The organism is Mycobacterium asiaticum (assembly GCF_001673365.1).
GTDB lineage: Bacteria > Actinomycetota > Actinomycetes > Mycobacteriales > Mycobacteriaceae > Mycobacterium > Mycobacterium asiaticum_A.
Genome location: NZ_LZLS01000198.1, coordinates 1 through 57,671, shown reverse-complemented (window position 1 = coordinate 57,671; position 57,671 = coordinate 1). Strand labels below are relative to the sequence as shown.

Here is a 57,671-nt window from a genome sequence, read left to right as displayed (position 1 = left end):
GCCAAATGATGCTGCAGGGGTTGGCCGACCGCACCCATTCGCAGTGAATACGAAAGCTCCTCGGCATCGATGCGAAACGAGCGGCTAAGTGCGGCCACCTCTTTGGCCGTCGGGGCCAAACCGATATCGCTAGTGTTCAATTCAATTTCGATGACGCCGTCGCTGACGGAGTACGTGCCCACCTCGATTTCGGTGATACCGCTGGGATGCGCGAGTACCAACTCGACATGGCCAGGCTGCGGCACCCGTAGATATCCCGCCTCGGCGTGGAGGGGTTTCCCGTCTGCCACCGACCTGGTCTTTTGGCCGTAGACCAAAAACGGCTTGCCCACGTGGGAAAACGCGACTTCCTCGAAGTATTCGAACGACTCGATCGTCGGATACTCCCCGGCCCCGCGGCCCTTCCAGGTTCCCAGCAGCGGTGTCAGTGCCTCGAGGTTGGGGTGTAGGTCTGGCGGCATGAACAGCAGCCTAGCCCCGCGGTTCAGCCCGAAGTCGGCACGTCGCGGTGAGCACGCAGCGCCTCGATCTCACGCTCGAAATCGTCGGCCGACGAAAAGGACCGGTACACCGAGGCGAACCGCAGGTAGGCCACCTCGTCAAGTTCGCGCAACGGACCCAGGATCGCCAAACCGACCTCGTTGCTGGGCACTTCGGGCCCGGCGGCTCGCACGGCGTCCTCCACCTGCTGGGCCAGCACGTTCAACGCGTCGTCGTCGACCTGCCGACCCTGGCAGGCCCGGCGCACGCCGCTGATGACCTTCTCCCGGCTGAATGGCTCGGTGACTCCACTGCGTTTGACCACTGCCAATACGGCGGTCTCCACCGTGGTGAACCGGCGGCCACACTCCGGGCATGACCGTCGGCGGCGAATTGCCTGGCCCTCATCGGTTTCGCGCGAATCGATCACCCGCGAGTCCGGGTGTCGGCAAAACGGGCAGTGCATGGCCGCTCCTTTGCCGTGCCGACATCGCTGGTACCGCAGAACACCCCGAGAGTACCCGCGCGTTCCGTGGCGGGCCAACGCCGGCACGGTGTGCCGAGGACCGTTGGCACAGAGCGCTATTCACCGTCGACCCAAGACGATCTCAGCCCACCGGTGCGATCAAGGTCTGCCCCGCCGACACGGCATTCGAATCCAGCGCATTCAGGTCGCGAATGCGTTCGACCACGTCGCGAACCGGCGCGCCCGGCGCCACCCGCGCAGCCAGCTGCTGTAGCGACTCCCCCGGTTCCACCCGCACGACCGCCAGTGCTGCCGGTACGGCGGCGGAGGTATCGGCGGCTTCGTTCGTCATGCTGCCGAAATTTGCCATCAGCCCCAACCAGAGGGTGATGACCCCGGCAAGCAGCGCCAGGCCTACCGTCGTGGCGACCGAGACCGGGCGCCTACGGTGCGGCGCAGTCGACATGGCGACGCCGGTGCCGTGATACCGCAGCGGCCCGCCGCCCGGGCGCGACGGACCAGGTCGATTGTGCCTGGCCTGCCCGGTGCGGTAGTACGGCGATTCGCTGACCGGCCTGTTAACGGGCCGGTTCCGTCGAGTAGCGCCGGTGCCGTTGCAGGTGCGCTGCGGTCCCGCGTAGCTGATTGTCATCTCGTTGCCTCCGGTCGACTAACTATCGCTCGTGCGTTCGACCCTAGTCGCTCACATGTTCGATATCGAACACCTGAGCGATGCGTGTCGTGCGAGCAAAACGGTAGACCTACCCACCGACAAGGGTTTGTCGGTGCAACCAGCTGGATAGATCTCGGATACCCGATCGATCTGGAAGTTACACATTTGTGATTCACCCGAATCGTCCGAGATCGGCGGGCTGCCTCGGCGCTGGGGACACGCCGGTCGAACACATGTTTGATTCTGTGCTCGCGGACGGTTACATTCAGATCCATGAGCGACAGCAACGATCCCCCGGCAGACAGCCGTTTGCATGCAGTCGATTCCACGTTGACCGAGCGGCAGCGAACCATCTTAGAAGTCATCCGTGCGTCGGTGACCACCCGCGGATATCCGCCGAGTATCCGCGAGATCGGCGACGCCGTCGGTTTGACATCGACATCTTCGGTGGCGCACCAACTACGCACCTTGGAACGCAAGGGTTACCTGCGCCGAGATCCGAACCGGCCGCGCGCTGTTGATGTCCGCGGCGCCGATGACACGGTGACACCACCGATGACCGACGTGGCCGGCTCGGATTCATTGCCGGAGCCCACCTTCGTGCCCGTGCTGGGCCGCATCGCCGCCGGCGGTCCCATCCTGGCCGAGGAGGCCGTGGAAGACGTCTTTCCGCTACCGCGGGAACTGGTCGGCGAGGGAACGCTGTTCCTGCTCAAGGTGGTCGGTGACTCGATGGTCGAAGCCGCCATCTGCGACGGCGACTGGGTGGTAGTGCGTCAACAGAACGTCGCCGACAACGGCGACATCGTGGCCGCCATGATCGAGGGCGAGGCCACCGTCAAGACGTTCAAACGGGCTGGCGGCCAGGTATGGCTGATGCCGCACAACCCCGCTTTCGATCCGATCCCCGGCAACGACGCAACTGTGCTCGGAAAGGTTGTGACCGTTATCCGCAAGGTCTAGTCGGCCCGGACGAAACCGTTGGCCTGAGCCACTTCCTCGTCGGCAAACCAGAGTTCAGCCAGGGTGTCGTGGTACAGCGCACTGCTCGGCGTGTAGTACAGGCCGAATCGGGCGCTGGCCTTGATCGGGTAGCCGTCCGGTGCGCGGTAGGGATCGTCGGCGAGCGGTAGGTGAATGGTCGGGCGCACTGTTGCGTTCTGCTGGCCAGCGTCCCCGGGAGCACCCGCCTCTGCTGCGTCCGACAACGCCGAGGTGTCAGCAGCTGCGTGTCGCCCCTTGCGGATCTCGGCAGTGGGAGCGGCATCGGTGTCCAGGGGTGCCACCACCGGTTCCACTTGAACGGGTTCTTCTTCCGGGACGTCCGCGGGCGGGTAGAAGTTGTCCGGCAGGTCTTCGTCGGCAAAAGTTTCCGGACCATCGACCTCGGAGACCGGGCCAATCGGTTCGTGGGTCTGCGGCACTGACACCTCCGGCGCGAAGGTCTCCGGCGTGACCGTTTGCCAGACCTCCGGCTCGGGTTCGACGGGCTCACCGAAGGCGCCGCGAGTCACGATGGGCGTGGGAGTGGTATCCACTGAATCGGGGTCTTCGTCTTCCTCGAATTCCTCAGCGCCTGCCTCAGCGCCGTTGTACTCGTCCCACCGCTGCGCGTCACGCGCGTCGCCCGACGGATACTCGTCGGAAAATGTTTCCTCGTGCTCCTCGAAGTGCTCCTCGAAATGGTCGTCGCCGTAGCCAGCCTCGTCCTGGTCCGCCGCCGTCCCGGCCCCTCTGGGCCAGCTGACCCGCGGCGCCAAGCCGAGATCCGGCGCGACATGCGTGTCCGGATGCTGGTCGCGATGATCATCGGGGGGCGGAAACCGTTCGGAACCGAAGTCCATGTCGTCATGCGGCCAGCCCTCGTCAGCCAGATGATCGGGGTCCCTGGCTAACTCGTGGCCTCGGTCGCGGCCTAAGTCGTATTCGTAGCCCGCCACATCCCGTCCGGCGCGACGGCGCCGCAGGCCCAACACCACCAACAAGGTCATCAGCAGGAGCAGCAGCACCGGTACGGCTGCCACTAACCACCACCAGTGGAAGGCGAACTTCTTGCCCGGTGGAGGTGCCGCCGAATTGCTGGGCTGGTTTTGCCCGGACACCTGCAACCCGGACAGCAGCGGCGCCAGATTTGCCGGATCGGTGGTGAAGGTGTTCTTAGCCCGATTCCAGGAGACCTTGCCACCGGTGAACTTCTGCGAAACCACATCGCCGTCCACGGTCTGGTCGGCTACCGGAGCCCCCAGCTTGCCGGTGGCGCCTTTGAGCTTGTCCCAGGCCGCTTTCATCGCACCGCGCACGACGAATGCGCCGTGGTCCGGCGTCCAGAAGATCGCGGGCTTGTCGGCTGCGGAGAACGTGGCAACCCGGCTCGCCGGCGTGATTCCGCCGTCAGCCTCGTTGGCAACCGGAAAACCCAGGTCGCTGTTGACCGGCCCGCCCAGCGATTCGTACTTCTGCAGAATCGCCCCCTCCACGGCATTCGCGCCGGTGGCAGGGCTGAAGAAGATCTTGCCGCCGTTGAACTCCTGGACGATGCCGTCGCCACCGATCGGGTTTGGGGCGCCCTTCTTGGCCCCGAGCGGGCCGTTCGCCCCGCCGGCAGCCCGCCAAGCCATGTTGATCGCCGCCGCCGGGTCGATCGCTACCTGCAGACCCTTCAATTGTTCGGCCAGATTGGGCGGGTTGGTGGTGAACTCCTTGCTCTTGCGGTTCCAGGACACCTGCCCGCCGGTGAACTTCTGCGAGGCAACCTCACCGTCGTAGGTCTCGTCCCCGGTCGGCGCACCGAGGACACCGCCGGAACTACCGAGCTTGTCCCAGGCGGCGTTGAGTGCGCCGCGCACTACGAACGCGCCGTGATCGGGTGTCCAGAAGATCACCGGGTTGTCGCTGGCGGCGAAGGTGCTCACCCGGCTGTCGGGTCCAGCCAGACCGGGAACCTCGTTGATGGTCGGGAAGCCCAGATCGCTGTTCGCCGGACCGCCGAGCGACTCGTACTTGTCCAGGATCGGGCCGAACATGAACTTGGCCCCGGTGGCCGGGGTGAAGTACATCTTGCCGCCGTCGAAATCCAGCGCGAAGCCGTCGCCGATGGGGTAGACGTCGCCTTTGCGGGCGCCCAGCGTCGACGTGTCGCCGCCGGCCTTCTCCCAAGCGGCCATCATGGCTGCCTCGGCGTCGCCGATCGGAGACGCGGACGCGGCAGGCGCCAACAGCGCTGTGGTCAACCCGAGGGTCAACCCGGCGGCCAGCGCGATGGCCGCCAAGCCCACCCACGCTCGCCCTACCAGCTTGCTCACATGACCCCTCTGCCCGTTCACCAAGCCTCCCAGCCGATGCCCTGCCCACCCGGCGAGCCGGCGGATCTACCGCCGTGGGCCGTCCTCCAGCAACGATTCGCATCGTCACCGGCCTCGCACAACTTTGCTTTAGCGAACGAAAAAAGCGAAGTCCAATCGTGCATATTACGGAAACGGATACCGAGCCGATGTCTAAACGATGCCGTGCCGCGCTCGTGTCGCGAGAAAGTGGATCGCGACTGTCCGGCCTCGTCCGGCGTCTCACGCTGGGTCGGTTCATCGGCGCGCAGCGGCGCAGCCAAGCCGGTCAGGTACGCAGAGACCACGTGCCGACGCTACGCGAGGCCGACCTCCGGTCGATAGCAGGTCCGCGACGAAACCGGCCCGAGATCAACCGACTCAGACACCGAGGCCGCGGCCGATGATCTCCTTCATGATCTCCGTGGTGCCGCCGTAGATCGTCTGCACCCGGGCATCCAGATACGCACGGGCAACGGTGTATTCGCGCATGTAGCCGTACCCGCCGTGCAACTGCAGGCAACGGTCGATCAGGTGAACCTGCTTCTCGGTGGAATACCACTTGGCCATCGCGGCCTGCTCGGCCGTGAGCTTTCCGTCCAAGTGCAGGGCGAGGAAGTTGTCCACCATGATGCGTACCACGGTGGCCTCGGTGGCCAATTCGGCCAGCAGGAAGCGGCTGTTCTGGAAGTTGCCGATCGACTTGCCAAATGCCTTGCGTTCCTTGGTGTATTGCAGCGTCTCCTCGAGCACCGACTCCATGGCCGAAGCGGCCATGACGGCGATGTTGATGCGTTCCTGCGGCAGGTTCTGCATCAGGTAGATGAAGCCCATGCCCTCCTCACCGAGGAGGTTTTCGGCGGGCACCTTCACATCGCTGAACGACAGCTCGGCGGTGTCCTGGGCGTCCAGACCGATCTTGTCCAGGTGGCGGCCGCGCTCGAAGCCCTCCATGCCGCGCTCGACGACCAGCAAACTGAAGCCCTGCGCGCCTTTCTCGGGGTCGGTCTGAGCCACCACGATCACCAGATCGGAATTGATGCCGTTGGTGATGAACGTCTTGGAGCCGTTAAGGATGTAGTGGTCACCCTGCTTGACGGCGCGGGTCTTGATGCCCTGCAGGTCGCTACCGGTTCCCGGCTCGGTCATCGCGATCGCCGTGATCAGTTCACCGGTGCAGAACTTGGGCAGCCAGCGCTGTTTCTGCTCCTCATTGGTGAGCTTGAGCAGATACGGCGCTACCACGTCGTTGTGCAAGCCGAAACCGAGTCCGCTGTAGCGGCCGATGACGGTTTCCTCGGTGACGATGGTGTTGTAGCGGAAATCGGGATTGCCACCGCCGCCGTACTCCTCGGGGACGGCCATGCCCAGGAACCCCTGCTTGCCGGCCTCCAGCCACACGCCGCGGTCGACAATCTTGGCCTTCTCCCAGTCGTCGTGATACGGCGCGACGTGGCGATCGAGGAAGCCGCGGTAGGACTCGCGGAACAGATCGTGCTCGGGTTCGAAAAGTGTGCGCTGGTACTTGACGGCACTGCCCATGGTTACCCCTTTGGCGAAAGCGACTCTGCGCCCAAGATATACCAACCGGGCGGTTGGTCGGCAATCGGCGTGGGCCGCAAGTTGACCGACAGCACGCTCGTTTCGGAATACCGTCCCGAAGTTCGCTGCGCGGCTACACCTCAGGGCCGAATTCCCGTAGTGCCGCGGCAAGAGCTACCGGCACGCGGGCTCGGATCCGGGTGCCGTCTGCCTGGTGATCTGCTTGCTGCACCCGCCCGTCGGAGTGCACGCGGGCAACCAGGTCGCCGCGGTCGTACGGGATCACCACGTCGACCGGGGTATCGGTCGGCACCGCGAGCTCGGCCATCCGCTGCCGCAGCGCGTCGATGCCGTCTCCGGTACGGGCCGAGACGAAGACCGCACCCGGCAGTTCGTGGCGCAGCTGAGCAAGCATCAGGTTGCCGGCCGCGTCGATCTTGTTCACCACCACCAACTCCGGCGGTGCGTCGGCCCCGTGATCGGCGACAACGTCGGAAATGACTTGACGGACCGCGCTGATCTGGGCCAGCGGGTTGACGTCGGACCCATCGACGACGTGCACCAACAGGTCGGCGTCGACGACTTCCTCCAGAGTGGAACGAAACGCCTCCACCAACTGCGTGGGCAGGTGCCGCACGAAACCGACGGTGTCGGTTAGAACGAAGGGCCGACCGTCGTCAAACTCGGCGCGCCGGGTGGTGGGCTCCAGGGTGGCGAACAGCGCGTCCTGCACCAGTACGCCGGCGCCGGTCAGCGCGTTGAGCACGCTGGATTTGCCGGCGTTGGTGTAGCCGACGATGGCGATCGACGGCATGTCGGCGTGCAGTCGACGACTGCGTTGGGTGTCGCGGACCTGCTTCATGGCCCTGATTTCGCGGCGCAGCCTGGACATGCGCTCGCGGATGCGGCGCCGGTCGGTCTCGATCTTGGTCTCACCGGGACCACGAAGACCAACGCCGCCGCCACTGCCTCCGGCGCGACCGCCGGCCTGCCGCGACATCGACTCACCCCAGCCGCGCAGCCTGGGCAACATGTACTCCATTTGCGCCAGCGATACCTGCGCCTTGCCTTCTCGGCTGGTGGCGTGCTGGGCGAAGATGTCCAAGATCAGCGCGGTCCGATCGATGACTTTGACCTTGACGGCCTTCTCCAGCGCGGTCAGCTGGGCCGGTGACAGCTCACCGTCGCAGATGACGGTGTCCGCGCCGGTGGCGATCACCACCTCGCGGAGCTCCTGCGCCTTGCCCGAGCCGATGTAGGTGGACGGGTCGGGCCGGTCGCGGCGCTGGATGAGACCTTCGAGCACCTGAGATCCGGCGGTTTCGGCCAGCGCCGCCAGCTCAGCCATGCTGGCATGGTTGTCGGCCGCGCTGCCTTCGGTCCACACGCCGACCAGCACCACGCGTTCCAGCCGCAGCTGGCGGTACTCGACCTCGGAGACGTCGGCGAGTTCGGTCGACAGCCCGGCGACGCGGCGCAGTGCGGATCGGTCTTCGAGCGCAAGCTCACCGAGGCTCGGGATGGATTCTGGTGTGCCCGGGTCGGGCGAATCTGGATAAGTCATAGGCAGTTTCGATGGTGGCACGTTGTGCAACGCCGTGCACCTGAATAAATCAGGCCAGCGTGTCCCACCAGCCGTCGTCGATTTCGCCGCGGGCCACCAAGATCGAAGGCCCGCGCAGGAAGCTGGTCGAGTCGGCGACCGTGACGGTGACGTCGCCGCCGGGGACGCGCACGGTGAGGGTGCCGGTTTCGGCCCCCGTGCTGGCGAGCGCGGCGACCGCGGCCGCCACTGTTCCGGTACCGCACGAGCGCGTTTCGCCGACGCCGCGTTCGTGCACGCGCATGTGGACCACCGAGTCGGTCGGTGCCGTCAGCACCTCGACATTGACCCCTTCGGGGAACTGAACATGATCGAACTCGACCGGGGCGCCGACATCCAAAGCTGCCAGCTCGTCGAGGCTGAGCGCCGGATCGACACAAGCCAGGTGTGGGTTGCCGACGTCGACGGCCAGACCGGCGAACCGCCGGCCGCCGACGAGCGCTTCGAAGGCCGGTCCCCCGCTGCCCAGTTTGTTGGCTTTGCCCATGTCGACGCTGATATCGGCGCTGGTTGGGCCGACGTGCTGCAGCGTGACCAGCCGGGGTCCGGCGAGTGAGCCGACGACGAACTCGTCGCGCGGCTCCAACCCGCTGGCCTGTAGGTAGTGCGCGAAGACCCGCACCCCGTTGCCGCACATCTGCGCGATCGATCCGTCGGCGTTGCGGTAGTCCATGTACCAGTCGTCGTCGCGGACGCCTTCGGGCGCGCGATCGAGGACGCCGGCGTTGACCGCCGCGCCTGCGGTGGTGACCCGCAGGACGCCGTCGGCGCCCAGCCCCCGTCGCCGGTCACACAGCGCCGCGACCCGCACAGCGGTCAGGTCGGTCCGGCAATCCAGATCGGGCAGCAGCACGAAGTCATTCTCGGTGCCGTGGCCCTTGGCAAAGATCATCGGGAAATCACCAGCTCAGGATACGTGCCGCCAGACCCGCAGCGCGTCCTCGACGGCGTTGGTCGCGGCCGGATCGATCCAGTGCACCCGGTGATCGCGCCGGAACCACGAGCGTTGGCGCCGCACGTAGCGGCGGGTGCCGATGAAGGTTTGTTCCTGCGCTTCCTGCAGCAGGCCCGCCGCGCCGCCCGCATCCAAGGCCGCGATCACCTGGGCATAGCCCAGTGCTCGCGATGCGGTGACGCCGTCGCGCAGGCCGCGGTCGAGCAGCGTACGCACCTCCTCGACCAGCCCGGCGGCAAACATCTGCTCGGTGCGCCGCGCTAGTCTCTCATCGAGAACGGTTGTCTCACAATCTAATCCGATGATCGACGCGCCCCAGCGGGGTTCGCCGATGCGTGGCGCGGACGCGGCGAACGGCTGGCCGGTGAGCTCGATGACCTCCAGCGCACGCACCGTGCGGCGGCCGTCGGTCGGATTGATCGTTGCTGCCGCAACCGGGTCCCGGCGAGCCAGCTCGGCATGCAGCGAGCCGACGCCGATCTCGGCGAGCCGCTGTTCCCAGCGCGCACGCACGGCCGGATCCGTCGCGGGAAACGACCAGTTGTCGAGCAGCGATTGCAGGTAGAGCATCGATCCGCCGACCACGATCGGCACCGCTGCCCGGGCCCTGATCGCCTCGATGTCGGCGACGGCAGCTTGTTGATAGCGGGCGACAGTTGCGGTCTCGCTGACATCGAGCACGTCGAGTTGATGATGCGGGATGCCGCGGCGCTGGTCGACGGGCAGTTTGGCCGTCCCGATGTCCATGCCGCGATAGAGCTGCATCGCGTCGGCATTCACAATCTCGGCAGCGATCTCGCCCCGGAGCGCTTCGGCGACCTCGAGCGCCAGTTGCGATTTGCCGGTACCCGTAGGGCCGATGATGGCCAGCGGTCTCACGGTTGCCAGACGCCGACGAAGTAGCCGACACCGTAGGGGGCGCCACGGTAGAACTCTTTGGTCGATCGCGGTCCCGGTTCGGCGAGGCCGGCCAGCACCGCAAAGGCCACCCGGCCCAGCACCGGTTCGGGCAGCGCGGCCAGCGCGTCGACGTCGCCGCGGGCCAGCGCGTCGTCCAAGAGCTGCTGCGCGGCCGCGGCCTCGGGCTGGTAGCCGCCGGGGGCCTGCGGTGTCAGGGTGTTGACGCCGTCCGCGACGATCAACACCCCGATCGGGTCGGGTTCGCGGTCGATCTCGGCGCGCAATTGACGGCCGTAGGCCAGGGCCGTGGCCGTGGCCGTGGCCGTGGCCGTGGCCGGATCCGGGTCCGCGGGATAGACACGCACCTGCACGCAGCCATCCGGGCGGGCCTGGCCGCGTACCCAGCCCGCGATCAGCGCGGGCAGGGGCCAGTCACCGAGGACCGCGGGTTCCTGCCGTGCGGGATCCTGCGGCGCCAGCCGCACCGGCACATCGACACCGAAGCCGGCAAAGGTACCGACGCCTTCCGGCCCAATCACCGAGCCAGCCCGTCCGGCGCCCACCGCGATCCAGCGCGCCGGTAACCCGGCGGCGGCGGCGACGGCCGCGGCGACGAGATCGGCGACCTCAGCGGCGGCTGTTCCGACGAGTTCGGGAACAAGCACCGGCGCGCACGGAACGATTGCGATGGCGTCCAGCACGCCACCAAAATATCGTCTGGTCAGCCTCAGGCGGGGGTTGACCTGGCGGCCGGGCCGTCAGTCGCTGTGACGGGATTGGCGACGGGATCGACGGGTTGATCGTCGCCGGTCGGGTGCTCCGGCGGGATCTCGGCCTCGATGGCTTCGGCTTCGCCGCGGGCCAGCGCGACCGTCGCCGCGATCACGACCACCGCCGCTGCCAGCAGCACGAACGCCTCGTAGCCGTCAGCGTCCAGCGTCTCGCCGAGCACGAGAACGCCCAGCACCGCGGCAACGACTGGCTTGGCGACTGTCATCGTCGGCAGCGACGCCGTCAGCGCACCAGCCCGGAACGCTGACTGCTGGAAGATCATCCCGCACAACATCACCACCAACCACGGGATGAACTCCGGGGCGGTCAACGCGGCCAACAGACCTTGCGTGCGCAGGACGTCGACGACGCCCTTGGTCAACACGGCGAACAGTGCCAGCGACGATCCAGAAACCACGGCCAGCAGCACCGCGGCCTGCGGGCGCCCGTGCCACACCTTCGCTGCCACCACGCAGGACAGCAGAATCGGACCCATCACCGCGGCAACGACGATCCAGGTTCCCAACGGGGCGCGGTCGTGTCCGGCGACCGGGTCACCGACCTTGATGACAATCGCCAAGGCGGCGGCCAGCAGGGTCGCCCACACCCACTGCGAACGGGTGATCCGGTGGTGGGCAAGCCGGGCGTAGATGGGTAGGGCGAACAGCAGGGCCGTCACCTGCAGCGTGGTCACCAGCATCACCGACGCCCACACCAGGGCTAACGCCTGCAAGCTGTAGTTGAGGATCGCGCACATGCCGCCTAACCACCAGCGGGTGTCCCGCAGCGACATGCCGAACAATTTGAGGTGGCCGACTTGTTCGTCGGTGATCTCGTGCGCCGAGCGCTGACGGATCACGTCTCCGGTCGCCGAGGCCAGTGCCGCGAACAGCGCGATGATTCCGGCAATCCCAACCATTGACATGGGCGACCCTCAACTCCCGACTTCGCTGCCAGCGTTCCCCCGGTGTTCGCTTGCAGTTCAACTTTCAGCTTATGGACTTGCCTGCACCGTGAACAGTGATTCAGTCCGGGATCGACCTTTCCAAATCGGGCTTTGTAATACCCAGAACCAGCTATGGGACGGCTGTGAAGATCGACACCCATCGTTACGGTACCCGCCGTCGCGGCGTGCCCACCTGCTGCTACGCAACTTGAATTGATTTGTTACCGGGCACGCAAGCCCTGGAAGTCTCAAGAAACGGCGAACTGACCTGCGGTTTTCACCTCGTCGTCGGGGTGGGCCATCATCTCGGCCTCATCACGGGCGAGCGCCACCGTCGCGACGACGACCACCGCCACAGCAACCGCGAGAGTCAACACCTGCCCCTCTCCGGCGTGCACAACTTCCCCGAGCACGGTCACGCCGAGCACCGAGGCGATGACAGGTCGCGAGACGGTGATCGTCGGCAAGGTCGCGGTCAGGGCACCCGCGCGCAACGCGGACTGCTGAAGCATCAGTCCGATCGGGAGCACCACGGCCCAGGCGTAGAACTCCGGGGCGCGCAGCAGAGCCCCGAACCCGTCGCCGAGTTCGGCGACCACACCCTTGGTCAGCACCGTGAACACCGCGAGCGTTGCGGCCGACGCCAGCGCCAACATGACCGCCGACACCGTGCCCGACGTCAGCCGCGCCCCCACCACGCACAGCAGCAAAGCTGGGACCATCACCACGGCGACCACGACCCAGGTGTGCAACGGCGCACGGGCGTACCCCGCAGACGGGTCGCCCGCCAAAACGATTACCGCCACCGCCGCGGCCAGCAAGATCGCCCACATCCATTCCTTGGCGGTACAGCGGTGGTGGGTCAACCGGGCGTCGATCGGCAACGCGAACAGCAGCGCGGTGGCTTGCAGCGACTGCACCAGAACCACCGAACCCATGGTCAAAGCGAGCGCCTGAAATACGAAGCTGCCCATAGCCGCCAGGCTGCCCAGCCACCATTGCGCGTTTTGCAGCGACAGCTGAAAGAGCGTCAGATGGCCGACCTCTTCATCGGTGACTTGTTGGGCGGATCGCTGCAGGATCACGTAGCTGAGCCCGGCCATCAGCGCCGCGCCCAATGCCAGCAACGTCGCGTATTCGACGTTGGCCATTGATGACCTCCCACCGACATCCGGGCCGGAAGCTGTCGAAAACCTCTGTTCGGAGATTCGCTGTCTAATAATGACCCTTGTATGCGCGATAAGCACGGTTACTGCAGTTTTTCTGTTCGAAGCGCGTGGGTGGGCGTCAATTTTTCGACTTGGCCGACGCAACACAGGCAACGGAACGGTCCGAGGATGGATCGAATGCTGCATTATTGGTGCGTTCGCACTGGCAAACAATTAACGTCATGAATGCGTGACCGCGGTTTAGCGTTGCCCGTTTGGTTGAGGAGTCGACGATGAGCTCCGCGCGAGGTTCGCGAGTGGGGACCCGGTTCGGGCCGTACTTCCTCAAGCGCCAGTTGGGCAGTGGCGGCATGGGCGAGGTCTACGAAGCCGTCGACACCGTCCGTCAGCGGGTCGTCGCACTCAAGCTGCTCTCCGAGCGCCTCAGTCACGACCCGGTTTTCCGGATGCGGATGCAGCGCGAGGCGCGCAACGCGGGTCGACTGCAGGAACCCCACGTGGTGCCTATCCACGACTACGGCGAAATCGACGGCCAGCTCTACCTGGACATGCGGCTGATCGAAGGCACTCACCTGGCGCTGCTGCTCGAGCGCTTCGGACCGGTGACGCCGCCTTGGGCGGTGGCGCTGGTGCATCAGATCGCCTCGGCACTCGACGCCGCGCACGCCGCCGGGGTGATGCACCGAGACGTCAAACCGGAGAACATCCTGGTCACCCAGGACGACTTCGTGTACCTGGTGGATTTCGGGATCGCCAGTGCGGCCACCGACGAAAAGCTGACCCAGATCGGAACCGCGGTAGGAACCTGGCGCTACATGGCCCCGGAACGCTTTTCCGACGGCGAGGTGGACCATCGGGCCGACATTTATTCGCTGACCTGCGTGTTGCACGAGTGCTTGACCGGGACGCCGCCCTACCGCGCCGACAGCGCCGGTATGCTGATCACCGCCCATCTGATGGCTCCCATTCCACGTCCCAGCCAGCTGCGCCCCGGTATACCGGTGGCGTTCGACGCGGTAGTCGCGCGCGGCATGGCGAAACGGCCGGAAGATCGCTACGCCAGCGCCGGTGAGTTGGCGACGGCGGCACGTCAAGCACTCAGCGCGCCGCATCAGGCGCAGGAGTTCCGCATACTCAAGCGCAGCGAAGAGGCCGGGCCGCAGCACGACGCGGCGGTCGGCGACGCGACCGCACACATGTCGCTGCCGGCGGACGTCGACGCGGCGCCGGATCCTGAGTCGTTGACGGCCCACCGCGATGTCGAAACGTCGGGGCCGGTGCCCTCCATCGCGTCTTCGCCGGGCGGGCCGCTGGTCCAGCCCGAACCGCTTGCGCCGGCGGTTGAGCTCCCACCACAACGCCGTGAACCCGACCCGACACCCGAACCCGAGCCGGCTCCCCCGCCGCGCCCGTCCGGTCCGTCGCGAACGCGGCGCCCGGCCGCGCTGTCCGCGCGGCTGCGCAACCCGTGGGTCCTGATCGGGGCCATCGCGTTGGTGGTGCTGCTGCTGTTCGCCGCGCAGGGAATCCGGCTCAGCCTGCGTTCGGACTCCCCGTCGGCGACCAAGACCAGCGCGGTCACCTCGACACCGTCAACCGTCACCCAACCGTCGGGGGCCGCCTCGGCGGATGCGCTGGCACGGCTGCTCAGCCTGCTGCCGTTGGGGTATCCGGCGGGCACGTGCAAACCCTTCTTGCCGCCGAAAGATGCCTTGGCCAGGGTGATCTGCGACAAGAACGTCGACCCTGGCGGCCCGGTCCGGGCGATCTTCACGGTGTTCGGCGAAACCGAAACGCTGCGGCAGTTCTTCGACGGACTGTTGCGGACGGACATCATGGTCAACTGCCCTGGCGAGGAAAAGTCGCCCACCGACTGGCACCACGCCGACAGCCCGCAGATGGGCGGCCGGGCGTTCTGTGCGGTCCAGGAAAGCAGCCCGTCGCTGGTCTGGACCAACGAGGCCCAACTGGTGATCGCACTCATCCAGGGCGACCCCGGTGGACCCGGTCTCGAGCAGCTGGACGCTTGGTGGAAAAAGCATCGGTGACCAAAAGGTGGCGGCGCACCGCCTGCCAAGCTGCTTGAATACTTGTTGGAAACCGGTTGGAAACCTGGGCACGGCGGCAGAACCGCGCCCCAGGCGCCGACCGACTAGGTGCCGCTTCGCGCGGCAGCTGCGCGGGAAGTAGACCGCGCGACGGCATAGGGATAGGTGACGAGCGCGATGAAGGGTGACGAAACCCGCACTGACGCAGCAGATCCGGTGACTGAACCGGCTCCCGCCTCGGGACCGGCGCCCGGACCACGCCCGGGGCCTACGGTGCGGCCGGGCGCCAGTCCGGGTCCCCGCCCGGGGCCCCGGCCTCACCCAAGGCCGACCTCCCGAACCGGCACACACCCGGTGCCGGGGCCGCCGCCCAGCGATCCACACCGCTTCGGACGCGTCGACGACGACGGGACGGTATGGCTGATCAGCGCTTCCGGTGAGCGCGTCATCGGCTCCTGGCAAGCGGGTGACGCCGAAGCGGCGTTCGCCTATTTCGGTAGGCGCTTCGAGGACCTGAGTACCGAAGTGACCCTGATGGAAGAGCGGTTGATTCAGGGAACCGGGGATCCACGCAAGATCAACGCGAACGCCGGCGCGTTGGCCGATACGTTGCCGACTGCGTGCGTCCTGGGCGATATCGACGCGCTCGCTCGCCGCTTGTCCGATATCCGGGCCCGCATCGACGTTTATGTCACCGCGCATCGCTCCCGGCGCGACGAGCACCGGGCCGCGCAGACCGCCCGCAAGGAGGCCCTGGCCGCCGAGGCCGAGGAACTGGCCGCCAGCTCCACGCAGTGGAAGATTGCCGGCGATCGGCTGCGCGCAATCCTGGACGAGTGGAAGACGATCACCGGCCTGGACCGCAAAGTCGACGACGCCCTGTGGAAGCGCTACTCCGCAGCCCGCGAGACGTTCAACCGGCGCCGGGGCTCCCATTTCGCCGAACTCGACCGGGAGCGGTCGGGTGTGCGCCAATCCAAAGAACGACTGTGTGAGCGCGCCGAGGCGCTGTCCGACTCGACGGACTGGACCGCTACCAGCGCGGAGTTCCGCAAGCTGCTCACCGAGTGGAAGGCAGCCGGGCGCGCCAGCAAGGACGTCGACGACGCGCTATGGCGCCGTTTCAAGGGTGCGCAGGACACGTTTTTCACCGCCCGAAACGCCGCCACCGCCGAGAAGGACGCCGAATTCCGGGCTAACGCTGCCGCCAAAGAAGCGCTGCTCGCCGAGGCCGAGAAGCTCGACACCAGCAACCACGACGCCGCACGGGCCGCGTTGCGGACCATTGCCGACAAGTGGGATGCAATCGGCAAGGTGCCGCGGGAACGGTCCGCCGAGCTCGAGCGGCGACTGCGCGCGGTAGAGAAAAAAGTCCGCGAAGCAGGCGAATCGGACTGGGCCGACCCGCAGGCGCAGGCCCGCGCCGAACAGTTCCGCGCCCGCGCCGAGCAGTTCGAACAGCAAGCCGCCAAGGCCGCGGCGGCCGGCAAGACCAAGGACGCCGAGAAAGCCCAGGCCAACGCCGCGCAGTGGCGGCAGTGGGCCGAGGCCGCTGCCGAGGCGCTGACCCGCAGGTCTTAGCGGTCTTCCGGGCCGGTCGCGGCGGGCGGCGGTGCGCCGTTTTCGGGCTCGCGCGTCTGGGGGTCCGGTGGGGCGTCGGGTTGCACGCTGTCGAGCAGCGTCCGCGACTGGGCCTGCGCGACGACGCGGCGGCGCTCCTCCTCGGCGGCCAACTGCACAATGGTGCGCTGCCAGACCACCCGAGCCCAGTGAAAAGTCAACAGAATCACGGTGATCCACGCGACTATCAACCCGATACCCGGCCCGGGTTGACCGGGGGGCACGGTCTGACGCGACCAGACCGCCAATAGACCGGTGGCGCTGGCCAGCATGGAACCCGCCAACGCCACCCATGCCACCGCCCAGCGGCGGGTCAGCAAGGCCAGTATCGAGAAGCCGACGCTGAACACCAGCGTCAGCCAGATGAAGACCTGCGAGGGCAACAAGACACCGGCGTGGTTGGCACCGTGGCTGCCGAACAGCACGTCCCAGCCGCGCACATTGCCGGTGTGCGGCAGCGCGAACGATCCGACCAGCACAAAGACCAGAATTGCGACGACCAGAGCCCTGGCACCCGGCTCGATCTCGCGCGCGACCCGGCGTTCTGCCGCCTCGATTTCAGCCCGGTAGGCGTCGAATTCCGCCACGTGCACTTCTCCGTTCATCCGCTTATCGGCCGCAACCGGCCGGCTGGGCCACCACGTCGAGGGTGGCCGGTAGGCCGACACCCGGCATGCCCAGACCGACGCCGCTCGGACGCCGGCCGGCCGCATGCGCGTCGCCGGCGCGGGTGCGGCGGTGGGTCAGGATGCCGGCATCGGCGATCAAGTGGTGCGGCGCGGCCTCGGTGACTCGGGTGGTGATGATGTCGCCGGGTCGCACGAGCTGCTCGCCGGCCGCAAAATGCACCAGCCGACCGTCTCGCGCGCGACCGCTCATGCGTGCCGTCCGCGCATCCTTGCGTCCTTCGCCGGTGGCGACGAGCAACTCGACGGTCTGACCGACCAGTGCGCTGTTGTGTTCGAGGGAGATCTTTTCCTGCAATGCCACCAGCCGCTCATAGCGTTCCTGCACGACGGCTTTGGGCAGTTGATCGGGCAGATCGGCGGCCGGGGTGCCGGGCCGCTGCGAGTACTGGAAGGTGAACGCGGCCGCGAACCTGGCTTGGGCCACCACGTCGAGGGTGGCCGCGAAGTCCGCTTCGGTCTCGCCAGGAAAGCCCACGATCAGGTCGGTGGTGATGGCGGCGTGCGGCATAGCCGCCCTCACGCGTTCGATGATGCCCAGGTAGCGCTCCGCGCGATAAGAGCGCCGCATGGCCCGCAGGATGCGGTCCGACCCGGACTGCAACGGCATGTGCAGGGCGGGGCAGACGTTGGTGGTCTGCGCCATCGCCTCGATCACGTCGTCGGTGAATTCGGCCGGATGCGGGGAAGTGAACCGGACCCGTTCCAGACCGTCGACCTCGCCGCAAGCGCGCAGCAACTCGGCGAAGGCGCCTCGGTTCCGAGGCGTCGACGGATCGGCGAACGAGACGCCGTAGGCGTTGACGTTCTGCCCCAGCAAGGTGACTTCGAGCACACCGCTGTCGACCAGCGTTTGGACCTCGGCCAGGATGTCGGCCGGATTGCGGTCAACCTCCTTGCCGCGCAGCGACGGAACTATGCAGAACGTGCAGCTGTTGTTGCAGCCGACGGAGATGGATACCCAAGCGGCATAAGCTGATTCGCGGGCACTCGGCAGCGACGACGGGAACTCCTGCAGAGCCTCGGCAATCTCGACCTGCGCTTCGTTGTTGTGCCGCGCCCGCTCCAGCAGCGTGGGTAGCGACCCGATGTTGTGGGTGCCGAAAACCACGTCCACCCAGGGCGCCTTGCGCAGCACGGTGTCACGGTCCTTTTGGGCCAGGCAACCGCCGACCGCAATCTGCATGTTGGGATTGCTGCGCTTGCGCGGCGCCAGGTGGCTGAGGTTGCCGTAGAGCTTGTTGTCGGCGTTTTCCCGTACCGCGCAAGTGTTGAAAACGACGATGTCGGCGTCGGTTCCGTCCTCCGCCCGGCGATAACCGGCGGCCTCGAGCAGGCCCGCGAGCCGTTCGGAATCGTGGACGTTCATCTGGCAGCCGTAGGTGCGGACCTGGTAGGTGCGCGCGGACGCGGCAGGTATCTCACCCACCGCCTGGCCCCCTGGCGCCACCGTCGAAGTCACGGGGCCATGGTACTGGCGACTCTGGCATCGGGTCAGACTCGGCGGCGCTCCCGTTCGGCGGCCAACTCGGCGATGACCACTTCGGCGGCCACCGTCTGGCTGTACCCGCGGCGGGCCAGCATCCCAATCAGCCGTCGAGTCACCTTCGTGTCGTCCCCGGTGAGCACCTCCCGCCGCAGCCTGGTCCGGATCAACGCCTCGGCGCGGTCTCGCTCGGCACCGGCGTCGATGCCGGCCAGTACCGAGGTGATCACGTCGTTGCCCACACCCTTGGTGTGCAGCTCGGCGGCCAGCGCGCGTTTGCTCTTTCCGGCGTTCGCGCGCCGGGACCGCACCCACTGTTCGGCGAAGTCGGTGTCGTCCACCAAACCAACGGCGGCCAGCCGATCCAGTACGCGGTTGCTGACGTCCTCGGGGTAGCCCTTTCTGGTCAGCTGACCGGCTAACTCGGCCCTGGTCCGCGCTCGCGCGGTGAGCAGGCGCAGGCACAACGCCCGCGCCTGCTCCTCGCGACGAGCAGACTCAGAAGTCGACGGGGGCGGGCAAGACGTCATCGGTCACCACTGCACCAATGCCGAGCTTTTCCTTGATCTTCTTTTCGATCTCGTTGGCCACCTCGCCGTTCTCGAGCAGGAAGTTACGCGCGTTCTCCTTGCCCTGCCCGAGCTGCTCGCCCTCATAGGTGAACCAGGAGCCGGACTTGCGGATGAAGCCCTGATCCACACCCATGTCGATGAGCGAGCCTTCCCGGCTGATGCCCTTGCCATAGAGGATGTCGAACTCGGCCTGCTTGAACGGAGGCGACACCTTGTTCTTGACGATCTTGACCCGGGTGCGGTTGCCGACCGCGTTGGTGCCGTCCTTGAGCGTCTCGATCCGCCGCACATCCATGCGCACCGACGCGTAGAACTTCAGGGCCTTGCCACCGGTTGTCGTCTCGGGCGAGTTGTGCACCATTACACCGTCAACGAAATAGTTGTGATTACCTTCGACTTCGATGTCGAAGCGGTTCATCGAACGAGTATGCGATTTGACGTGCACATCGAGGATTCGCGCCGGCACCAGCGCCTCCGTCGGTTCGACAAACTCCGTTCGAACGTTGCCGTGGCCACGGAATCGGGGCAGCAACTTGTACTCCATGGAGGGCGCCATGTAGGGCGCCACCAGCTCCTGGAACCTGGCCGATGAGGCTGTCGAAAAGACCAACACCGCTTTTCCGGCCGAGCCGGCGGTGCGCAGTTTCACATCCATGCCGTGCGTGTCACGCAGATAGTCGCTCAACCGCGCCCTAGTACCTTCAGTCATAGCCTCGACACAGATCTCGATGCGTCCGCTACCACCAGCGGTACGCTCCTGCAATCCCTTGGAGCGCAAGCTGAATGAGCCGTCATCCATGTACCAGATGGCCAGGGCCAGCGGCGTCAACGCTTTGAGGTACTCCTCGGAGAGGAACTTTTTCCCATCCCCGAGGTACACCGCTCGGCGCAGCTCGGCGAGTTCTGGCAGGGGCGTGAAGTCAACGAAGCTCGCGCCCTTTTTGTTCTCCCTGACGGTGTGCGCGATGTTGCCCATCAATGCGGTCTTCCAGCGCAGGTAGTCCAGCTGCTTGGCACCGTGCCCCAACCGGAACCGGACACCATTGCGTCCGCGCGGGTTGGGCGAGAGATTCCCGTCACCCATCAACGATCCCAACACAACCTGGAACTGCTGGTCGCTGAGCAGACGGGGTTCGGCAGCCATCACCCGGTCTCCGGTGTTGAGGTCTCCAGCTTCAATCCAGCCTCCGGGCGTGCGGATTAGGTGGTTAGGAGTGGCGGCGAATTGCGACTTGCCGTTGCCACCGGACTTTTCAACGGTGAACTGCAGAAACTGTTCTGCCGGGCCGTTGTTGAACCAGTTGACTACCTTGCGCGGCATGACCTTGTCGGTTATCGGGTCATAGGACAGAACCTCGACGTCCATCTTGTTGTTGACGATCTTGCCGATCTTCTCGGTGCTGCCGTCCGCCAAGGTCACTCGGGTGGCGTAATTCATGCACCCGAACATCACACCGATCTTCTCCCGCAGCTGGTTGATGAAGATCGCCGTGGTTCCCGAATTGTTCAGCGCCCCAGTCATTTTCCGCAGCGCCTGGCTCATCAACCGGGCCTGCAGGCCGACGTGGCTGTCGCCCATCTCGCCTTCGAGTTCCGCACGCGGCACCAGCGCGGCCACCGAGTCGATGACCACGATGTCGAGTGCACCCGAGCGGATCAGCATGTCGGCGATCTCGAGTGCCTGCTCCCCGGTGTCCGGTTGGCTCACCAGCAGCGAATCGGTGTCGACACCGAGCTTCCTGGCGTAATCCGGATCCAGCGCGTGCTCGGCGTCGATGAACGCCGCTACCCCGCCGGCGGCCTGGGCATTGGCCACCGCGTGCAATGCCACGGTGGTCTTACCCGAGGACTCTGGCCCGTAGATCTCGATGACCCGGCCTCGCGGCAAACCGCCGATGCCCAGCGCGACATCCAGCGCGATGGACCCGGTCGGGATAACTGAAATCGGCTGACGCACCTCGTCTCCGAGGCGCATCACCGAGCCCTTGCCATAACTCTTCTCGATCTGGGCCATTGCCAGTTCGAGAGCCTTCTCGCGGTCGGGGGCTTGAGCCATGATGCCTCTCCTGTAGTCGGTGTTCGGTGACCTGTATTGGTCGGTTGGCCGTGACACTAGAGAAGGCCACTGACAAGTCGAGATTTCCGAATGATCACCACAGTAGCCGAACACCTGTTCGACTCAAGCCAGACACGCCGGGTGTGGCAACATATCCGGATTGACATCTCCGCAGAGCTCGCCGAAGTTGCCAGCTACGGCGGGTTTTTCGACGTGACCGTGGGCGGTGACCCGGCCCGATGGCACCCCGTCGGCGCGTCCTACACCGCCGGCTACGCCGATCTCATCGCCGCCACGCTCGACCGCTACCACACCGCCGAGTGGCGCATCGGCGCCTCACTGGTACACCTCGGCCACGCCGCCCGACTGTGGTCGCCCGTGCTGGCCTGCGTGCTGGCCCACGGCGTCATCCCCGACCTGACCGACCTGCAGCGCGCCGACAACGGCGCGCAACTGCGTCTACCCGAACCCCTCGGGCAACGCGCCTCGCCCTCCCCCGAGTTGCTGTATCGCGTCGTCGTGCAAGAGCAGATGGAACCGTTCGCCGCCGGCCTGCGCGCCCGCCTGGCACCGGGTCTGCTCTACGGAAATATCGCGTCCGCGCTGACCGGTTCGGCACGCATGCTGCTTGCGGCCCGTCCCGACTTGCGCGAGCCGATCACGCGCCTCACGACCGGCCTACTCGAGACGGGCGAACTTGCCGGCAGCGGCACTGTCATCGGCCCCGACTTGGGCTTCACGCGCAACAGTTGCTGCCTCTACTACCGCATTCAGGGTGGCGGTAAATGCGGGGACTGCCCGCTGTAGCGCGCATTGACTCTGCGCTGGTGGCGCCTTTGTCCGAGTAGTTCGCGCCCTCAGCGCAGAATCAACGAACGCTCACCACTGATCGCGCGGCACGTCGAAGTCGGCACACAGCGCCCGCCACACATCACGGGGCTCGACGCCGGCCTCGATGGCCTGAGCGGCGGTACGGCCGTCGAATCCGCTCAACACGTGGTCTACCAGCACCGACGATCCATAGGCAGCGCCGAACCGCAACACCACCCGCTCGTTGAATTCCGTCAGCCGCACGCCAGCCAACATACCCAGCTCCTCAGCCCGCTAAAGCAATTGCTTCGTGGCATACCCGCACCGGATCGGCGACGTCGGCGATGCTCGCGGCGGCACGTTGGGCGGCCTGTCGATACCTCGGCGACGAGAGCACCTCGGTAACCTCCGCGACCAGCGCCTCGCCCGTCAACGGACGAATCAATCGTCCGCTGCCTTGCCTCACCACTCGGTTGGCCATCTCCCACTGATCGCCGCCGCCGGGCACCACCACCATCGGCACGCCGGCCAGCAAGGTCTTGGCCACCATTCCGTGACCACCCCCGGCTATCACCAGATCGGCGTGCGTCAACAGGTCGTCTTGGCGCCCCAAACCCACCACCGCCCACGGCGGCACGGTCAGATCCTCGCCGCCCAGCCGCGACACCACCAAGCGCGCACCCGCCGGCAGGGTGTCGTCCGGCTTCAGGCAGGCCAGCGCGAGTTCGGCCAGCCCCTCGGTGCCGGTGTGTGCGGTGGACGGCGCGACCACGACCACCGGCCCTGGCCCCGGCGGGACATCGAGCACCCGATCGGTCGGCTCGAAATGCAACGGGCCGACCACGACGGCCTCGTCGGGCCAATCCGGTCGCGCTACCTCCAACGCCGGCAGCGTCGCGATCAGCCGCCGCACCGGCCCCGGATCGCGCGCCGGCAGACCGATCTCGACGCGGACCGCGGCGCGCTGCCGAGCGCCCGCGCGCACGGACCGCGCGGTCAGCGCGCGCATCACGGTGTCGCGCAGCCTGCCGCGCACACCGACGCCCGGCGCCAGGCCGCTGCCGATCGGCGGCAGCCCTCTCGACGGCAAATAGAGCGGGTGCGGGCAGAGCTCGACCCAAGGGATGCCGAGCACCTCCGCGGCCATGCCGCCCCCGGCGGTGATGACATCAGAGACCACCAGATCCGGTTCGAGCTCACGCAGGGCGGGGGCGATGAGCACGGCCATCCGTGCGGCTCTGCGGTGAATTCGGGCGCCGGCGTCGACGTCCTCGTCGGTGGCTTTGAGCCCGTCCAGTTCGACGGCCTCGACGCCCACGTCGCGGGCGGAATCCAGCCATTCCACGCCGGTGAACAAGGTCGGCGTGTCGCCGGCAGCTGAAAAGCATTGACACAGCGCGATTGCGGGAAACGAATGCCCGGGGTCCGGCCCGGCTACCACGGCGACGCGCATCGGCCCTACCCTGCCACAACCGTGCTCGCCTAGGCTGGCAACCATGACTGAGCTGACTCAGAGGACAACCGATGACAACATCCGCACGGTCGAGGGGTTCCTGTATGCACTGCAGGACGAGGATTTCGAGACTGCCGACGCGGCATTGGCCGATGACCTGGTCTACGAAAACGTCGGATACTCGAGAATCCGCGGTGGCCGCAAGGTCGGCAAGCTGTTCCGCAAAATGCAGGGGCGGATCGGATTCGAGGTCAAGTTCCATCGCGTGGCCTCCGACGGGGATGCAGTGCTCACCGAGCGCACCGACGCGTTGATTTTCGGACCGCTGCGGTTGCAGTTCTGGGTCTGCGGGATCTTCGAGTTGCGCGACGGGCGAATCACGCTGTGGCGCGACTACTTCGACAGCTACGACTTCCTCAAGGCGATCGTGCGCGGCGTGGCCGGAATCGTCATCCCGTCGCTGCGGGCAACTCTCTAGCCGGCCTTACTGGACTTTCCGCAACCCGCCGAGTTCGTCGAAAGCCTGCGCCCAACCGGCCAGACGGTCGGTGGCGTCGACGAGTTCGTCGCGATAGCGCTGCTGGGTGAGCACCGGGACACTACTGCCCGCGCCTTCCCCGCTCGCCGAGGAAACCAAGTGCGCTGCCGCGGTAACCATTTCGTTGTACTGCCGAACGCCGGCACCTAGCTGCGCGGTGTAGGCGTTGATAGTCGGAACCAGATAGTCGCGCGACGATTCCGCCGAGTGCGCGGCCCGTTCCATCGACACCACTTCGGCCGCGGTGGCCGCCATTGCCGCCGATGTCCGCTTGGCGGCGTCGGTCAGGTCGCTGATCTCGTCGGCCGGCAACATCGACCCGCGCTCCAGCACGCCCAGCAAGGAGAAAAAGCCACGTTCGGAAGCACCGAGCGCGTACATGGCCGGGCGGGCGGCCGAACCGGCCGGTGGGAGTCGCCGAATGGAGGTCGGTCGCTGGGTGGGCAGCGGTTCAGATTTCAGCCAGTAGTACCGGAAGAACAACAGCGTCGCCGGGATCACCATCACGACCGCGACGGCGCCGGTGATCTGCAAGAGCAGCGCAAACCACCCCCACGCCGCCAGAATCGCCGTCACCAGGCCCCAGAAGACCACACCGATACTGAAGATCCAGGCCCACCGCAGCGCACGACGGCGGCGCCGTAGCTGCCGGGCACGAGGATCGGTGACCGCGCTGATCTTCTCGGCGATCAAGCCGGCCAGATCGACGACGGTGTCGAAGCCACGCTGCAGCCACCCGCGCCGCACCCCGCGCTGCTTCGATCGAACCGCCATCAGATTGCCCCGCTACTGCCCGAACGGTTTCTCGAGATTCGCCCCGCCGGACTCGGTGGCAGGTCTGGCCGGCGCGGTCCCGGGCTGTGCCGCGCCGCCGGCCGGTAGCGCGTCGCCGCGCATCGAGGCGCGAATCTGCTCCAGCCGGGAATGCCCGGCCATCTGGACGCCGGCCTGCTCGACCTCGAGCATGCGGCCCTGCACCGAGCTCTGCGCGAGTTCTGCCGAACCGATCGCGTTGGCGTAACGGCGTTCGATCTTGTCCCGCACCTCGTCGAGGCTGGGCGTGTTGCCGGGGGCGGCCAGCTCGCTCATCGACCGCAGCGACGCGCTGACCTGCTCCTGCATCTTGGCCTGCTCGAGCTGGCTGAGCAGTTTGGTGCGCTCGGCGATCTTCTGCTGCAGCACCATCGCGTTGCGTTCGACAGCCTTCTTAGCTTGACCCGCCGCCTGCAGAGCCTGATCGTGCAAGGTTTTGAGGTCTTCGACGCTCTGCTCGGCGGTGACCAACTGGGCGGCGAACGCCTCGGCGGCATTGTTGTACTCGGTCGCTTTGGCGGCATCGCCGTTGGCGACGGCCTGGTCGGCCAGGGTCAGCGCCTGACGAACGTTGACCTGCAGCTTCTCGATGTCGGCGAGCTGCCGGTTTAGCCGCATCTCCAGCTGACGCTGGTTGCCGATCACCTGCGCGGCCTGCTGGGTCAGCGCCTGGTGGGTGCGCTGCGCTTCCTCGATGGCCTGCTGAATCTGGACTTTGGGGTCGGCGTGCTCGTCAATCTTGGAGTTGAACAGCGCCATCAGGTACTTCCACGCTTTGACGAACGGATTGGCCATCAGTTAGCTCCGCCTTCGCTTCTTGTCATCTACCGGATGGGCCGCATGCATACCCTGCAGCTCAATTTAGTGGGTCAGCTGCGCTCACCGCACCCATGGTGCATATCTGATGGGTACGGGTCCGGCCGCCGCACTCAAGCCACCGCCAACGAGGCCACCGGCGGAATGACAACCTTGGTGCTCACGTCGATACTCGGTGCGCTGCGCGCCACGCGCTCCTCGCGCGCCATCCGCTCCCCGGCATCGATGAGTACCTGCGACAGCGGCACCTCCAACGCGCTGCAAATCGAGGTGAGCAGCTCGCTGGAAGCTTCCTTGCGGCCGCGCTCAACTTCTGACAGATACCCGAGGCTCACCCGCGCCGAATCGGACACCTCGCGCAGCGTACGGCCCTGCGCTGTCCGGGCCCCCCGCAGCACGTCGCCAACGACTTCACGCAGCAGTGACGCCATCGTGCTCTCCTTCACGTCTTCAAGTCCGATCGCAGCCCACAAAGCATGGGTCTTTAGGTCAACGCAAGCGGTGTCTGAGATGGTTCCCGCTGGATCTAAGCTGCGCGCTTTGCGTGCCGGACTTCACGAACGGTCGACGCCACGTAGTCGATCCCGGTGACGACGGTGAGCAGGATGGCCAGGCCCATCACGACCTCCGCAACCGTGTGCAGGAAGCCGGATAGCGGTAACACGAACAATCCGATCGCCACCGCCTGGACCAGGGTCTTGAGCTTGCCGCCCCAGCTGGCCGGGATGACGCCGCGGCGGATCACAGCCAGCCGCAACACGGTGATCGCGAGTTCACGGGCCATGATCAACACGGTGACCCACCACGGCAGGTCGCCCAGCATGGACAGGCCGATCAGCGCCGCGCCGATCAGGGTTTTATCGGCGATCGGATCGATGAATGCGCCGAATTCGGTTGCCATGCCGTAGTTGCGCGCCAGCTGCCCGTCGAACCGATCGGTGATGCAGGCGGCGGCGAAGATCGCCCAGGCCACGATCCGTGCGACGGTGTGATGACCGTCGCCGTAGAACAGGGCATACAAGAAGATCGGGACGAGCACGAGTCGCAGCAGCGTGAGGATGTTCGCCAGGTTGGCAATGCGGGCTTGGCCCGATGCCTGCCCCGTCTGCGGTTGCCCCGACACGGCAACAGAATAACGGCTGGCCAGCTCATGTGGAGCGCGACGTCGATAGTGTTTTCGGCGTGACCGAAAGTCCACCCGATTCCCGGCCGGTGGTTCGGCGGGCGCGAACGTCGGATGTTCCGGCGATCAAGCATCTCGTCGACACCTATGCCGGAAAGATCCTGCTGGAAAAAAATCTCGTCACGCTCTATGAGGCCGTCCAGGAATTCTGGGTGGCTGAACACCCGGACGGCGACGGAAAGGTCGTCGGTTGCGGTGCATTGCACGTGTTGTGGTCGGATCTCGGCGAGATCCGCACGGTGGCCGTTGATCCGGCGCTGACCGGGCACGGTATCGGCCACGCGATCGTCCATCGCCTGCTCGAGGTCGCGCGTGAACTGCAGCTCGAGCGGCTGTTCGTGTTGACCTTCGAAACGGAGTTCTTCGGCAAGCTCGGGTTCACCGAGATCGAGGGCACACCCGTCACCGCCGAGGTGTTCGAGGAGATGTGCCGCTCTTATGACATCGGTGTCGCCGAGTTCCTGGACCTGAGCTACGTCAAACCCAACATTCTGGGCAACTCCCGCATGCTGCTGGTGCTGTAACTGCGCCAGCTGGGGCACCTCCCGCTCGCCAGCAGACGCAGAATCGCACGAAACGGCACGTTTCAGTGCGATTCTGCGTCTGCTCGGCCTTACTCGTCCGGGTCGCCACCGTCGGCGTTGGCGCCGCCACGGATCAACGCCAGCGTGCCGGCCAGCTCGTCCGGCTTGACCAGCACCTCGCGGGCCTTGGATCCCTCGGACGGCCCGACGATGTTGCGGGTCTCCATCAGATCCATCAGCCGGCCGGCCTTGGCGAACCCGACGCGCAGCTTGCGCTGCAGCATCGAGGTCGAGCCGAACTGGCTGGACACCACCAGCTCCACGGCCTGCAGGAAGACGTCCATGTCGTCACCGATGTCCGGGTCGACGTCGGTGCGCTCGCCAGTCTGCTTGGCGGTGGTGACGCCCTCGGTGTACTCGGGTTCGGCCTGGTTCTTGCAGGCGGCGACGACGGCCTGGATCTCCTCGTCGGTGATGTAGGCGCCCTGTAACCGGATCGGCTTGCCCGCGCCCATCGGTAGGAACAGCCCGTCTCCCATGCCGATCAGCTTCTCCGCGCCGGCCTGATCCAGGATGACCCGGCTGTCGGTCAGCGACGATGTGGCGAACGCCAGGCGCGACGGCACGTTCGTCTTGATCAGGCCGGTGACGACGTCGACGGACGGGCGCTGAGTGGCCAGCACCAGGTGGATGCCGGCCGCGCGGGCCTTCTGGGTGATCCGCACGATGGCGTCCTCGACGTCGCGCGGCGCGGTCATCATCAGGTCGGCCAGCTCGTCGACAATCGCCAGGACGTATGGGTAGGGCCGGTACACCCGCTGGCTACCCAGCGGCGCGGTAATAGCACCGGATCTCACCTTTTCGTTGAAGTCGTCGATGTGACGCACCCGGGACGCCTGCATGTCCTGGTAGCGCTGCTCCATCTCCTCAACCAGCCAGGCCAGCGCCGCCGCGGCCTTCTTCGGTTGGGTGATGATCGGTGTGATCAGGTGCGGAATGCCTTCATAGGGCGTCAGTTCCACCATCTTCGGGTCGATCAGGATCATCCTGACCTCTTCCGGGGTGGCCCGGGTCAACAGCGACACCAACATCGAGTTGACGAAGCTGGACTTGCCCGAACCGGTGGAGCCGGCGACCAGCAGGTGCGGCATCTTGGCCAGGTTGGCCGAGATGAAGTCGCCCTCGATGTCCTTGCCGAGCCCGATGACCAGCGGGTGATGGTCGCGTCGGGTCGACGGCGCGGTGAGCACGTCGGCCAGGCGCACCATTTCGCGGTCGGTGTTGGGCACCTCGATGCCGACCGCGGATTTGCCGGGGATCGGCGCCAGCATCCGGACGCTCTCGGTGGCAACTGCGTAGGCGATGTTCTTTTGCAGCGCGGTGATCTTTTCCACCTTGACGCCGGGACCCAACTCGACCTCGTAGCGGGTGACGGTGGGCCCGCGGGTGCAGCCGGTGACGGCCGCGTCGACCTTGAACTGGGTCAGCACTTCCCCGATGGCGCCGGCCATGTGCGTATTGGCGGCGCTGCGCTTCTTGGGCGGATCGCCGGCGACCAGCAGATCCAGCGGCGGCAGCGTATAGGGGCCTTCGACGACGCGGTCCAACACCTGGGTGTCCCGCTTCTCAGCTTTCGGGCTGCGTTTGCGGGACCGCGGCTCCGGAATGGTCGGCGTCTCGTCGGCGAGTGGTTCGTCGGGCGTCTGCGCCGACGGCCAGGCGCGCAATTCCTCGTCGGAGCGCGGCTCGTCGTAGTAGCCGTCCGAAAAGTCTTCGGCCGGAGCGACTTCCACGGTGTCTGCGTCGTCGCCCGCAAAGTCTCGGGGGTCTTCGTCTTCGTACTCGTAATCGCCCCCGAAGATTCGGGTGCCGAACATGCTGCGCAAGGCGTCGGGCACCTCGCGGATGGTGATGCCGGCAAGCAGCAGCAAGCCGAACAGCCCGCAGATGAACAGAAGCGGAGCGGCGATCCACGCGGTCAATCCATCCGAGAGCGGACCTCCGATGGCGAAGCCGACGAATCCGGCTGCCCGTCGGCGCAATTCGGGGTCTTCGGGCGAGCCCGCCCACAGGTGCCGCAGACCGAGGAAGGACAGCGCGATCAGGCTGGACCCGAGGATCAGACGCGGTCGCGCGTCGGGGTTGGGTTCGGTACGCATCAGCACTATTGCCACGGCGGCAGCGATCAGCGGCAGCAGTACCACCGCCGACCCGACGAACATCCGCAGACCCGCGTCCACCCACGCGCCGACGGGCCGGGCGGCGTCGAACCACGAACTCGCGGCGATGATTACGGCCACGCCGAGCAGTACCAGCGCGATGCCGTCGCGACGATGGCCCGGCTCGATGTGCCGTGCTTGGCCGATGGAACGTGCCGCGCCGCCGGTCCCCTTTGCGGCCATCATCCAGGTGGCGCGGGCGGCCCGACCGCACGCGACGCCGGCCGACATGAGCAGTGATTGGTTGCGCCGTTTCGCCGGCCTGCTTACTCGCTTGACGGGCCTGCTCGCCGGCTTTCTGGGCGCCCGAGAAGTTCGCCCAGCTCCGGAGCTGGCCCGCGGAGTGGACTTCGAGGGCTGCCGAGACCTGCTCGTTCGGGTTCCGGAGCGGGCTGCGGTCTTACTGGCCATGCCCGCAAGCGTAGTCGCAACAACAACATCTGCACCACCCGCCACACTGGTAACGGGGCGGTATCCGCGACGTGCTCGGTTCGTTACCTGGCGGCGTGGGTAGGGTGACTCCAAACCCGCCCGTCAGAGTTGCCAGGAGGCCCAGCATGCCCGTCGTCGTCGTCGCCACGCTGACCGTGAAGCCGGAATCGGTAGACACCGTCCGCGAGATCCTCACCACCGCGGTCGAAGAGGTGCACGCCGAGCCCGGGTGCCAGCTTTACTCCCTGCACCAGTCCGGTGAGACCTTCGTTTTCGTCGAGCAATGGGCCGACGAAGAGGCCCTCAAGACCCACAGCACCGCCCCCGCGGTCGCCAAGATGTTCACCGCCGCCGGGGAGCACCTCGCCGGCGCGCCCGACATCAAGATGCTGCAGCCGGTTCCGGCCGGAGACGCCGATAAGGGCCAAATCCGCGTCTGATGACTCGGCCACTAGAAGGCAAGACGGCCTTCATCACCGGAGCCGCTCGCGGCCAGGGCCGCGCACACGCGCTGCGACTGGCCACCGACGGCGCGGACATCATCGCAGTCGACCTCTGTGGCCAGATCGACAGCGTGCCGTACCCCCTCGGCACCACCGAGGACCTGGCTGCCACCGTCAAGCTCGTTGAGGACACCGGGGCCCGCATCGTCGCACAACAGGCCGACGTCCGTGATCGAGCCGCACTGGACGCCGCGCTGCGAAGCGGACTCGACGAGTTCGGCCGACTCGACATCGTCGTCGCGAACGCCGGTATCGCACCCATGCAATCCGGCGACGACGGCTGGCATGACGTGATCGACGTCAATCTCACCGGCGTCTATCACACCATCGAGGTCGCCATACCGGCCATCAAAGAGCACGGCAGCGGCGGCTCGATCGTATTGATCAGTTCGTCGGCTGGCTTGGCCGGCGTCGCCAGCGCCGACGCGGGCGCCATCGGCTACGCCGCATCCAAGCATGCGTTGGTGGGCCTGATGCGGGTATACGCCAATCTTCTTGCGCCGGACAACATCCGGGTGAATTCGATCCACCCCAGTGGCGTGGCTACCCCGATGATCAACAATGAGTTCACGTTGAAATGGTTGGCGGACATGGCCGCATCGGGCGCGGCTTCTGGTTCGGGCAATGCGCTACCGGTGCAGATTCTGCAGGCTGACGACATCGCCAACGCCGTGGCATGGCTGGTGTCCGATCAGGCTCGCTACATCACCGGCATCGCCATGCCAGTAGATGCGGGATTAGTGAACAAGCGGTAAGTCATGACACGAAATTACGCGGCGCGCACTGCTTTTGGACCAATGGTGTTGGCCGCCGTCGAGCAGAACGAGCCCTCCGAGCGGCGGTTGGTTGAAGATGACCTCGCCGAACTCTTCCTACCGATACCAATGCGACTACTCGTCGCCACCACCCAATGGGCCTCGGTCCGGCGCGCGCTCATCCGCACTTCCGAATGGACGGGCCGTGGGTTGTGGGCGAATCTGGCCTGCCGCAAGCGATTTATCGGCGACAAACTCGCCGAGGCGGTAGACGACATCGATGCGGTGGTGATCCTCGGCGCGGGACTGGATACCCGGCCTTACCGGCTCACCCGACAGATCCGCAAGCCGGTGTTCGAAGTGGACCTGCCGGTCAACATCGCCCGCAAGGCCAAGACGGTACGACGTGTGCTGGGCGAGCTGCCGCTCTCGGTTCGGTTGGTGGCGTTGGACTTCGAGCGGGACGACCTGCTGACTGCATTGGCCGAGCACGGATACCTCCCCGACTACCGGGTGTTCTTCATCTGGGAGGGTGTCACCCAGTACCTCACCGAGGACGCCGTGCGTACCACCCTGGAGGGATTGCGTCCGACAGCGCCGGGGAGCCGCATGGTGTTCAGCTACATACGCCGGGACTTCATCGACGGCACGAACAGGTATGGCACCCGCACGTTGTACCGTTCGGTCCGCGAGCGACGCAAGTTGTGGCACTTCGGTTTACTGCCGGAGGAGGTCGCGCCGTTCCTGGACGAATACGGCTGGCGTCTGCTGGAGCAAGTCGGGCCGGACGACCTGGTGGAGCGCTATGTCGAGCCCACCGGCCGCAAACTCAAAGCGTCCCAAATCGAATGGTCCGCATTCGCCGAAAAGCTTTAGATCTCAAGCACCGTCGGGACGATCATCGGCTGGCGGCGGAACGTCTCCCCCACCCACTTTCCCACGGTGCGGCGCACGCCCTGAGCGATCCGGATCGGATCGGTGACGTTGTTGGCGACCAACTGCTCGAGTTCCGCCTCGACCCTGCGCACGGCCGGTTCCAGCGCCTTGGGATCTTCGGAAAACCCGCGCGAGTGCAGATGAGGAGTCACCGCCGGTTCGCCGGTACCCCGCTTGACCACCACGGTGACCGCGACGAAACCCTCGGACAAGATCAGCCGCTCCCCCAAGGTGATATCGCCGACGTCGCCGGTGATCAACCCGTCGACGAACATCTTGCCGACCGGCACCGCCCCTGCAATGCTGGCTTTTCCTGCGACGAGGTCGACGCTGACGCCGTTCTCCGCCAACAGGATTGACTCCTCCGGCACGCCGGTGCTGGCGGCCAGCTTGGCGTTGGCTCGCAGATGCCGCCAGGTGCCGTGCACCGGCATGACATGGCGCGGGCGGACCCCGTTGTAGAGGAAAAGCAACTCCCCGGCGTACGCATGGCCCGAAACATGCACCCGTGCTTGGGCATTGGTGACGACGCGAGCCCCGATCTTGGCTAGCGAGTCGATGACGCCGTAGACGGCTTCCTCGTTCCCGGGGATCAACGACGACGACAATACGATGAGGTCGCCGGCGGTCAGGGTGATGCTGCGGTGCTCACCGCGCGACATGCGTGACAACGCCGCCATCGGTTCACCCTGGGTGCCGGTGGTAACCAACACAACTCGGTCAGGCGGCATCATCTCCGCCGCGGCGATGTCGATCAGATCCGAGTCGTCGACTCGCAGGAAGCCGAGTTCGCGCGCAATCCCCATGTTGCGCACCATCGATCGCCCCACGAACGACACGCGTCGACCCAAAGCCACTGCGGCGTCGATGATCTGCTGCACCCTGTCGACGTTGGATGCGAAACACGCCACGATAACGCGTCCATCGGCGCCCCGGATCAACCGGTGCAGCGTCGGCCCGATTTCGCTTTCCGAGGGCCCCACGCCCGGGTGCTCGGCGTTGGTGGAGTCGCACAGAAACAGATCCACCCCTGCGTCGCCGAGTCGGGACATGCCCGGCAGGTCGGTGGGGCGGCCATCGAGCGGCAGTTGGTCGAGCTTGATGTCGCCGGTGTGCAGCACGGTGCCCGCGCCGGTGTAGACCGCGATGGCCAACGCGTCGGGGATGGAGTGGTTGACGGCGAAGTATTCGCATTCGAAGACGCCGTGCCGGCTGCTCTGCCCCTCCTTGACCTCGACAAACACCGGTTTGATGCGGTGTTCACGGCATTTGGCCGCAACCAACGCCAGGGTGAACTTGGAGCCGACGACGGGGATGTCGGGGCGCAGCTTGAGCAGGAATGGGATGGCCCCGATGTGATCCTCGTGGGCGTGGGTGAGCACCAGGGCTTCGATGTCGTCGAGCCGGTCTTCGATATGCCGCAGATCGGGCAGTATCAAATCGACGCCGGGCTCGTCGTGGGTGGGGAACATCACCCCGCAGTCGATGATCAGCAACCGGCCGAGGTGCTCGAAAACCGTCATATTGCGGCCGATTTCGCTGATTCCGCCCAGCGCAGTGACCCGCAACCCGCCCGCGGTCAGGGGACCTGGTGGGGCGAGCTCCTCGTTCATTAGTCGCTCACCTGAGAACGGAGGCCGCGCGCATATCGGCGGCCAGGGCCTCGATCTGGTCCGGGGTCGCCGGAACCTGTGGCAGCCGCGGATCGCCGGCGTCGATGCCCTGCAGCCGCAATCCCGTCTTGGACAACGTCACCCCGCCCAGGCGGCTCATCGCGTTGCACAACGGCGCCACCGCGACATTGATCTTGCGGGCTGTCGCGATGTCCCCGGAATTGAAGGCGGACAACAACTCTCGAAGCTGACCGGCGGCCAGGTGGGAGATCACGCTGATGAAACCGGTGGCGCCCATGGCCAGCCACGGCAGGTTGAGTCCGTCATCACCGGAGTAGTAGGCCAACCCGGTGTCGGCGATGATCTGCCCGCCGCTGTGCAGGTCGGCCTTGGCGTCCTTGACGGCCACGATGTTGGGATGTAGCGCCAGTTCCCGCAGCGTGTCGGATTCGATCGGCACCACCGAGCGCGGCGGGATGTCGTAGAGCACCACGGGCAGGTCTGTGGCGTCGGCGACGGCGGTGAAATGCGCCGTGAGGCCACGCTGCGGCGGCCTCGAGTAGTACGGGGTGACCACCAGGAGTCCGTGCGCGCCCTCCGCGGCCGCGGCTTTGGCGAGCTTGATGCTGTGCGCGGTGTCGTAGGTGCCAGCACCTGCGATGATCCGCGCCCGGTCACCGACCGCATCGAGCACGACGCGGAGCAGTTCGCGCTTCTCGTCGTCGGTGGTGGTGGGTGATTCACCGGTGGTCCCAGAGAGGACCAGTCCATCGCAACCCTGGTCTACCAGGTGGTGGGCCACGCGTACCGCGGCCGCCGTGTCCAGGGCGCCTTCGGCGTCAAAGGGTGTCACCATCGCGGTCAGCAGGGTTCCCAGACGTGCTGGGGCATCGAATCCGACCGTGCTCACGGTTGTCAAGATTACCTGGCTGCGCCAAGCCGTTTAGCAGTGACGCGATGCGTCGCCGCACGAGCCGAACCGCACGGCGAATTTTCGGGCTCAGAATCGCAGCCAGGTTGGACTCGCAGCAGAAGAGGGCTCAAGCTTCCGTCGCTAAAGGGCTGGTCGCGACCTCGCTGCCGTCTGCCAGCGCGGAGATCTCGAAGTCGGCGAAGACCGCGGGCGCGATGTCGGCCAGCTGTCGCAGGCACGCGACGGCCAGGCGGCGGATCTCGATATCGGCGTGTTCGCTGGCCCGCATGGCCACGAAGTGCCGCCAGGCTCGATAGTTGCCGGTCACGACGATGCGGGTTTCGGTGGCGTTGGGCAGCACCGCCCGGGCCGCCTGACGAGTCTGCTTGCGCCGCAGCACCGCGTTGGGCTGATCAGCAAACTTTGCTTCGAGCCTGCTCAGCAGCTCGGTATAGGTGGCCCGGCTGGCGTCGGCGGCGGCGGTCAGGATCTCCCGCAGTTCGGGGTCGTCCTCGATGCCGGGCGGCAGCACCACCTGCGACTCGGTCTCAGGCACATAGCGCTGGGAGAGCTGCGAGTAGGAGAAATGCCGGTGCCGGATCAGCTCATGGGTGCAGGACCGCGAGATACCGGTGATGTAGAACGACACGCTCGCGTGCTCGAGCACGGAGAAGTGCCCGACGTCGATGATGTGCTTGATATAGCCCGCATTGGTCGCGGTCCGCGGATTGGGTTTGGACCAACTCTGATAGCAGGCCCGGCCGGCGAACTCGACGAGCGCAGGACCCCCGTCCGCATCGGTTGTCCAAGGAACGTCCGATGGCGCCAGGAAGTCGGTCTTGGCGATCAATTGCACGCGCAGCGGCGCGGTCTCGGCCACGGCGATCAGCGTAGCGTGCAAACGACGCGTTCAGTTGCCGCTGCGGCCGAGCACACGTTGCTCGACCAGATCAGCACCGCGCGCAGTCCCGCCAGTGGCGGCGAACCCGTTCGCCACCCTGGCCGCGCCTTCGGTCATCGTCATCGCTTCGCACACCTTCGCGCGAAGACGGGTTACTGACAGTTTCTTGGCCGGCAGGCGGGTGCCGCATCTGGCCACCTCGACGCGTCGTGCCACCTCGAACTGATCGCGGCCGAATGGCACGACGCACACCGGTATGCCACGGGCAAGCGCCTTTTGGGTCGCGCCCATGCCGCCGTGCGTCACCACACACACCGCGCGGTCGAGCACCGCGCCGTGGGGAACGAACTGCCGCACCGTCGCATTGGGCGATGTGGGTACCTCAGCCAGCTGCCCTGCCGCGAGGGTGACAACCACGTGCACCGGTTCATTGGAGAGCGCGGCCAGCGCAGTCAACGCAAGGGTGGTGTCGCTTTGTTTCTCCGACGACGTCGTGACGAGCACGATTGGCCGCTCGATCGAGGTCAGCCAGTCAGGACTGCTGTCCAGCAACGGATCCAGCACGCAGGGTCCGATCATCTGTACCGCGTCGCCCCAATCGGTTTCGGGATATTGAAAGGGCTTGCCGCTGGCGACCAGCACCAGGGGCGCCCGTCGCACAAACTCGTCCACAGAGCCCACTTTCGGCACACCGACTTCGGTGCGAATCGCGTTGATCGGAGGCAGCATTACCCTTTCGACTGACCTCGTCACCACGGCCAGCACGGCAGCGTCGCGCCAACGGCCCAACCTGCCCGGCATTGGCTTGAGGCCCAGCCCGAACGGCGGTACCCCGGGCGACCGTAACGTCGGCGTGTACGGCGAAAAGCACGCCCACGGAATGTCACCGGATTCCGCCGCTGACAGCGCGCCCCAACAATTCACATCCACAATCAACGCATCCGGACGGACCCGCTCGATCGCGGTGCCGAGATCGGTGACCTCATAGGCCGCGCGGCGGCCGAATACTTTGACCGCGCGTTGCAACGCGGCACGCGCATTGGTCGCCTTCCAGTCGTCAAGCTCAATTTGCTCGATTCGTGGATCGATCGCGCCCGCGCTGAAACCGAGCCCCTCGGCTGTCGGCACCCCGTCGGCGAGCGTGCGCACGTGTATCTCGTGACCCCGGCCGTCCAGCTCCGATAGCAGCGCGCTGACCGGCAACAAATGACCAAGCGCCGGCGACGTGTAGGCCAGGATCGTTGCCATCTTCAGACCCTATCGAGGCTGTCCACGTGATGATTCGACCATTTTGCGCGCCTCGGCGATCCTGCCGTGAGCAGCCAGTTTCTCGCACGCCGCGAGGTACTGGTTGGCCAGTTCGGCGTATCCGCTGGCGTCGCCTTCCGCCCGAGCCAACATTGCGCGCGATTTCAGCCACCACAGATCCAGTGCGGGAATGCCCGGCCGGCGCGCCTGCCATCTGTCGACGACCGCGTGTGCTTCGGCGAAGTCGTCGCTGGTCCCCCGGGCGATGAGGAGTTCACTCAGCGCTTCGCTGGCACAGCCCTCGAAGACCCGGGAGCCTCCCCTCACCTGGACCTCAACCAGATCGCGGAGTTCCGAAATCGCCTGATCTGGGTGCCCTTTGCGAGCTAGCTCCATCGCCAAATCGGGTCCGATGGTTGTCAACGCCAGGCGCCATACTCGATGTTTGAGGATGCTCGCTCGCGCATGTTCGAGGACAGCGACGGCCTCGTCGTGCGACTCACCGCTCGCGCGCAGAAGTGCACTGCCGTAGGCCCACTGGGCTGCGACGATGCCGAACATGTCACCGAACGACTCGGCGCGCCGCAGCGCGGTACGCATCTCGCCAACTAGATCGTCAGCCCGGTACATGCCGATAGCCGCCAACATTGTGACCCAATAAGCCAAGCTCGCCGCATAACTGACGGGCGTCAGTACCCGCGCTAAATCGATTCCAACATGTAAATGCTGGTGACCTTGCTCATTCTCACCAGTGGAAAGCTCCATCACCCCGCGAAGTGTGGCGGCAACCGAGAGCTCGACTGCCGGTTCGGTCTGAGGCAGAGCAACCACCGACCCGATGATCCGCAGCGCGCCGGCGAAATCGCAGCTGGCGAACCGCGAATAAGCCAGAGAGATAAGGATGATTCGCATTGTTGCTGCATCGCAGTCGATCTCGGTTACGATCCCCTCCATTTCTAGCGCAAGCGCCACTGCCTCGGGGAGGCGATTGTCGTTGACGCTCAACGACCAGATCCGCCCGGCGGTTCCGACTGCAAAGGAGGTCAAATCGCCGCTGTTCAAAGTCAAGTCACGAAACTGGCGGTAGCTTTCTTCGGTGTCGACGACATCGCCGGTGAAGAATGTCGTGGATACCAGCATGGTCCGCGGCGCGATTCTCGCGGCGATGACGCCGTCGTGGTCCTCGGGTAGTCGGTCGGCGATGCGTTGTGCACTCTCCCATTGGGCCCGTGCGGCCGAAAGATCGCGAGAGCGAAGATATTCCGCCGCCCGCATGTGCCAGGTGTAGGCCGGCGCCAGTTCGCCCGCCGCCGCCAGGTGGGCCGCGATCAGCGCAGCATTCTCGTCGGCACCACTGGGGTCATGCGCCTGCATCGCCGCAGCCAGCCTGCGGTGCGCCTGCGCTCGCGTGGCGGTCAACTGTGATTCATAGGCGACCGTGCGCACCAACGGGTGCCGGAAGTAATACCGTTGCTGTGGACGGAATTCCGTCTGATCAACCAGCTCGGCAGCCACCAGTTGAGTCAGTTCGACGGCATGGCTGCCCGGCACCAGGGCGTGCAAGGTATCGATGTCGAAATGGGCACCGATGACCGCCGCCGCATTCAGGGTCGACTTCGCTGCGCCCGGTAGTCGGTCGATGCGGGCCGACAGCACCGCTTGTACCGTGGCGGGCACGGCGATCGTGTCGACATCGCCGATCAAGCAGTAGTTACCACGACTTCCGGACAGCTCATCGCGGCCGACGAGGTCACGAATGATCTCTTCGATGAAGAACGGGTTACCTGCCGCGGCGGTGGTGATCTTCTCGGCCAGACCCGTTACCGAAAGATCGTCGCCCAGCAGTTGGTTGACCACGCTCACCGCTGTCGTATCGGCCAGCGGTGACAACCTGATCGTTTCGTCCAGATCCTGCTGGAGCGCGCCGTGGAAATCCGGTCGGTAAGTGGTCAGAAACGTTGACGCTGTTCCCCTGAGTCCGGCGGCGAAATCGGCCAGCACATCGTCGCTTGGCTCGTCGATCCAGTGCGCGTCCTCGAGTATGAAGACCGTCTTACCCGGCCGTGCGCGGGCTACCCGGGTCATGATCTGAGCGAGCCGGCGGCGTCGGCCATCCACGCTCACCATGAGTTGAGGTGCGTCGGCGTCGGCGATGCCCATGGCCTCGAACAGGATCTGCTCGTCGGCTGAGCGCGGCGCGACAAACCCCGCGAGCTGGGCCGAGGTGTGCCGGCGCGCCTCGGCACCGCTGAGCCCTGCCGCCGCGAACATGGCGCGCAGGAAGCGCGACAACACCCCGAACGCGAGCATGCTGGTATGAGCTTCGCAACGCGCGACGACGATGTCCGCGTCCTGACCCGAGGCGATGGTCGTAAATTCAGCGATGAGGCGGCTCTTCCCCAGCCCTGGGGCACCGACGATGCCGACGATCCCCGTCACAGGTGTGTCGATTGCCGCCCGCAACCGACCCAACTCGATATCGCGGCCAAGCATAAGACCTTCGTTGCGGCCCAACACCATTCGCTGTGATTCCACCGCGAGGAGCCGTCGTGCAGGCACCGGCGCTTCGGCGCCTTTGATACGAACGTCTTCCACGCTGTCAAGAAGGACGGAGTCCTCGACGAGGCGCGCGGTGGAAAGTGAGCACAACACTCCCCCCGCTGGGGCGGCTGCCTCCATCCGCTGAGCCATCCCGACCGCGTGACCCACCACGGTGTATCTACCTGGACCTGAACCGATTTCGCCGGCGATCACGGCGCCGGAATTCAGACCGACACGAACATGCAGCTCGATGCCGTCGCGGCGATGCACATCGGCCGCCAGTTCGCCGGCGACAGTTTGGATTTCCAGCGCGGAGATGCACGCCCGCAGCGCATGATCTTCCAGGGCAACCGGGGCACCGAACAACGCCATCAGGCCGTCGCCGGTGAACTTATCGACCGTCCCCTGATAGCGCTGCACGACCGATGCCGCGCGATTGAACAACTCGTTCATCAGTTCCTGCAGCCGCTCGTCATCCAGCGCTGCGGCGAGCTTCATCGAACCGACGACGTCGGCGAACAATACGGTCACTTGCTTGTGTTCGCCGACGCTGTGCCGGGCAGAGACGGGGGTGCCGCACACGTCACAGAACCGCGCCTTGGCGCGCAGGTCATTGCCGCACGAACCACACCGTTCGGTGGTCTCGCTAACCGGACTGACCATCCCGATTATTTCTCCTGTGCCCCCAGCGACCCTCATGATGGCGCACAAACTCGGCCTTCACATTAACCGCCCCAGCTGTTCGCGCACCACCTTTTCCAGCCGCGCCGACTCGTCGAACGCCTCGAACAACTCCTTCGTCAAACGCGCGATCTTCTCGTCGACGGGTTCCCCGTCGTCCTCGACGCCCGGTACACCGACATACCGTCCGGGTGTCAGCGCATAGCCTGCCGCCTCGATCTCCGCAAGAGTCACCGACCTGCAAAAGCCCGGAACATCCTGATAGACAATATTTTTCGCTACAGCAGACCTAGCACCGCGCCAGGCCCGATAGGTATCCCCAATGCGCACAATGTCTTCGGCGGACAGCGCACGCTCGGCGCGATCCACCAGGTAGCCGAGTTCGCGGGCATCGATGAACAAGACCTGCCCGGACCTGTCGACCAACTCCTGCCCGCTAGCCGTCTTGTCCGCGGCGAAGAACCACAGGCACACCGGAATGCCGGTGCTGCGGAACAGTTGCGTCGGTAGTGCGACCATGCACGAAACAACATCGGCCTTCACGATTCGGGCGCGAATAGCGCCTTCGCCGTTAGTGTTCGACGACATCGAGCCGTTCGCCATCACCACACCGGCTTTGCCGCCAGGCGCAAGCTTGGACAGGATGTGCTGGATCCAGGCAAAGTTCGCGTTGTTGGCCGGCGGAACGCCGAAACGCCACCGCGGGTCGTCCTCGTTGCGCACCCAATCCTTGATGTTGAACGGTGGATTGGTCATCACATAGTCCATGTGGACGTCGGGATGTTGATCCCGCACAAACGTATCCCCCCACCTAGCACCCAGACCGTTGTTGTCGATGCCGTGGATGGCGAGGTTCATTTTGGCCATCCGCCAGGTCTCCTCGACGCTTTCCTGGCCGTAGATCGAAATGTCGTCGGGGTCGCCATCGTGCTGACAGATGAATTTCTCGGTCTGCACAAACATGCCACCGGACCCACAGCACGGGTCGTAGATTCTGCCCCCAGACGGTTCCAACACCTCAACGATCAGCTTGACCACGCCAGGCGGTGTGAAGAACTCGCCTCCCCGCTTCCCTTCTGCCCGAGCGAAATTGGCGAGAAAGTACTCGTATACCTCGCCCATCAGATCTCGGGCGCGGTGCTCGCCGTCGCGACTAAACTGAACGCTGTCCAGCAGTTCGATCAGCTCGCCCAGCCGGCGCGCGTCGATTGTGTCCCGGCTGTAAAGCCGCGGCAGAATACCGCTAAGTGTCGGGTTTGCGTTCATCACCGCGTCCATCGCGTCGTCGATCAGTTGCCCGAGTCGACCAGTTGCTTGGCCGTCGACCGGCGAAGCGCTTCTGGCCTTTTCGGTCAGCAACTCCCAACGAGCGTGGGACGGCACCACGAATCCCCCGACGCCTTCCGGATCGTCGCGGCGCTCCTGGTCGGCATCGGAGACGTACTTGAGGAACACCAGCCCCAAAATCACATCCTTGTACTGGCTTGCCGAGAGCGATCCACGCAGCTTGCCGGCAGCCTTCCAGAGGGTTTCTTTGAGCTCCTTCATGGTCGAAGGTGCTGGCGCTTTCTTGTCTTTCGTGGGCGGCATGCCGCGGTTCCTTCCTAGACCGACCGCTATGCGCGGACCGCTGCAGTACCGGAGATCAGAAGCGGAAGCAGCGCATCGCGGCGGGCGGCCAACTGCGCGGTTTCGATCCGTCGCCCGTGACACAACGCGCCCAGATTCGCAATGGTCTCGGATTGCCCAACGGTCAAGTGCCGCGAGTCTTTTACTCGAACTCGCAGCAGTTCGTTCGGTTGAATGCGTTGACGACTTCCGGTCACTCCCACGACTATCTGTTGGGCCCGCACCGACACGTCAGGCTGCCGCAATGCCGCCCAGAGCGCCGAAGTGGTGACCTGAGTTGGCCGTAACACGACGAATTCCATACTGGCCAAGCACATCTCGGTCGGCAGGCTGGTGACGTCCCAGACCCGCGGGATTCTCGGGTTCAGCTTCGAGAACAGAACGCAGGGTTCGGAGAGCTGAAACTTGGCGCTTTTGACCTTGTGACCATCGATGCGGCTCGGCTGGCCGTCGGCGTCAAACGCAGGAATGCTGTAGTGGACCAAGGTGTCTCGGAATTTGGGGGGGTCCAGACAGGCGGTTGACCTGCTCGCCAGGTTCGACAATGGGGTGTCGGCACCAATGCTGCCAACAATCGCCAACATCAAAGCCTCGGCGGCATCAACAGCGCGTCGATTGGCCGCGATCTTGTCGTCCAAGGCGCCGAGAACCTCGCCAATTCGGCCACGTTCGGCCGGGGGCACGGTGCACGCGGTGACATTCTCGAGGATGCTCTGATTGAGCAACGGCTGGCCCGACCCGACCCGAAAGCGGTTGAGTCCGCAGGTTTGTAGCGCGTAGTACCAATAGCGGGTCTCCTCCGGACGTTTAGCCCGGCAGACAAAAGCGTTGTCCGATACCCACGCACTGCTGTGGTGGTAGTGCAAACTGCCGCAGTACGACCCGACGCGACCGATGACGATGAGCGGACCGGGGGCGTTGTGTTCGGCCGCAAACCCGATGACGCCGTTGGCCCCGTAGACGGGGTAGCCGCCGTCGGAGTCTCGTGGCGGTGACGTAGCCCCGGCGGAGAAGTCCAGTTGGTCACCCAGTCTGACCATCTCGGTAACGGTCATCGGCCCGTCCGCCTGACGGCCGTGGCCAGTTGCCGGGCCAGATCACCGCGGTCGGACACGGTAACGCCACCCAACCCCAGCCACGACGCCATCGACCCCAGCTCGCCGGTCAGCGCGTCAGCCACCCGCGCCCTCTGTATCTCGGGTTCACCGAAGGCGCCGACCACCTGCAGTGTGTCCGAGGCCCGGTCGGCTTTGAGGTCCACCCGCGCCACCAACCGCCCGTCCATCAGCAGCGGCCATACGTAGTAGCCGTATCGGCGCTTGGCCGCGGGGGTGTAGATCTCGATGCGGTAGTGGAAGCCTTCGAACAGCCGCTCGACCCGTGGCCGGAAGAAGATCAGCGGGTCGAATGGACAGAGCAGCGCGGTGCCGCGATCCTTGCGCGGCACGGTCCGGGCCCGTAAATACGCCGGCGCCGCCCAGCCCTCGACGTCGACCCGCTCGATCTCGCCTGCGGCGACCAATTCCGCGATCGCCGGCTTGACCTGCTGCGCCGACAGCCGGAAATAGTCGCGGATATCGGGCTCGGTGCCCACCCCGAGCGCGGTCGCCGCGCGCAACGTCAGCTCCCGGATCGCCTCGTCGTCGTCAACATGTCGGGCCAGCACATTGGCGGGTAGCACCCGTTCCACCAGGTCGTAGTGCCGCGCGAAGCCGACTCGGGTGGCCGTTGTGAGAACGCCGGCGGCGAACAGCGCTTCGGCGACCCATTTGGTGTCGCTGCGACCCCACCAGGGACCTTTCGGACCGCGCGGTTCCGCCTCCAGGTACGCCTCGATCTGGCCCGCGGTGCTCGGCCCCAGTTCGGTGACGGCGGCGACGATATCGTCGGCCAGTTGCGGATTGGCCTTGACGATGTGGGTCCCCCACCGGCCGTGCCGGTACTTACGCATCCGCCAGCGCAGCAGCGGCCAGTCATCGACGGCCATCAGCGCTGCCTCATGCGCCCAGTATTCGGCGAACAACCGCTTGGCAGGCACCCCCCAGGCTGCGTGGTCCAGCACCGCACGGTCATACGGACCCAACCGGCTGAATACCGGCGCGTAGTGGGCACGCACCGTCGCCGACACCGAATCCAGTTGCAGCACCTGAATTCTCGAGATCAACCGCTTCAGGTGCGCCCGGTTGATCTGGCCGCTGGGCCTCGGCTCGCTAAAGCCTTGGGCCGCAACGGCTATCCGTCGGGCTTGGGCGGCGGTCAGCGTCGGGGTCCGGATGGACACGGCGCCGACAATACCGGCCCGCTAGCCAACGTGGACGCCAACGCGGGCGGCGACGCGGACGCGAAGCTATGCCGTGCTGACTTTGCCGTCCAGCCGCACGACGTTGGCTGACATCGAGCCCGATTCCGGCTGATCGTTTTGTTCGTTGTACGCCGACTCGAGGGCGGCCGGAACCGCTTCCAGGTCGCGGTAGACCGCCATCAGCCGCTCGAGGATCTCGATTCTGCGCTGTGCTGCCTCGTCCACCGCCCGGCGAGCTTGCTCGACGAGCTGCTCCTGCTCGCGGAGAGCTTCTTGCCATGCCTGCTCGATCGCCGCTTCGGCGTCCGCGCGCATGCGAGCCATTTCCGCTTCTAGAGCCTTGCGCTGTTCTTCCATGTTTGCCAGCCGCTCCTGGTGCTTGCGCTGCTCGGTCTCGATTTCGGCCTCAGCCGCCGCGATGAGCTCCTCCGCCTCGGTCCGCGCCTCGGCCTGCATCTCGGAAGCTTCCTCGACCGCCCGTCGCAGCATCTTGGCCATCCGCTGCTGCACCGCATGCGGCGACGGCGAGGTGTCGACGAGAACAGCGACCTCCTTGCGCAGCGCTGCCGCTTCGTCGCCGGACTCCCTCAACCGCGCCCGGAGACTCTCGACATCGCCATGCAGCAACTGCTGTTTGGTGCTCAACATTTCGATGTGCGCATCTACCGCCGCCGGATCGTAGCCGCGGAAGGTGCGCGAGAACACCTTTGCGGGTTCGGCTATCACTGCAATTCCCCCCTTCCTGGAACCGCCTAATGAACCTGGTAAGACCGACCCCCGCATTTGAGTATGTCAGGCGCTACCGTCGGCGCTGGTGCGGCCGCTCAGGGCCGGGAATAGCTGTGAAACCGGTAGCGCAAACCCGAGCGGCTGACCTGCCACTCCCCTGTCTCGCCGTGCCATGTTTCGTCCAACACGGGGGCAAGAGCGTCCTCGTCGTCGCGCGGTAGATCGACCTCGACTTCGGTGACCTCACATCGCGTTGCCTGAGCCAACGCGAGCGCATAGATCTCACCGCCGCCGATCACCCAGGTATCCGGCTCGGTCAGGGCCTGTTCCAGCGACGAGACCACATCGGCTCCGTCTGCCACGAAGTCAGGTTGACGGCTCATTACGACGTTTCGGCGACCCGGCAGCGGTCTGGCCACAGGTGGTAGCGATTCCCACGTTCGTCGGCCCATCACCACCGTGTGACCGAAGGTGAGTCGTTTGAAATGTGCCAGATCTTCAGGCACCCGCCACGGAATGTCACCCCCGCGGCCGATCACGCCAGACGTCGACTGGGCCCAGACCAGGCCCAATCCGGCCATCCGCGTCATACGGCTACTGGCGCTTTGATCGCAGGGTGCGGATCGTAGTTCTTCACGACGATGTCGTCGTAGGTGTAGTCGAAGATCGAATCCCTATGCCCTAGAACAAGTTCCGGATAGGGCCGAGGATCGCGCTGCAATTGCAGCCCGACCTGCTCGATGTGGTTGTCGTAGATGTGGCAGTCGCCCCCGGTCCAAACGAAGTCGCCGACTTCAAGGCCGGCCTGAGCGGCCATCATGTGTGTGAGCAGCGCGTAGCTGGCGATGTTGAACGGCACCCCGAGGAAGAGGTCGGCGCTGCGCTGGTAGAGCTGACAGCTCAGCCGGCCGTCGGCGACGTAGAACTGGAAGAACGCGTGGCACGGTGGCAGTGCCATCTGCGGTATTTCGCCGACGTTCCAGGCCGACACGATGATGCGCCGGGAGTCCGGGTCGCTGCGCAGCAGTTCCAGTGCGGCGCTGATCTGGTCGATGTGTTCCCCGCTCGGGGTTGGCCAGGATCGCCACTGCACCCCGTATACCGGGCCGAGATCTCCTGTCTCGCTTGCCCATTCATCCCAGATGGTGACTCCGTGCTCCTGTAGCCAGCCGACGTTGGAGTCACCGCGCAGGAACCACAGCAACTCGTAGACTACCGACTTCAGATGCACTTTCTTGGTGGTCAGCAACGGAAAACCGGCCGACAGGTCGTAGCGGATCTGCTGGCCGAACAGGCTGCGGGTTCCGGTGCCGGTCCGGTCGGATTTGGCGGTACCCGTTTCGAGCACCAGACGCAGCAGATCTTCATACGGCGTCGCAATCGGCACGCGGTCAGCTTAGCGGCGATCGCAAGCGCGGCGAAGCCGGGCGCGGCGGGTCGCCGCCATTTGGGTTAGCGGCGATCGCAAGCGCGGCGAAGCCGGGCGCGGCGGGTCGCCGCCATCTGGCCCCGCGGCGATCACAAGGAGTAGAACGGGTGCCATGCCGAAAATTACCGACAGTGTCACCACACCCGACGGCACCTGCAACATCGCGCTGTACACCCCGGACGGCGCGGGACCCTGGCCCGGGGTGGTGATGTTCCCCGACGCCGGCGGCGTGCGCGACACGTTCGACCAGATGGCGGCCAAGCTGGCCGGCTTCGGTTATGCCGTGCTGCTTCCCGACGTGTACTACCGGGAGGGCGATTGGACTCCGTTCGACATGTCAACCGCATTCGGCGACGCCAAGGAACGCGCGCGGATCATGTTCATGATCGGCACCTTGACACCGGACCGGGTGACCCGCGACGCGAACGCTTTCTTCGACTACCTGGTCGGTCGCCCTGAAGTCAGCGGGGAGCGTTTCGGCGTGTGCGGTTACTGCATGGGTGGGCGCATCTCGGTGGTGCTGGCCGGCCGCCTACCGGACCGGGTCGCGGCCGCAGCATCGTTCCACGGCGGCGGGTTGGTGACCGACAACGAACACAGCCCGCACCTGCTGGCCGATCAGATGAAAGCGCTGGTTTACGTGGGTGGCGCCAAAAACGACCAGTCGTTCACCGCCGATCACGCCGAGCAGTTGGGCAAGGCGCTCACGGCGGCCGGCGTGCGGCACCGCATCGAGTGGTACAACGCCGGTCACGGGTTCGCCGTCCCCGACAACCCGCCCTACGACCCGGCTGCCGACGAACGGCACTGGGCCGCGATGACCGAAACTTTCGGCGCGACGCTCACCTAGCTGACGCGAGAAGTCGCCGCGGCTTAGGTGACGGGCAGATCCACCAGTTCGCCCAGCCGCGAGCGGTGCCGATAGCCCGTGCCGAACGCCAACTGATCGCTCTTGGCGCGCTTGAGGAAAAGATGCGCGGGATATTCCCAGGTCATTCCGATGCCGCCATGCAATTGCACGCACTCCTCCGCGGCGTGCACGGCCGCGCCGCTGCAATAGGCCTGGGCCAGCGATGCCGCGACGGCTGCGTCGTCGTCGCCGCGAGCACTGGTGTCGGCGGCATAGCGGGCTGCTGCCGCTGCCGAGCTGACTTCGAACCACAGATCCGACAGTCGGTGTTTGATTGTTTGATAGGAGCCGATGGCGCGGCCGAACTGCTTGCGTTCTTTGGTGTAGGCCAGTGTGGTCTCAAAGCACCACTGCGCCAGCCCGAGCTGCTCGGAGGCCAGCAAGGCCGCGCCGGTCTGCAGTGCCGCCATCAAGGCATCGGAGCCGTCGCCCACGCGAGACGACGGCGCGTCCGAAAAGCGCACGTTTGCAAGGGGTCTGGTCATGTCGAGAGCCAAGATCGGCGACACCTGCACCGCGGCGTCATCGCGCGAGACGGTGTGCAGTTCGAGCCCGCTGGTTCCAACCACCGGCACCACCAGCACGTCGGCCTCGGCGGCGCCTGCGACGCTGGTGACCTCGCCGCTCAAGCCATCGGACCCGGCACTTACCTTTCCCACCGCTTCCCACGGCGCGGTGGACAGCGGCACCGTCAGTGCGGCCGTGAGCTCACCAGCGGCCAGGGCCGAGACCACTTCCGTGTCACCCGCGGTCGTCAGTGCCACCGTGGCCAGGACTGCGCTGGATAAGAAGGGCACCGGCGCGACGGCCCGTCCGATTTCCTCCATGACGACCGCGGCCTCACGCGTCGTTGCCCCCGCACCGCCCAGGGACTCGGGCACCAATAAACCCGCCATCCCGAGTTCGGTAGCCAGCGTGCGCCATACGCCGGAAAAGTCTGGTGGCGGCGAATCATAGGCCCGCACAACCTTTTCCAGCGGACAACGCTCGGCGAACAACTGCCGAACGCTGTCACGCAACGCATCTTCGGTGTCGGAGTAGAGCAGGTTAACCGCGCTCATCGGGGCAGGTCCTTCCAGGCGACGGCCTTGTCGACGCGATGCTCGCCTGGCAGGCCCAGCACTCGCTCGGAGATGGTGTTGCGCAGGATCTCTGAAGTCCCGCCCTCGATCGAATTGCCTTTGGCCCGCAGGTACCGGTAACCGGCCTCGCGGCCGATCAGGTCGACCGTTTCCGGTCTGCGCAACGTCCAATCGTCGTAGCTCAGACCAGCTTCGCCGCTCAGCTCGATCTCGAAGCCCGAAATCGCTTGCGCTATACGGGCAAAGGCGATCTTCATGCCGGCACCTTCCGGTCCCGGCTGTCCCGTGGCCGCCTGCTGCCGCAAGCGCTCACCGGTGAGCCGAAGCACTTCCGCTTCGACCCATAGCCGCATCAGATCGTCGTGCATCGCCGGATTCCGCAGCGCCGGGTCGTCGCGCCACGCCTTGGTGACCTTCCCGATATGGCCGCTTTCGCGCGGGGCGCCGGCCCGCGAACCGATGGCGATGCGCTCGTTGTTGAGGGTGGTGGTCGCGACGCGCCAACCACCGCCTTCGGGACCGAGACGATTGGCGTCGGGCACCCGGGCGTCGGTGAGAAAGACTTCGTTGAACTCCGCCTCGCCGGTGATCTGGCGCAGCGGCCGGACCTCTACTCCGGGTTGGGTCATGTCGCACAGGAAATACGTCAAGCCGGCGTGTTTGGGCACGTCAGGATTGGTGCGCGCGACCAGGATCGCCATCTGCGCGTGCTGGGCCTGGGACGTCCAGACCTTCTGCCCGTTGACAATCCAGTCGCCGTTTCCTGAGCCGTCTCGCACGGCGCGGGTGGCGGCGGCTGCCAGGTCCGATCCGGCACCGGGCTCGCTGAACAACTGACAGTAGATCTGTTCACCAGTGAACAACGGGCGCAGGAACTTTCGCTTCTGCTCATCGGTTCCGAATGCGGCGATGGTCGGCGCGGCCATACCCATCCCGATGTAGTTCTTCACCGTCCCACCGATCGGCGCGCCCGCCGCAGCCAACCGCAAATCGACACGTTCCTGCGCGCTGCGCGTCAGCCCCAATCCACCGAAACCGACCGGCAGGTACACCCAGGCCAGGCCCGCGTCGTACTGCGCGCCGAGGAACTCCTGTGGTGGGGTGGTGGCCGGATCGTGCTCGTCCAGCAGCGTCTGTACCAGCGCGTCTACGTCGACTTCACTTACGGAGGTACTCACTGTCCGCCTCCGGACTGGTAGCCCTGCGCCGGGCCGAGCACCAGGCCGCCGTCGATAACCAACGTCTCACCGGTGATCCAGCTCGCCGCGTCCGAAACCAGAAAATGCACTGCGCCCGCGACGTCGTCGGGCTCACCGATCCTGCCCAGCGCGATGGATTGCGCCAGCGGATCTTCATGGTCCTTCCACAGTGCCTCGGCAAGCCTGGTGCGAACCACGCCCGGGGCGATCGCGTTGACGCGAACGCGTGGCGAAAGTTCCAGCGCCAGTTGCTTGGTCACGTGAATCAAGGCCGCCTTGGTGGCGTTGTACATTCCCATGGCGGGCGACTGGTGCATGCCGCCAATCGAGGCGGTGTTGACGATGGCGCCGCCGTGCTCGCCCATGCCCGATTTGACGACCAGCGACGTCCATAGCAGCGGGGCCCAAAGGTTGACGTCGAAGATTTTGTTGAAACGGGCGTGGTCCTGGTCGATCAGCGGCCCATAAGCCGGATTCGTCCCGGCGTTGTTGATCAAGATGTCCACCCGCCCGAAGCGCTCGACGGTGAGGTCGACGCAACGGCGCGCGGCGTCCTCGTCGACGGCGTGCGCCCCAACGCCCATGGCGCGATCACCAACCTCCGCGGCGGCCGCGTCCGCCGCCTCCTGCTTGCGGGCAGTGAGAACGACGTTGGCACCGGCTTCGGCTAGACGCTGTGAGATCGCCAATCCGATGCCCCGCGAGGCGCCCGTGACGATTGCGGTGCGGCCGGTCAGATCCAAAGAACTCATTTTCGATACGCCCGATCTTTCATACAAGGTTTGAATACTGGCGCCCGTGGTATGGGACAGGCATGTTAGCGAAACTAAACCTCATGAAACCACTGGTGGTGGCCGGGGCTGTCGCTACAGCGATTGCTGCGGCGCCACTTGCCTCAGCCGACGTTGGTGCGACGGGCCCGAGCGCTCCCAGCACCGGCATTACGCACTTCATTCCGCTGGATCCGGGCGGTGGTGGCTGCGATCCCAACGGCAACTGCGGTTCGGGCGGGGTCGAGAACGGCCCTAACGGCGGTCCTGGCGGCCAGGGCTGCATCCCGGGCGTTGGCTGCGGTAACGGCGGCCAGTTCTGGGGTCCGGGCGGCGTTCCGGGCGGCGAGGGTTGCCTCCCCGGTGTCGGTTGCGGCTCCGGCCACGCGTAAGTCTCCTACCGACAGGGTGCCCGGAGCCTGGTAATCCAGGCCCGGGACTCTGCCGGGTCGATGACGTCGTCTAGCTCGAACGTGGTGCCGGCGCGCAACGCCTTTCCGTGTTGGTAAGCAGCGGCAACCAGTTTGTCGAAAAGCGCTTGTCGCTCAACTTCATTCGCGGTGGCGGCCAGTTCCTTACTGAAACCGAGGCGTACAGCGCCTTCCAGACCCATCCCGCCGATCTCGCCGGTAGGCCACGCGACGGTGAACTGCGTGGCGCGGAAAGATCCGGCGGCCATAGCCATCGCGCCCAGGCCATAACCTTTGCGCAGGATGATCATTCCGAACGGAACCGTCAGTTGTGCCCCGAGGATGAACATCCGACCGAATCGTCGCACCGCCGCATCTTTTTCCGTTTCGGGGCCGACCATGAATCCGGGTGTGTCGCAAAGTGAGATGATCGGCAGCCGGAACGACTCGCAAAGGGTGAGAAAGTCACCGACCTTGTCAGCCGCCTCGGCGTCGATCGCGCCGCCGAGATGGTGACTGCTGTTGGCAATCAAGCCGTATGCCACACCCTCGACCCGAACCAGTGCCGTGACGACGCCGACGCCGTAGTCGCAGCGTAGTTCCAGCACAGAATCGACGTCGACGATCGCTTCGATCGCCCGGTGCACGTCGTAGGCGCGCAACCTGTTCTGGGGCACCACATGTCGGGCCAGCCGCGGGTCGGGCGCCGTCCAATCGTCGACGCTGCCCTGGAAGTACGCCAGGTATTGCTTGGCCAGCGACACCGCATGCGATTCGTCGCGGGCTACCAGACTCACCACGCCGTTGCGGCGCTGCACATCGATCGGGCCGATCGCCTCCGGCGGATATACGCCGAGGCCGCCGCCCTCGATCATCGCCGGACCGCCCATCCCGATGTTGGCATCCGGCGTCGCGATGATTACATCGCAAACGCCCGCCAGAGCGGCGTTTCCGGCGAAGCACCGCCCCGAAACGATCGACACCAGCGGCACTTGCCCGGACAGGCCCGCCAGCATCCGGAAGGTCGGTACATCCAGGCCGGCCATGCCGCCCACGTCGGTATCACCCGGCCGACCACCGCCACCCTCGGCAAACAGCACTATTGGCAACCGCTTTCGCGCTGCCAGTTCAAAGACGCGATCGGTCTTTGCATGGTTGCGCATGCCCTGGGTGCCGGCGAGCACGGTGTAGTCGTAGGACACCACGACGGCCTCGGCTGCGTTGTGTCCGAATCGATCCGCACCGATCGTCGCCAGTCCGGCGACCAGACCGTCGGCGGGGGTGTTGGCGATCAGGTCCTCTTCGGAGCGCCTGCTGCGCTGGGCGGCGATGGCAAGAGCCCCGTACTCGACGAAGCTACCGGAATCAACAAGGTCGGCGATGTTCTCCCTGGCGGTGCGACGACCCTGTTTGTGCCGCTTGCTTACTGCGGCTTCGCGTCCCTCGTCGAGGGTGATCAGGTGTCGTTGCCGAACCTCGTCCAGATCTTCCCGGGCTCGGTCGAGATCTGTTGCCCCAGAATCTGTTTCGCCCGCGGAATCGGTTCCTGTTCGGGTGAAGACCACCAGTGGGTCTCCGGTGCCGACGACCTGGCCCGGCGTCACCAGGGCGCGGACCGTGCGCAGCGCATCGGGTGCGACCAGGACGTGTTGCATCTTCATCGCTTCAAGCACCACGACCTGCCCGCCGGCGCCGACCTCCGCGCCATCGGACGCGACCTCGATAACCGTACCGGCCAATTGCGCACGCAGCGCTTCTTCGCCGGGATAGAGCTCCACCGCAACGCGGGTCTGATGCTGCTGTTGATGGGTCGTGGCGGCGGCCACCAACTCGGGAAGCTTCTCGTCCAGGAAGTCCGTTGTCACCACACCTGACTGAACTTGACTGTCGGATAACAACTCTCGCAATAGATCGATGTTTGTCCCGATGCCCTCGATGGTGAACTCACCCAGCGCGGTGCGCGCCTTGCGGACCGCGGCGGGAAACGACGTCCCCCGCACGTGCGTGATGACCTTGGCGAGCAGCGAGTCGTAGCTCGGACTGGGCGCCAATCCCGCGCGACCGTACGTGTCCACCCGTACGCGCGGACCGCTGGGCGGAGTGAATGCCGTCAGGGTGCCCGCGCTGGGCAGCACGGACCCGTCGGACCCGAAGGTCTCCATGTTCACCCTGGCCTGGATAGCGATACCGCTACGTGCGGCGGGTTCGCCGATGACTTCGATTCCGTCCGAAGCGATTCCAGCTGGTAACCGGAGTTGATAGTAGGAGGCGCCTTCGGCGATGGCCAACTGCAGGGCAATAAGGTCGGTCCCGGTGACTTCCTCGGTGACGGTGTGTTCCACCTGGATCCGGGGATTGATTTCCAGAAACACGAATTCCTCACCGGTGACCAGGAATTCGACGGTTGCCAGGCCACGTAGACCTACCCTGGCACACAGTCTGGCCGCGGCCTGGTGCAGCGCGCGGCGCAGATCGTCGGAAATGGCTTGCGCGGGCGCGATTTCCACGAGTTTTTGGTGACGCCGCTGGATGCTGCAGTCGCGATCGCCGAGTGCCAGGGCACGTACTTGATGCCCGGCCGGGGCTGCGACGATCTGCACTTCGATATGTCGCGCGGCGCCAAGTAGCACCTCGGCGAACACCGCCGGGTTCCCGAATCCCAGTTGCGCCTCCGCGGCGCACTGGCGGTAGGCGTCGTCGATTTGCTCGACGCTGTCGACCTTGCGCATTCCGCGGCCGCCGCCACCGGCGAGCGCCTTGAGCATGATGGCGCCGTCTTGCGCGGCGAAGAACGCCCGGATGTCGTCGATGCTGCTCGGCCCTTCCGTGGCAGCCAGAACAGGCACATTGGCCGCAATCGCTGCGGCACGGGCCGAGGATTTGTTGCCGACCAAGTCGAGCACGTCGGCGGCGGGACCAACGAAGGTGTGTCCGGCCGCCGTGCAGGATCGAGCGAAATCGGGGTTCTCACTGAGGAACCCATAGCCCGGGTGAATCATCGTCGCACTTGAGGACTTCGCGGCCGCCAGGACCGCGGCATGGTCGAGGTAGGCCGCTACGCCCTTGCCCGGCAAGTTGATTGCTTCATCGGCCGCGTGCACGTGCGGGCTTTCCGCGTCGTCGTCGGCATAGATAGCCACGGTGGCCATGCCCAGTTCGGTTGCCGTGCGGATGATTCGAAGAGCGATCTCGCCGCGGTTCGCAATGAGAAGCGTCGTGTCGCCATCGGGTGCAGGCGCGCGCGGTGATAGCCGCATACGGCCTAGGTTACGGCCCGGTCAGAACAGACCTTGCTTGGGCATAACCGCCGGCTTGACGCCATACCGGGGTGATGCGCCCAGGCCACCGGTCTCGCTGATCGCAAACATCCCCGGCGCGGGCGGCATCGCCTCGACGTATTCGTCCGGCTGGGGAACCACCCAGTAGGTGCCATCGATGGCGGAAGCCGCGGCCGGCGCCGGTAGCGAATTGGACCAGCTGGCCGGCACCGACAGACCGCCAGCAAAAGTTGCCTTGCCCAGACCAGCCGTTATGGGCGTGGTCGCGACGCTCACTGGTGTCAAGGCGCGCGCCGCAGTCGCGGCTTGCGGGGCGGCACCAATTTCGTCGAGTGCGTCTTCGCCCTCCCCGTCCGCGCCCGTGCCGATCTGGCCAACGGAGTAGTCCCAATAAGTCGCCCGATTGTGGTCGAATTCGTCGGCCCACCAAAGCTCGGCTTTGTCAAACTCGCTGAGCAGATCCAGCAAAGACGTGCTGCCCTCCGGCGCGGCCGGGGCGGCGAGGCTATGGACAGCATCAGGACCGTGACTGATCAGGTTGGTGAGACCTTCTTGCGCCTTCACACCAGTCCCAGCAGCCTGGGCAACGGCGGCGGCTTGGTTGGGAGTACCAGCCGCAGTGGTGATCGGCGCCGGGTCGGTCAACGGGTTGAGTCTGCCGGCGGTGGCCGATGCGGCCGCGTACTCATACATGGCTGCCGCGTCTTGCGCCCACATCTCACCGTAACGAGCCTCGGTAGCAGCGATGGCGGGCACGTTGCGACCCAGGACGTTGGTCGCCACCAGTTCTGCCAGCAAAGCCCTGTTGGCGGCGACGGCGGGCGGGGGGACCGTCATCGCAAACGCCCTGTCGAAGGCGGCGGCCGAAGCCATGGCTTGCGACGCCGCCAGCGCCGAGGATTCCGCAGTGTCGGTCAACCACGCCACGAGGGGCTGCACCGCGGCCGCCATCGACATCGACGCCGAACTGATCCACTGTTCGGTGGTCAGCTGCGTGACGATGGTTGCGAAGGAGCCTGCCGCAGCGCTCATCTCCGAAGCTATGCCATTCCAGGCCGCTGCCGCCGCCAGCATCGGGCCTGCGCCCGCGCCGGCATACATGCTCGCGGAGTTGACCTCCGGAGGCAGCGCTCCAAAATCCACGTGGCAATCCCGTTCCTGGTCCAGCACATCGGCGACCACATCGGCGTCGGAGGGACCCATTATTCCATCTGCGCGGCCGACGGACCCGTCGTCAGATGACGACCTGCTTGGGCATGACCACGGGTTTGAACCCATATCGAGGTGCGCTGCCACCCGAGCCCCGACCGGCCATCGCCATTCCCGGGGCGCCGGGTATCCCCGCTACCGCCGCCGCATCCTCCGGTACGGCCCACCCACTGCCGTCGGCAGCCGTGGCCGCGACGGTGACAGTGGGTGCGGCGGTAGACCAGCTCGCCGGCACCGAAAGTCCACCAACCGCTGAGGCCGCGCCCATCAGCGGGGCGGCTCCCGCGCCGAGCGGCGTCACCGCGCTTGCCACCGCCGCGGCACCCGCGGGACCAATGCCGGCGGCCGCCCCGGCAGCCGGCAGCGTACTGAGGGTGTGCTGCAAGAACACCCCGGTAACGATCCCGGCCGACATGAACCAGGCTCCGGTATTGACCGCGCCGTTGATGGTCTCCTCCACCAACGGAATATTCAGGAAGTTCACGATGTCTTGGACGATTGTGTCCAGCGCCGCCGCATCTGCCGCCGCCGGTGAGGCCAGGCTCATGACGCCATCGGGAACGCTGCCGATCAAGTTGTTCAGGCTGACCTGCTGGCCGGCACCCGACGCGGCGGCCTGACTGACTGCAGCGGCCTGGTTTACGACGCCCATCGGGTCGGTGGCCTGCGCGGGCGGGGTCAACGGGTTCAGCCTTCCGGCGGCCGCCGAGGACGCGGCATACCCGTACATGGCGAGTGCGTCCTGCGCCCACATTTCGCCGTACTGCGCCTCGGTGGCGGCGATGGCCGGTGTGTTCTGTCCCAGGACGTTGGTAGCTACCAGCATGGCCAGCAGCGCCCTGTTGGCGGCCACCTCGGCTGGCGGCACTGTCATCGCGAAGGCGGTCTCGAAAGCGGCCGCCGACGCCGTGGCTTGTGACCCGGCCAGCGCCGTGGATTCGGCGGTCGAGGTCAGCCAGAGCAAGAAGGGCTGCGCCGCGGCGGCCATCGACAGCGAAGCAGGGCCCAGCCACTGTTCGGTGGTCAACTGCGTGATTACCGACTCGAAGGCGGTGGCGGTCGTGCTCAATTCGACGGCCAAACCGTTCCACGCTGCGGCGGCCGTCATCAGCGGGACCGCACCGGCCCCGGCGTACATGCGGGTCGAGTTGATTTCTGGGGGCAAAGAGCCGAAATCCATTGGTACCAGTTCCTTTCCAGTCTTTTGCAGCGGTTAGCCGGCTACCGACTTCGTCATGACCATCGGTCTGACCCCGTAGCGCGGCGCGCCAAAGCCCGCGCTGCTGCGGCTCGTCGACGCCATCCCTGGCAGGCCGGGAAGCAGCGTCGTCGTTTGAGGCGCCTGCGAGGCGACCGCCGTCCACCCGGCGAGCTTCGGTGCGCCGACATTCGAGACCAGGGTCGCCGGGCCGGCCCAAGCCGGAGGGGCCGACAGCGCGCCCACGTAGGACACGGAGGACGCTCCGCCCGACCCGACGGCGACGGGTGCCGCGCTGAGTCCCGCAGCCGATTCCACGCCGGCAGCTTCAGCGGCGGCGGCCGCGCCCTGCTCGGGTGGCAGCAGGAGCCCGCCGTTGCCCAATCCCACCAGGTTGGACATGGCCGAGGTTGCGTTGCCGATCCCGATGTCGAGCACGTCGGGTATGTCTCCCAGCGCGGGGGTCGCTGCGGCCGAAGAAAGCGACGAGAACGGCGAGTTCGCCGCCGAGGCGTTGGCCGCCTCAGTGGCGGCATATGTCCCGGCGCTTGTCCCGAGAGTGTTGACGAACACGTCGTACATGGCCGCTGCCTCGGCACTGACCTGCTGGTACAGGGCTCCGTATGCGCTGAACAATCCCGCTTGCAGCGCCGATACCTCGTCGGCGGCGGCGGGAATCACGCCGGCAGTCGTCGGGATCGCCGCGGCCGCGTTCTGCGCCACCTGCTGGGCGCCGACGGCGTGCAGCTTTCCGGCTGCGGCGGCCAACTCTTCGGGTTGTGCGGTGAGAAATGACATTGCGGCTCCTCGTATTCAGGGCAGGCGGGTGATGACGTGTTCGCTGACGGTCCGCACCCCCCGAGCGATGCGAGGGCGTTGGGTTAACGGGTTTGTAACGTCAGCGCCCGCGTTCGTAACATTGCCAAGTTGAGCGTGTCACTTTAATTTGGTAAAGGTGCCCAAATCGGGCGCGCGGCGCCGAGATTCCTCGCGGCGGTTGCCGACGGCTCCGGCCCGGATCCGATCAGCGCAGCGGGGGACCCCACTGCAGGTGTTCGCGCAGTTTGCCTTTGAGCAGTTTTCCGCCGGCGTTGCGCGGTAGAGGTGTCGTCACGACGGTGACGTACTGCGGAATCTTGTAGTCGGCGAGTTGCTCGCGGCTCCCGGTGTGGCCGACGCCTGCGTGCTTGCGGTACCGGATGACGTGATGGGGGAGAAGGTCGGAGCGGTGCTGGTCGGAGACGGCGTGGTGGACGTGCCGGCGGTGCTGGAACATTGCCGCGAGCAACTCGCCGACTACAAGATTCCGCAGTACGTCACCGTCGTGACGACACCTCTACCGCGCAACGCCGGC

The 57,671-nt window shown here is 65.8% G+C and carries 51 protein-coding genes and 1 pseudogene (1 of these 52 running past the window's edge); 12 read left to right on the top strand and 40 right to left on the bottom strand.

Annotated features, from left to right (window positions below):
- From A5634_RS23340 to A5634_RS23330, 3 genes are all read right to left on the bottom strand, one after another.
- A protein-coding gene (locus A5634_RS23340) for a peroxynitrite isomerase (RefSeq protein WP_065146403.1) crosses the window boundary here: on the bottom strand, nt 1-461 show its 5' portion. The gene continues 25 nt to the left of window position 1, outside the view; only the first 461 of its 486 coding nucleotides appear in the window; it begins with the start codon at nt 459-461; the stop codon falls past the left edge of the window.
- A gap of 23 nt (nt 462-484) precedes the next feature.
- Nucleotides 485-946, bottom strand: coding sequence for a transcriptional regulator NrdR (nrdR, locus tag A5634_RS23335; RefSeq protein WP_065146402.1), 462 nt, complete (start codon nt 944-946; stop codon nt 485-487).
- Between the two features lie 142 nt (nt 947-1,088).
- Complete coding sequence (locus A5634_RS23330) at nt 1,089-1,598, bottom strand: LysM peptidoglycan-binding domain-containing protein (RefSeq protein WP_065146401.1); 510 nt, start codon at nt 1,596-1,598, stop codon at nt 1,089-1,091.
- Between the two features lie 294 nt (nt 1,599-1,892).
- Here A5634_RS23330 and lexA point away from each other — a divergent pair, with 294 nt between their 5' ends.
- Complete coding sequence (gene lexA / locus A5634_RS23325; RefSeq protein WP_065146400.1) at nt 1,893-2,582, top strand: transcriptional repressor LexA; 690 nt, start codon at nt 1,893-1,895, stop codon at nt 2,580-2,582.
- Here the strand turns inward: lexA and A5634_RS23320 are convergent.
- The 8 genes from A5634_RS23320 to A5634_RS23285 all read right to left on the bottom strand — a co-directional run bounded on the left by A5634_RS23320 (nt 2,579) and on the right by A5634_RS23285 (nt 12,807).
- Complete coding sequence (locus A5634_RS23320) at nt 2,579-4,942, bottom strand: LGFP repeat-containing protein (protein ID WP_065146399.1); 2,364 nt, start codon at nt 4,940-4,942, stop codon at nt 2,579-2,581. The genes lexA and A5634_RS23320 overlap by 4 nt on opposite strands.
- A gap of 378 nt (nt 4,943-5,320) precedes the next feature.
- On the bottom strand, nt 5,321-6,481 hold the full coding sequence (locus tag A5634_RS23315; protein ID WP_065146398.1) for an acyl-CoA dehydrogenase family protein: 1,161 nt from the start codon (nt 6,479-6,481) through the stop codon (nt 5,321-5,323).
- Between the two features lie 133 nt (nt 6,482-6,614).
- A complete protein-coding gene (gene hflX, locus A5634_RS23310) occupies nt 6,615-8,045 on the bottom strand; it encodes a GTPase HflX (RefSeq protein WP_065146397.1) in 1,431 nt (476 codons plus the stop codon).
- 49 nt (nt 8,046-8,094) lie between these two features.
- The gene (dapF, locus tag A5634_RS23305) at nt 8,095-8,976 is read right to left on the bottom strand and encodes a diaminopimelate epimerase (protein WP_065146396.1); all 882 of its coding nucleotides are present in this window, start codon (nt 8,974-8,976) and stop codon (nt 8,095-8,097) included.
- A 15-nt stretch (nt 8,977-8,991) separates the two neighbouring features.
- A complete protein-coding gene (gene miaA, locus A5634_RS23300) occupies nt 8,992-9,918 on the bottom strand; it encodes a tRNA (adenosine(37)-N6)-dimethylallyltransferase MiaA (RefSeq protein ID WP_065146395.1) in 927 nt (308 codons plus the stop codon).
- Nucleotides 9,915-10,640, bottom strand: coding sequence for a hypothetical protein (locus A5634_RS23295; protein WP_065146394.1), 726 nt, complete (start codon nt 10,638-10,640; stop codon nt 9,915-9,917). The genes miaA and A5634_RS23295 overlap by 4 nt, the downstream gene beginning before the upstream one ends.
- A gap of 26 nt (nt 10,641-10,666) precedes the next feature.
- On the bottom strand, nt 10,667-11,635 hold the full coding sequence (locus tag A5634_RS23290) for a DMT family transporter (RefSeq protein WP_172831766.1): 969 nt from the start codon (nt 11,633-11,635) through the stop codon (nt 10,667-10,669).
- A 269-nt stretch (nt 11,636-11,904) separates the two neighbouring features.
- The gene (locus tag A5634_RS23285; protein ID WP_065146393.1) at nt 11,905-12,807 is read right to left on the bottom strand and encodes a DMT family transporter; all 903 of its coding nucleotides are present in this window, start codon (nt 12,805-12,807) and stop codon (nt 11,905-11,907) included.
- Nucleotides 12,808-13,097: 290 nt separating this feature from the next.
- Between A5634_RS23285 and A5634_RS23280 the strand changes: the two genes are divergently transcribed.
- A complete protein-coding gene (locus A5634_RS23280) occupies nt 13,098-14,873 on the top strand; it encodes a serine/threonine-protein kinase (RefSeq protein ID WP_065146392.1) in 1,776 nt (591 codons plus the stop codon).
- A gap of 216 nt (nt 14,874-15,089) precedes the next feature.
- Nucleotides 15,090-16,454, top strand: a complete 1,365-nt coding sequence (locus tag A5634_RS23275; RefSeq protein WP_437340008.1) for a DUF349 domain-containing protein — start codon at nt 15,090-15,092, stop codon at nt 16,452-16,454.
- Here the strand turns inward: A5634_RS23275 and A5634_RS23270 are convergent.
- From A5634_RS23270 to recA, 4 genes are read right to left on the bottom strand one after another with little or no spacing between them, the layout of a single operon-like run.
- Entirely contained in the window at nt 16,451-17,098 is a 648-nt protein-coding gene (locus A5634_RS23270; protein WP_065146390.1) for an Rv2732c family membrane protein, read from the bottom strand. The two genes, A5634_RS23275 and A5634_RS23270, sit on opposite strands and share 4 nt — an antisense overlap.
- 4 nt (nt 17,099-17,102) lie before the next feature.
- Complete coding sequence (gene miaB, locus A5634_RS23265; protein ID WP_065146389.1) at nt 17,103-18,641, bottom strand: tRNA (N6-isopentenyl adenosine(37)-C2)-methylthiotransferase MiaB; 1,539 nt, start codon at nt 18,639-18,641, stop codon at nt 17,103-17,105.
- A gap of 32 nt (nt 18,642-18,673) precedes the next feature.
- On the bottom strand, nt 18,674-19,195 hold the full coding sequence (recX, locus tag A5634_RS23260) for a recombination regulator RecX (protein ID WP_065146388.1): 522 nt from the start codon (nt 19,193-19,195) through the stop codon (nt 18,674-18,676).
- Nucleotides 19,164-21,293 carry an intein-containing recombinase RecA gene (recA, locus tag A5634_RS23255; RefSeq protein WP_065146387.1) on the bottom strand — a complete coding sequence of 710 codons (2,130 nt, stop codon included), beginning with the start codon at nt 21,291-21,293 and terminating at the stop codon, nt 19,164-19,166. Before recA ends, recX begins: the two co-directional genes overlap by 32 nt.
- A gap of 159 nt (nt 21,294-21,452) precedes the next feature.
- Between recA and A5634_RS23250 the strand changes: the two genes are divergently transcribed.
- Nucleotides 21,453-22,100: a (2Fe-2S)-binding protein gene (locus A5634_RS23250; protein ID WP_253861841.1), complete on the top strand. Its 648-nt coding sequence runs from the start codon at nt 21,453-21,455 to the stop codon at nt 22,098-22,100.
- Nucleotides 22,101-22,172: 72 nt separating this feature from the next.
- Here A5634_RS23250 and A5634_RS23245 read toward each other — a convergent pair whose 3' ends face one another.
- Both A5634_RS23245 and A5634_RS23240 read right to left on the bottom strand, forming a co-directional pair.
- Nucleotides 22,173-22,367, bottom strand: a complete 195-nt coding sequence (locus A5634_RS23245; protein WP_437340007.1) for a DUF3046 domain-containing protein — start codon at nt 22,365-22,367, stop codon at nt 22,173-22,175.
- Between the two features lie 22 nt (nt 22,368-22,389).
- On the bottom strand, nt 22,390-23,556 hold the full coding sequence (locus A5634_RS23240; protein ID WP_065146385.1) for a glycosyltransferase: 1,167 nt from the start codon (nt 23,554-23,556) through the stop codon (nt 22,390-22,392).
- Nucleotides 23,557-23,599: 43 nt separating this feature from the next.
- On the opposite strand from A5634_RS23240, the gene A5634_RS23235 reads away from it, so the two are divergent.
- Complete coding sequence (locus A5634_RS23235; protein ID WP_065146384.1) at nt 23,600-24,034, top strand: limonene-1,2-epoxide hydrolase family protein; 435 nt, start codon at nt 23,600-23,602, stop codon at nt 24,032-24,034.
- A gap of 6 nt (nt 24,035-24,040) precedes the next feature.
- Here A5634_RS23235 and pspM read toward each other — a convergent pair whose 3' ends face one another.
- From pspM to pgsA, 4 genes are all read right to left on the bottom strand, one after another.
- Nucleotides 24,041-24,868, bottom strand: a complete 828-nt coding sequence (pspM, locus tag A5634_RS23230) for a phage shock envelope stress response protein PspM (RefSeq protein ID WP_065146383.1) — start codon at nt 24,866-24,868, stop codon at nt 24,041-24,043.
- Nucleotides 24,869-24,880: 12 nt separating this feature from the next.
- Complete coding sequence (gene pspA / locus A5634_RS23225) at nt 24,881-25,702, bottom strand: phage shock protein PspA (RefSeq protein WP_065146382.1); 822 nt, start codon at nt 25,700-25,702, stop codon at nt 24,881-24,883.
- A 134-nt stretch (nt 25,703-25,836) separates the two neighbouring features.
- A complete protein-coding gene (clgR, locus tag A5634_RS23220) occupies nt 25,837-26,154 on the bottom strand; it encodes a transcriptional regulator ClgR (protein ID WP_065146410.1) in 318 nt (105 codons plus the stop codon).
- A 95-nt stretch (nt 26,155-26,249) separates the two neighbouring features.
- Complete coding sequence (gene pgsA, locus A5634_RS23215; protein WP_081290611.1) at nt 26,250-26,846, bottom strand: CDP-diacylglycerol--glycerol-3-phosphate 3-phosphatidyltransferase; 597 nt, start codon at nt 26,844-26,846, stop codon at nt 26,250-26,252.
- Between the two features lie 59 nt (nt 26,847-26,905).
- On the opposite strand from pgsA, the gene A5634_RS23210 reads away from it, so the two are divergent.
- The gene (locus A5634_RS23210; protein ID WP_065146381.1) at nt 26,906-27,430 is read left to right on the top strand and encodes an amino-acid N-acetyltransferase; all 525 of its coding nucleotides are present in this window, start codon (nt 26,906-26,908) and stop codon (nt 27,428-27,430) included.
- Nucleotides 27,431-27,519: 89 nt separating this feature from the next.
- Here the strand turns inward: A5634_RS23210 and A5634_RS23205 are convergent, their stop codons facing one another.
- Entirely contained in the window at nt 27,520-30,060 is a 2,541-nt protein-coding gene (locus A5634_RS23205; protein ID WP_065146380.1) for a DNA translocase FtsK, read from the bottom strand.
- Nucleotides 30,061-30,206: 146 nt separating this feature from the next.
- On the opposite strand from A5634_RS23205, the gene A5634_RS23200 reads away from it, so the two are divergent.
- Genes A5634_RS23200 through A5634_RS23190 form a run of 3 tightly spaced genes read left to right on the top strand, consistent with a single transcriptional unit; the run spans nt 30,207 to nt 32,215 of the window.
- Nucleotides 30,207-30,521 carry a putative quinol monooxygenase gene (locus A5634_RS23200; protein ID WP_065146379.1) on the top strand — a complete coding sequence of 105 codons (315 nt, stop codon included), beginning with the start codon at nt 30,207-30,209 and terminating at the stop codon, nt 30,519-30,521.
- Nucleotides 30,518-31,339, top strand: coding sequence for a mycofactocin-coupled SDR family oxidoreductase (locus A5634_RS23195; RefSeq protein WP_065146378.1), 822 nt, complete (start codon nt 30,518-30,520; stop codon nt 31,337-31,339). The genes A5634_RS23200 and A5634_RS23195 overlap by 4 nt, the downstream gene beginning before the upstream one ends.
- A gap of 3 nt (nt 31,340-31,342) precedes the next feature.
- Nucleotides 31,343-32,215 (top strand): SAM-dependent methyltransferase, encoded by an 873-nt coding sequence (locus A5634_RS23190; RefSeq protein ID WP_065146377.1) that lies wholly within the window; start codon nt 31,343-31,345, stop codon nt 32,213-32,215.
- Here the strand turns inward: A5634_RS23190 and A5634_RS23185 are convergent.
- The 11 genes from A5634_RS23185 to A5634_RS23135 all read right to left on the bottom strand — a co-directional run bounded on the left by A5634_RS23185 (nt 32,212) and on the right by A5634_RS23135 (nt 46,219).
- Nucleotides 32,212-33,888 carry a ribonuclease J gene (locus A5634_RS23185; protein ID WP_065146376.1) on the bottom strand — a complete coding sequence of 559 codons (1,677 nt, stop codon included), beginning with the start codon at nt 33,886-33,888 and terminating at the stop codon, nt 32,212-32,214. The genes A5634_RS23190 and A5634_RS23185 overlap by 4 nt on opposite strands.
- Before the next feature lie 7 nt (nt 33,889-33,895).
- Nucleotides 33,896-34,798: a 4-hydroxy-tetrahydrodipicolinate synthase gene (gene dapA / locus A5634_RS23180; RefSeq protein ID WP_065146375.1), complete on the bottom strand. Its 903-nt coding sequence runs from the start codon at nt 34,796-34,798 to the stop codon at nt 33,896-33,898.
- A 130-nt stretch (nt 34,799-34,928) separates the two neighbouring features.
- Nucleotides 34,929-35,681 (bottom strand): FAD-dependent thymidylate synthase, encoded by a 753-nt coding sequence (gene thyX / locus A5634_RS23175; protein ID WP_065146374.1) that lies wholly within the window; start codon nt 35,679-35,681, stop codon nt 34,929-34,931.
- Nucleotides 35,682-35,711: 30 nt separating this feature from the next.
- Nucleotides 35,712-36,950: a nucleotide disphospho-sugar-binding domain-containing protein gene (locus A5634_RS23170; RefSeq protein WP_065146373.1), complete on the bottom strand. Its 1,239-nt coding sequence runs from the start codon at nt 36,948-36,950 to the stop codon at nt 35,712-35,714.
- 9 nt (nt 36,951-36,959) lie between these two features.
- Entirely contained in the window at nt 36,960-40,154 is a 3,195-nt protein-coding gene (locus A5634_RS23165) for an adenylate/guanylate cyclase domain-containing protein (RefSeq protein WP_065146372.1), read from the bottom strand.
- Nucleotides 40,155-40,211: 57 nt separating this feature from the next.
- A complete protein-coding gene (locus tag A5634_RS23160) occupies nt 40,212-41,762 on the bottom strand; it encodes a type I restriction-modification system subunit M (RefSeq protein ID WP_065146371.1) in 1,551 nt (516 codons plus the stop codon).
- 26 nt (nt 41,763-41,788) lie between these two features.
- The gene (locus A5634_RS23155) at nt 41,789-42,856 is read right to left on the bottom strand and encodes a restriction endonuclease subunit S (RefSeq protein WP_065146370.1); all 1,068 of its coding nucleotides are present in this window, start codon (nt 42,854-42,856) and stop codon (nt 41,789-41,791) included.
- Nucleotides 42,853-44,076 carry a winged helix-turn-helix domain-containing protein gene (locus A5634_RS23150; RefSeq protein ID WP_065146408.1) on the bottom strand — a complete coding sequence of 408 codons (1,224 nt, stop codon included), beginning with the start codon at nt 44,074-44,076 and terminating at the stop codon, nt 42,853-42,855. Before A5634_RS23150 ends, A5634_RS23155 begins: the two co-directional genes overlap by 4 nt.
- A 72-nt stretch (nt 44,077-44,148) precedes the next feature.
- Nucleotides 44,149-44,829 carry a DivIVA domain-containing protein gene (locus tag A5634_RS23145; RefSeq protein WP_065146369.1) on the bottom strand — a complete coding sequence of 227 codons (681 nt, stop codon included), beginning with the start codon at nt 44,827-44,829 and terminating at the stop codon, nt 44,149-44,151.
- A gap of 98 nt (nt 44,830-44,927) precedes the next feature.
- Nucleotides 44,928-45,413 (bottom strand): dihydrofolate reductase, encoded by a 486-nt coding sequence (locus A5634_RS23140; protein ID WP_065146407.1) that lies wholly within the window; start codon nt 45,411-45,413, stop codon nt 44,928-44,930.
- A 5-nt stretch (nt 45,414-45,418) separates the two neighbouring features.
- On the bottom strand, nt 45,419-46,219 hold the full coding sequence (locus A5634_RS23135) for a thymidylate synthase (protein ID WP_065146368.1): 801 nt from the start codon (nt 46,217-46,219) through the stop codon (nt 45,419-45,421).
- Nucleotides 46,220-46,373: 154 nt separating this feature from the next.
- On the opposite strand from A5634_RS23135, the gene A5634_RS23130 reads away from it, so the two are divergent.
- Nucleotides 46,374-47,111, top strand: coding sequence for a dienelactone hydrolase family protein (locus A5634_RS23130; RefSeq protein ID WP_065146367.1), 738 nt, complete (start codon nt 46,374-46,376; stop codon nt 47,109-47,111).
- 23 nt (nt 47,112-47,134) lie between these two features.
- Here the strand turns inward: A5634_RS23130 and A5634_RS23125 are convergent, their stop codons facing one another.
- Genes A5634_RS23125 through A5634_RS23115 form a run of 3 tightly spaced genes read right to left on the bottom strand, consistent with a single transcriptional unit; the run spans nt 47,135 to nt 50,204 of the window.
- Entirely contained in the window at nt 47,135-48,232 is a 1,098-nt protein-coding gene (locus tag A5634_RS23125) for an acyl-CoA dehydrogenase family protein (RefSeq protein ID WP_065146366.1), read from the bottom strand.
- Nucleotides 48,229-49,431 (bottom strand): acyl-CoA dehydrogenase family protein, encoded by a 1,203-nt coding sequence (locus A5634_RS23120; protein WP_065146365.1) that lies wholly within the window; start codon nt 49,429-49,431, stop codon nt 48,229-48,231. Before A5634_RS23120 ends, A5634_RS23125 begins: the two co-directional genes overlap by 4 nt.
- Nucleotides 49,428-50,204 (bottom strand): SDR family oxidoreductase, encoded by a 777-nt coding sequence (locus A5634_RS23115; protein ID WP_065146364.1) that lies wholly within the window; start codon nt 50,202-50,204, stop codon nt 49,428-49,430. The genes A5634_RS23120 and A5634_RS23115 overlap by 4 nt, the downstream gene beginning before the upstream one ends.
- A gap of 83 nt (nt 50,205-50,287) precedes the next feature.
- Here A5634_RS23115 and A5634_RS23110 point away from each other — a divergent pair, with 83 nt between their 5' ends.
- Nucleotides 50,288-50,614 (top strand): PE-PGRS family protein, encoded by a 327-nt coding sequence (locus tag A5634_RS23110; RefSeq protein WP_065146406.1) that lies wholly within the window; start codon nt 50,288-50,290, stop codon nt 50,612-50,614.
- A gap of 5 nt (nt 50,615-50,619) precedes the next feature.
- Here the strand turns inward: A5634_RS23110 and A5634_RS23105 are convergent, their stop codons facing one another.
- The 4 genes from A5634_RS23105 to A5634_RS23090 all read right to left on the bottom strand — a co-directional run bounded on the left by A5634_RS23105 (nt 50,620) and on the right by A5634_RS23090 (nt 57,115).
- Entirely contained in the window at nt 50,620-53,889 is a 3,270-nt protein-coding gene (locus tag A5634_RS23105) for an acetyl-CoA carboxylase family protein (protein ID WP_065146363.1), read from the bottom strand.
- A gap of 21 nt (nt 53,890-53,910) precedes the next feature.
- Nucleotides 53,911-55,053 carry a PPE family protein gene (locus tag A5634_RS23100; RefSeq protein ID WP_065146405.1) on the bottom strand — a complete coding sequence of 381 codons (1,143 nt, stop codon included), beginning with the start codon at nt 55,051-55,053 and terminating at the stop codon, nt 53,911-53,913.
- A 91-nt stretch (nt 55,054-55,144) separates the two neighbouring features.
- Nucleotides 55,145-56,299: a PPE family protein gene (locus tag A5634_RS23095; RefSeq protein WP_065146362.1), complete on the bottom strand. Its 1,155-nt coding sequence runs from the start codon at nt 56,297-56,299 to the stop codon at nt 55,145-55,147.
- 33 nt (nt 56,300-56,332) lie between these two features.
- Entirely contained in the window at nt 56,333-57,115 is a 783-nt protein-coding gene (locus A5634_RS23090; protein ID WP_065146361.1) for a PPE family protein, SVP subgroup, read from the bottom strand.
- A gap of 352 nt (nt 57,116-57,467) precedes the next feature.
- On the opposite strand from A5634_RS23090, the pseudogene A5634_RS23085 reads away from it, so the two are divergent.
- Nucleotides 57,468-57,671: pseudogene (locus A5634_RS23085) on the top strand (AMP-binding enzyme); the annotation flags it as partial.

Coding starts and splice junctions, on each gene's coding strand:
- recX (WP_065146388.1), bottom strand. CDS start 19,195: ATGACGTCTTGCCCGCCCCCGTCGACTTCTGAGTCTGCTCGTCGCGAG.
- A5634_RS23130 (WP_065146367.1), top strand. CDS start 46,374: ATGCCGAAAATTACCGACAGTGTCACCACACCCGACGGCACCTGCAAC.
- A5634_RS23285 (WP_065146393.1), bottom strand. CDS start 12,807: ATGGCCAACGTCGAATACGCGACGTTGCTGGCATTGGGCGCGGCGCTG.
- A5634_RS23190 (WP_065146377.1), top strand. CDS start 31,343: ATGACACGAAATTACGCGGCGCGCACTGCTTTTGGACCAATGGTGTTG.
- lexA (WP_065146400.1), top strand. CDS start 1,893: ATGAGCGACAGCAACGATCCCCCGGCAGACAGCCGTTTGCATGCAGTC.
- recA (WP_065146387.1), bottom strand. CDS start 21,293: ATGGCTCAAGCCCCCGACCGCGAGAAGGCTCTCGAACTGGCAATGGCC.
- pspM (WP_065146383.1), bottom strand. CDS start 24,868: ATGGCGGTTCGATCGAAGCAGCGCGGGGTGCGGCGCGGGTGGCTGCAG.
- A5634_RS23110 (WP_065146406.1), top strand. CDS start 50,288: ATGAAACCACTGGTGGTGGCCGGGGCTGTCGCTACAGCGATTGCTGCG.
- nrdR (WP_065146402.1), bottom strand. CDS start 946: ATGCACTGCCCGTTTTGCCGACACCCGGACTCGCGGGTGATCGATTCG.
- A5634_RS23160 (WP_065146371.1), bottom strand. CDS start 41,762: ATGCCGCCCACGAAAGACAAGAAAGCGCCAGCACCTTCGACCATGAAG.
- clgR (WP_065146410.1), bottom strand. CDS start 26,154: ATGGCGTCACTGCTGCGTGAAGTCGTTGGCGACGTGCTGCGGGGGGCC.
- A5634_RS23155 (WP_065146370.1), bottom strand. CDS start 42,856: ATGACCGTTACCGAGATGGTCAGACTGGGTGACCAACTGGACTTCTCC.
- A5634_RS23165 (WP_065146372.1), bottom strand. CDS start 40,154: ATGGTCAGTCCGGTTAGCGAGACCACCGAACGGTGTGGTTCGTGCGGC.
- A5634_RS23205 (WP_065146380.1), bottom strand. CDS start 30,060: ATGGCCAGTAAGACCGCAGCCCGCTCCGGAACCCGAACGAGCAGGTCT.
- dapF (WP_065146396.1), bottom strand. CDS start 8,976: ATGATCTTTGCCAAGGGCCACGGCACCGAGAATGACTTCGTGCTGCTG.
- A5634_RS23115 (WP_065146364.1), bottom strand. CDS start 50,204: ATGAGTTCTTTGGATCTGACCGGCCGCACCGCAATCGTCACGGGCGCC.
- A5634_RS23290 (WP_172831766.1), bottom strand. CDS start 11,635: ATGTCAATGGTTGGGATTGCCGGAATCATCGCGCTGTTCGCGGCACTG.
- A5634_RS23185 (WP_065146376.1), bottom strand. CDS start 33,888: ATGAACGAGGAGCTCGCCCCACCAGGTCCCCTGACCGCGGGCGGGTTG.
- A5634_RS23315 (WP_065146398.1), bottom strand. CDS start 6,481: ATGGGCAGTGCCGTCAAGTACCAGCGCACACTTTTCGAACCCGAGCAC.
- A5634_RS23240 (WP_065146385.1), bottom strand. CDS start 23,556: ATGCGCGTCGCCGTGGTAGCCGGGCCGGACCCCGGGCATTCGTTTCCC.
- A5634_RS23095 (WP_065146362.1), bottom strand. CDS start 56,299: ATGGATTTCGGCTCTTTGCCCCCAGAAATCAACTCGACCCGCATGTAC.
- A5634_RS23170 (WP_065146373.1), bottom strand. CDS start 36,950: ATGGCAACGATCCTGGCCTACACGTCGCCGGCGCTTGGTCATTTGTTG.
- A5634_RS23105 (WP_065146363.1), bottom strand. CDS start 53,889: ATGCGGCTATCACCGCGCGCGCCTGCACCCGATGGCGACACGACGCTT.
- A5634_RS23125 (WP_065146366.1), bottom strand. CDS start 48,232: ATGAGCGCGGTTAACCTGCTCTACTCCGACACCGAAGATGCGTTGCGT.
- A5634_RS23330 (WP_065146401.1), bottom strand. CDS start 1,598: ATGACAATCAGCTACGCGGGACCGCAGCGCACCTGCAACGGCACCGGC.
- pspA (WP_065146382.1), bottom strand. CDS start 25,702: ATGGCCAATCCGTTCGTCAAAGCGTGGAAGTACCTGATGGCGCTGTTC.
- A5634_RS23090 (WP_065146361.1), bottom strand. CDS start 57,115: ATGTCATTTCTCACCGCACAACCCGAAGAGTTGGCCGCCGCAGCCGGA.
- A5634_RS23280 (WP_065146392.1), top strand. CDS start 13,098: ATGAGCTCCGCGCGAGGTTCGCGAGTGGGGACCCGGTTCGGGCCGTAC.
- A5634_RS23270 (WP_065146390.1), bottom strand. CDS start 17,098: ATGAACGGAGAAGTGCACGTGGCGGAATTCGACGCCTACCGGGCTGAA.
- hflX (WP_065146397.1), bottom strand. CDS start 8,045: ATGACTTATCCAGATTCGCCCGACCCGGGCACACCAGAATCCATCCCG.
- A5634_RS23140 (WP_065146407.1), bottom strand. CDS start 45,413: ATGGCCGGATTGGGCCTGGTCTGGGCCCAGTCGACGTCTGGCGTGATC.
- A5634_RS23200 (WP_065146379.1), top strand. CDS start 30,207: ATGCCCGTCGTCGTCGTCGCCACGCTGACCGTGAAGCCGGAATCGGTA.
- A5634_RS23235 (WP_065146384.1), top strand. CDS start 23,600: ATGACTGAGCTGACTCAGAGGACAACCGATGACAACATCCGCACGGTC.